The 57,671-nt window shown below is 47.8% G+C and carries 54 protein-coding genes (2 of these 54 running past the window's edge); 30 read left to right on the plus strand and 24 right to left on the minus strand.

The annotated features are described in order from the left end of the window. The 19 genes from ilvI to lpxC all read left to right on the plus strand — a co-directional run. Positions 1 to 378, plus strand: partial view of an acetolactate synthase 3 large subunit gene (gene ilvI / locus AC2A06_RS02350; protein WP_484379235.1) — the final stretch only. 1,341 nt of this gene lie to the left of the window's left edge; the window shows 378 of its 1,719 coding nt (coding positions 1,342-1,719); its start codon lies beyond the left edge, outside the window; it ends in the stop codon at positions 376 to 378. Beyond that, the gene (gene ilvN, locus AC2A06_RS02355) at positions 378 to 872 is read left to right on the plus strand and encodes an acetolactate synthase small subunit (protein WP_023492111.1); all 495 of its coding nucleotides are present in this window, start codon (positions 378 to 380) and stop codon (positions 870 to 872) included. The genes ilvI and ilvN overlap by 1 nt, the downstream gene beginning before the upstream one ends. 391 nt (positions 873 to 1,263) lie before the next feature. Next, positions 1,264 to 2,268, plus strand: coding sequence for a catabolite repressor/activator (gene cra, locus AC2A06_RS02360; protein ID WP_484379236.1), 1,005 nt, complete (start codon positions 1,264 to 1,266; stop codon positions 2,266 to 2,268). A gap of 618 nt (positions 2,269 to 2,886) precedes the next feature. Then, entirely contained in the window at positions 2,887 to 3,345 is a 459-nt protein-coding gene (mraZ, locus tag AC2A06_RS02365) for a division/cell wall cluster transcriptional repressor MraZ (RefSeq protein WP_116726857.1), read from the plus strand. A 2-nt stretch (positions 3,346 to 3,347) separates the two neighbouring features. Beyond that, positions 3,348 to 4,289 carry a 16S rRNA (cytosine(1402)-N(4))-methyltransferase RsmH gene (gene rsmH / locus AC2A06_RS02370; protein WP_484379237.1) on the plus strand — a complete coding sequence of 314 codons (942 nt, stop codon included), beginning with the start codon at positions 3,348 to 3,350 and terminating at the stop codon, positions 4,287 to 4,289. Further along, entirely contained in the window at positions 4,286 to 4,606 is a 321-nt protein-coding gene (ftsL, locus tag AC2A06_RS02375) for a cell division protein FtsL (protein ID WP_023488953.1), read from the plus strand. The genes rsmH and ftsL overlap by 4 nt, the downstream gene beginning before the upstream one ends. A gap of 33 nt (positions 4,607 to 4,639) precedes the next feature. After that, positions 4,640 to 6,406 (plus strand): peptidoglycan glycosyltransferase FtsI, encoded by a 1,767-nt coding sequence (locus tag AC2A06_RS02380; RefSeq protein ID WP_484379238.1) that lies wholly within the window; start codon positions 4,640 to 4,642, stop codon positions 6,404 to 6,406. Then, the gene (murE, locus tag AC2A06_RS02385; RefSeq protein ID WP_023488951.1) at positions 6,393 to 7,880 is read left to right on the plus strand and encodes a UDP-N-acetylmuramoyl-L-alanyl-D-glutamate--2,6-diaminopimelate ligase; all 1,488 of its coding nucleotides are present in this window, start codon (positions 6,393 to 6,395) and stop codon (positions 7,878 to 7,880) included. Before AC2A06_RS02380 ends, murE begins: the two co-directional genes overlap by 14 nt. Next, complete coding sequence (murF, locus tag AC2A06_RS02390; RefSeq protein ID WP_484379239.1) at positions 7,877 to 9,238, plus strand: UDP-N-acetylmuramoyl-tripeptide--D-alanyl-D-alanine ligase; 1,362 nt, start codon at positions 7,877 to 7,879, stop codon at positions 9,236 to 9,238. Before murE ends, murF begins: the two co-directional genes overlap by 4 nt. Then, positions 9,232 to 10,314, plus strand: coding sequence for a phospho-N-acetylmuramoyl-pentapeptide-transferase (mraY, locus tag AC2A06_RS02395; RefSeq protein WP_473196023.1), 1,083 nt, complete (start codon positions 9,232 to 9,234; stop codon positions 10,312 to 10,314). The genes murF and mraY overlap by 7 nt, the downstream gene beginning before the upstream one ends. Before the next feature lie 2 nt (positions 10,315 to 10,316). Then, positions 10,317 to 11,636 carry a UDP-N-acetylmuramoyl-L-alanine--D-glutamate ligase gene (gene murD, locus AC2A06_RS02400; RefSeq protein WP_484379240.1) on the plus strand — a complete coding sequence of 440 codons (1,320 nt, stop codon included), beginning with the start codon at positions 10,317 to 10,319 and terminating at the stop codon, positions 11,634 to 11,636. 2 nt (positions 11,637 to 11,638) lie between these two features. Next, a complete protein-coding gene (gene ftsW, locus AC2A06_RS02405; protein WP_152554889.1) occupies positions 11,639 to 12,835 on the plus strand; it encodes a cell division protein FtsW in 1,197 nt (398 codons plus the stop codon). Between the two features lie 3 nt (positions 12,836 to 12,838). After that, on the plus strand, positions 12,839 to 13,906 hold the full coding sequence (murG, locus tag AC2A06_RS02410) for an undecaprenyldiphospho-muramoylpentapeptide beta-N-acetylglucosaminyltransferase (RefSeq protein WP_484379241.1): 1,068 nt from the start codon (positions 12,839 to 12,841) through the stop codon (positions 13,904 to 13,906). A gap of 150 nt (positions 13,907 to 14,056) precedes the next feature. Beyond that, positions 14,057 to 15,532 carry a UDP-N-acetylmuramate--L-alanine ligase gene (gene murC, locus AC2A06_RS02415; RefSeq protein ID WP_023488945.1) on the plus strand — a complete coding sequence of 492 codons (1,476 nt, stop codon included), beginning with the start codon at positions 14,057 to 14,059 and terminating at the stop codon, positions 15,530 to 15,532. Then, positions 15,525 to 16,445 (plus strand): D-alanine--D-alanine ligase, encoded by a 921-nt coding sequence (locus tag AC2A06_RS02420; RefSeq protein WP_023488944.1) that lies wholly within the window; start codon positions 15,525 to 15,527, stop codon positions 16,443 to 16,445. Before murC ends, AC2A06_RS02420 begins: the two co-directional genes overlap by 8 nt. A 1-nt stretch (position 16,446) precedes the next feature. Then, positions 16,447 to 17,262 (plus strand): cell division protein FtsQ, encoded by an 816-nt coding sequence (gene ftsQ, locus AC2A06_RS02425; protein ID WP_484379242.1) that lies wholly within the window; start codon positions 16,447 to 16,449, stop codon positions 17,260 to 17,262. 33 nt (positions 17,263 to 17,295) lie between these two features. Next, entirely contained in the window at positions 17,296 to 18,552 is a 1,257-nt protein-coding gene (gene ftsA / locus AC2A06_RS02430; RefSeq protein ID WP_116726845.1) for a cell division protein FtsA, read from the plus strand. A gap of 71 nt (positions 18,553 to 18,623) precedes the next feature. Then, positions 18,624 to 19,778, plus strand: a complete 1,155-nt coding sequence (ftsZ, locus tag AC2A06_RS02435; protein WP_023492281.1) for a cell division protein FtsZ — start codon at positions 18,624 to 18,626, stop codon at positions 19,776 to 19,778. Positions 19,779 to 19,880: 102 nt separating this feature from the next. Then, positions 19,881 to 20,798, plus strand: a complete 918-nt coding sequence (gene lpxC, locus AC2A06_RS02440; protein WP_023492282.1) for a UDP-3-O-acyl-N-acetylglucosamine deacetylase — start codon at positions 19,881 to 19,883, stop codon at positions 20,796 to 20,798. Positions 20,799 to 20,811: 13 nt separating this feature from the next. Here the strand turns inward: lpxC and AC2A06_RS02445 are convergent, their stop codons facing one another. After that, positions 20,812 to 21,336 carry a DUF721 domain-containing protein gene (locus AC2A06_RS02445; protein WP_023492284.1) on the minus strand — a complete coding sequence of 175 codons (525 nt, stop codon included), beginning with the start codon at positions 21,334 to 21,336 and terminating at the stop codon, positions 20,812 to 20,814. Between the two features lie 26 nt (positions 21,337 to 21,362). On the opposite strand from AC2A06_RS02445, the gene secM reads away from it, so the two are divergent. The 3 genes from secM to mutT all read left to right on the plus strand — a co-directional run bounded on the left by secM (position 21,363) and on the right by mutT (position 25,222). Further along, positions 21,363 to 21,896: a secA translation cis-regulator SecM gene (gene secM / locus AC2A06_RS02450; RefSeq protein WP_023492285.1), complete on the plus strand. Its 534-nt coding sequence runs from the start codon at positions 21,363 to 21,365 to the stop codon at positions 21,894 to 21,896. A gap of 87 nt (positions 21,897 to 21,983) precedes the next feature. After that, on the plus strand, positions 21,984 to 24,692 hold the full coding sequence (secA, locus tag AC2A06_RS02455) for a preprotein translocase subunit SecA (protein ID WP_484379243.1): 2,709 nt from the start codon (positions 21,984 to 21,986) through the stop codon (positions 24,690 to 24,692). A 125-nt stretch (positions 24,693 to 24,817) separates the two neighbouring features. Then, a complete protein-coding gene (gene mutT, locus AC2A06_RS02460; RefSeq protein ID WP_023492287.1) occupies positions 24,818 to 25,222 on the plus strand; it encodes an 8-oxo-dGTP diphosphatase MutT in 405 nt (134 codons plus the stop codon). A 68-nt stretch (positions 25,223 to 25,290) separates the two neighbouring features. Here the strand turns inward: mutT and yacG are convergent, their stop codons facing one another. From yacG to coaE, 3 genes are read right to left on the minus strand one after another with little or no spacing between them, the layout of a single operon-like run. Next, positions 25,291 to 25,485, minus strand: coding sequence for a DNA gyrase inhibitor YacG (gene yacG / locus AC2A06_RS02465; protein ID WP_023492288.1), 195 nt, complete (start codon positions 25,483 to 25,485; stop codon positions 25,291 to 25,293). A 48-nt stretch (positions 25,486 to 25,533) separates the two neighbouring features. Beyond that, positions 25,534 to 26,286 carry a cell division protein ZapD gene (gene zapD, locus AC2A06_RS02470; protein WP_037383851.1) on the minus strand — a complete coding sequence of 251 codons (753 nt, stop codon included), beginning with the start codon at positions 26,284 to 26,286 and terminating at the stop codon, positions 25,534 to 25,536. A 5-nt stretch (positions 26,287 to 26,291) separates the two neighbouring features. Next, a complete protein-coding gene (gene coaE / locus AC2A06_RS02475) occupies positions 26,292 to 26,906 on the minus strand; it encodes a dephospho-CoA kinase (RefSeq protein ID WP_023492028.1) in 615 nt (204 codons plus the stop codon). Positions 26,907 to 27,367: 461 nt separating this feature from the next. On the opposite strand from coaE, the gene AC2A06_RS02480 reads away from it, so the two are divergent. After that, positions 27,368 to 28,411: a GMP reductase gene (locus tag AC2A06_RS02480; RefSeq protein ID WP_484379244.1), complete on the plus strand. Its 1,044-nt coding sequence runs from the start codon at positions 27,368 to 27,370 to the stop codon at positions 28,409 to 28,411. Between the two features lie 248 nt (positions 28,412 to 28,659). Here AC2A06_RS02480 and AC2A06_RS02485 read toward each other — a convergent pair whose 3' ends face one another. Together AC2A06_RS02485 and AC2A06_RS02490 are read right to left on the minus strand one after the other, a co-directional pair. Beyond that, complete coding sequence (locus AC2A06_RS02485) at positions 28,660 to 29,244, minus strand: helix-turn-helix transcriptional regulator (RefSeq protein WP_484379245.1); 585 nt, start codon at positions 29,242 to 29,244, stop codon at positions 28,660 to 28,662. 140 nt (positions 29,245 to 29,384) lie between these two features. Next, positions 29,385 to 29,783 (minus strand): winged helix-turn-helix domain-containing protein, encoded by a 399-nt coding sequence (locus AC2A06_RS02490; RefSeq protein ID WP_484379246.1) that lies wholly within the window; start codon positions 29,781 to 29,783, stop codon positions 29,385 to 29,387. 871 nt (positions 29,784 to 30,654) lie between these two features. On the opposite strand from AC2A06_RS02490, the gene AC2A06_RS02495 reads away from it, so the two are divergent. Further along, complete coding sequence (locus AC2A06_RS02495) at positions 30,655 to 31,074, plus strand: winged helix-turn-helix domain-containing protein (protein ID WP_484379247.1); 420 nt, start codon at positions 30,655 to 30,657, stop codon at positions 31,072 to 31,074. A 93-nt stretch (positions 31,075 to 31,167) separates the two neighbouring features. On the opposite strand, the gene AC2A06_RS02500 is transcribed toward AC2A06_RS02495, so the two are convergent. The 13 genes from AC2A06_RS02500 to nadC all read right to left on the minus strand — a co-directional run bounded on the left by AC2A06_RS02500 (position 31,168) and on the right by nadC (position 44,864). After that, positions 31,168 to 31,680: a hypothetical protein gene (locus AC2A06_RS02500; RefSeq protein WP_484379248.1), complete on the minus strand. Its 513-nt coding sequence runs from the start codon at positions 31,678 to 31,680 to the stop codon at positions 31,168 to 31,170. A 4-nt stretch (positions 31,681 to 31,684) separates the two neighbouring features. After that, positions 31,685 to 32,452: a winged helix-turn-helix domain-containing protein gene (locus AC2A06_RS02505; protein WP_484379249.1), complete on the minus strand. Its 768-nt coding sequence runs from the start codon at positions 32,450 to 32,452 to the stop codon at positions 31,685 to 31,687. A gap of 542 nt (positions 32,453 to 32,994) precedes the next feature. Beyond that, on the minus strand, positions 32,995 to 33,549 hold the full coding sequence (locus tag AC2A06_RS02510) for a fimbrial protein (RefSeq protein ID WP_473196014.1): 555 nt from the start codon (positions 33,547 to 33,549) through the stop codon (positions 32,995 to 32,997). Between the two features lie 139 nt (positions 33,550 to 33,688). Further along, positions 33,689 to 34,234 carry a fimbrial protein gene (locus tag AC2A06_RS02515; protein WP_484379250.1) on the minus strand — a complete coding sequence of 182 codons (546 nt, stop codon included), beginning with the start codon at positions 34,232 to 34,234 and terminating at the stop codon, positions 33,689 to 33,691. Between the two features lie 12 nt (positions 34,235 to 34,246). Then, positions 34,247 to 34,750, minus strand: a complete 504-nt coding sequence (locus tag AC2A06_RS02520) for a fimbrial protein (protein ID WP_473196012.1) — start codon at positions 34,748 to 34,750, stop codon at positions 34,247 to 34,249. Between the two features lie 339 nt (positions 34,751 to 35,089). Then, on the minus strand, positions 35,090 to 35,821 hold the full coding sequence (locus tag AC2A06_RS02525; protein WP_473196011.1) for a fimbria/pilus periplasmic chaperone: 732 nt from the start codon (positions 35,819 to 35,821) through the stop codon (positions 35,090 to 35,092). Between the two features lie 86 nt (positions 35,822 to 35,907). Next, a complete protein-coding gene (locus AC2A06_RS02530) occupies positions 35,908 to 38,454 on the minus strand; it encodes a fimbria/pilus outer membrane usher protein (RefSeq protein WP_484379251.1) in 2,547 nt (848 codons plus the stop codon). A gap of 215 nt (positions 38,455 to 38,669) precedes the next feature. Then, complete coding sequence (locus AC2A06_RS02535) at positions 38,670 to 39,242, minus strand: fimbrial protein (RefSeq protein ID WP_051791247.1); 573 nt, start codon at positions 39,240 to 39,242, stop codon at positions 38,670 to 38,672. 159 nt (positions 39,243 to 39,401) lie between these two features. Further along, on the minus strand, positions 39,402 to 39,950 hold the full coding sequence (locus tag AC2A06_RS02540; RefSeq protein WP_023489854.1) for a fimbrial protein: 549 nt from the start codon (positions 39,948 to 39,950) through the stop codon (positions 39,402 to 39,404). Between the two features lie 599 nt (positions 39,951 to 40,549). Then, complete coding sequence (gene hofC, locus AC2A06_RS02545; RefSeq protein ID WP_473196009.1) at positions 40,550 to 41,749, minus strand: protein transport protein HofC; 1,200 nt, start codon at positions 41,747 to 41,749, stop codon at positions 40,550 to 40,552. Continuing rightward, a complete protein-coding gene (gene gspE, locus AC2A06_RS02550) occupies positions 41,746 to 43,182 on the minus strand; it encodes a type II secretion system protein GspE (protein WP_473196008.1) in 1,437 nt (478 codons plus the stop codon). The genes hofC and gspE overlap by 4 nt, the downstream gene beginning before the upstream one ends. A gap of 10 nt (positions 43,183 to 43,192) precedes the next feature. Then, positions 43,193 to 43,630, minus strand: coding sequence for a prepilin peptidase-dependent pilin (gene ppdD, locus AC2A06_RS02555; protein WP_473196007.1), 438 nt, complete (start codon positions 43,628 to 43,630; stop codon positions 43,193 to 43,195). A gap of 343 nt (positions 43,631 to 43,973) precedes the next feature. Continuing rightward, positions 43,974 to 44,864 (minus strand): carboxylating nicotinate-nucleotide diphosphorylase, encoded by an 891-nt coding sequence (nadC, locus tag AC2A06_RS02560; protein ID WP_484379252.1) that lies wholly within the window; start codon positions 44,862 to 44,864, stop codon positions 43,974 to 43,976. A gap of 433 nt (positions 44,865 to 45,297) precedes the next feature. Between nadC and AC2A06_RS02565 the strand changes: the two genes are divergently transcribed. The 3 genes from AC2A06_RS02565 to ampE all read left to right on the plus strand — a co-directional run bounded on the left by AC2A06_RS02565 (position 45,298) and on the right by ampE (position 47,415). After that, positions 45,298 to 45,900 (plus strand): hypothetical protein, encoded by a 603-nt coding sequence (locus AC2A06_RS02565; RefSeq protein WP_484379253.1) that lies wholly within the window; start codon positions 45,298 to 45,300, stop codon positions 45,898 to 45,900. Continuing rightward, the gene (locus tag AC2A06_RS02570; protein WP_484379254.1) at positions 45,900 to 46,277 is read left to right on the plus strand and encodes a type II toxin-antitoxin system YafO family toxin; all 378 of its coding nucleotides are present in this window, start codon (positions 45,900 to 45,902) and stop codon (positions 46,275 to 46,277) included. The genes AC2A06_RS02565 and AC2A06_RS02570 overlap by 1 nt, the downstream gene beginning before the upstream one ends. Before the next feature lie 283 nt (positions 46,278 to 46,560). Then, positions 46,561 to 47,415, plus strand: coding sequence for a beta-lactamase regulator AmpE (gene ampE, locus AC2A06_RS02575; protein WP_484379255.1), 855 nt, complete (start codon positions 46,561 to 46,563; stop codon positions 47,413 to 47,415). Positions 47,416 to 47,477: 62 nt separating this feature from the next. Here ampE and hemL read toward each other — a convergent pair whose 3' ends face one another. Next, a complete protein-coding gene (gene hemL / locus AC2A06_RS02580) occupies positions 47,478 to 48,767 on the minus strand; it encodes a glutamate-1-semialdehyde 2,1-aminomutase (RefSeq protein WP_484379256.1) in 1,290 nt (429 codons plus the stop codon). 432 nt (positions 48,768 to 49,199) lie between these two features. Between hemL and erpA the strand changes: the two genes are divergently transcribed. Beyond that, positions 49,200 to 49,544, plus strand: coding sequence for an iron-sulfur cluster insertion protein ErpA (gene erpA, locus AC2A06_RS02585; protein WP_023489847.1), 345 nt, complete (start codon positions 49,200 to 49,202; stop codon positions 49,542 to 49,544). Positions 49,545 to 49,735: 191 nt separating this feature from the next. On the opposite strand, the gene AC2A06_RS02590 is transcribed toward erpA, so the two are convergent. Genes AC2A06_RS02590 through mtnN form a run of 3 tightly spaced genes read right to left on the minus strand, consistent with a single transcriptional unit; the run spans position 49,736 to position 51,871 of the window. Then, a complete protein-coding gene (locus AC2A06_RS02590; RefSeq protein ID WP_023489846.1) occupies positions 49,736 to 50,362 on the minus strand; it encodes a TRIC cation channel family protein in 627 nt (208 codons plus the stop codon). Next, positions 50,362 to 51,168: a vitamin B12 ABC transporter substrate-binding protein BtuF gene (gene btuF / locus AC2A06_RS02595; RefSeq protein WP_037385950.1), complete on the minus strand. Its 807-nt coding sequence runs from the start codon at positions 51,166 to 51,168 to the stop codon at positions 50,362 to 50,364. Before btuF ends, AC2A06_RS02590 begins: the two co-directional genes overlap by 1 nt. A gap of 1 nt (position 51,169) precedes the next feature. After that, positions 51,170 to 51,871: a 5'-methylthioadenosine/S-adenosylhomocysteine nucleosidase gene (gene mtnN, locus AC2A06_RS02600; RefSeq protein WP_023489844.1), complete on the minus strand. Its 702-nt coding sequence runs from the start codon at positions 51,869 to 51,871 to the stop codon at positions 51,170 to 51,172. Between the two features lie 138 nt (positions 51,872 to 52,009). Between mtnN and dgt the strand changes: the two genes are divergently transcribed. Next, on the plus strand, positions 52,010 to 53,527 hold the full coding sequence (dgt, locus tag AC2A06_RS02605) for a dGTPase (RefSeq protein ID WP_484379257.1): 1,518 nt from the start codon (positions 52,010 to 52,012) through the stop codon (positions 53,525 to 53,527). A gap of 138 nt (positions 53,528 to 53,665) precedes the next feature. Further along, the gene (gene degP, locus AC2A06_RS02610; protein ID WP_473196003.1) at positions 53,666 to 55,123 is read left to right on the plus strand and encodes a serine endoprotease DegP; all 1,458 of its coding nucleotides are present in this window, start codon (positions 53,666 to 53,668) and stop codon (positions 55,121 to 55,123) included. Positions 55,124 to 55,178: 55 nt separating this feature from the next. Here degP and barA read toward each other — a convergent pair whose 3' ends face one another. Next, positions 55,179 to 57,671: the 3' portion of a two-component sensor histidine kinase BarA gene (gene barA, locus AC2A06_RS02615; protein WP_484379258.1), read on the minus strand. The gene runs 246 nt beyond the window's last position; only the last 2,493 of its 2,739 coding nucleotides appear in the window; its start codon lies beyond the right edge, outside the window; it ends in the stop codon at positions 55,179 to 55,181.

The raw sequence follows: 57,671 nt of genomic DNA on the forward strand, positions 1-57,671 counted from the left end.
GACGGCAGTATTCAGATGAACATTCAAGAGCTTTCCACCGCGTTGCAATACAATTTGCCGGTGGTGGTGGTTAACTTGAATAACCGTTATCTCGGTATGGTCAAGCAGTGGCAGGACATGATCTATTCTGGACGCCATTCACAATCTTACATGGATTCACTGCCTGATTTTGTCAAGCTGGCGGAGGCTTACGGTCATGTCGGTATTGCCATCCAAACGCCGGATGAACTGGAAAGCAAGTTGGCACAGGCATTAGCTGAGAAACAGCGTCTGGTGTTTGTCGATATCACCGTCGATGAAACGGAACATGTTTATCCAATGCAGATTCGCGGCGGAAGCATGGATGACATGTGGTTAAGCAAAACGGAGAGAACCTGATGAAGCGCCGTATCTTATCTGTATTACTGGAAAACGAATCTGGTGCCTTGTCCCGAGTGGTCGGGCTGTTCTCCCAACGTGGCTATAATATCGAAAGTTTGACGGTTGCACCTACCGATGATCCGACATTGTCACGTATGACGATCCAGACGGTTGGGGATGAAAAAGTCCTGGAACAGATCGAGAAGCAACTACACAAACTGGTGGATGTGCTGCGTGTTACTGAACTTCTTCCTGGGTCTCATGTTGAACGTGAAATCATGCTGGTGAAACTGCAAGCCAACGGTTATGGACGGGAAGAGGTTAAACGTAGCACTGATATCTTCCGTGGTCAGATCGTTGATGTGACTGCGGCGCTTTACACGGTACAACTGGCCGGTACGAGCGAAAAGCTGGATGCATTTCTCAACGCTGTGCGTGATGTAGCGGAAATTGTTGAAGTGGCGCGCTCGGGGATTGTTGGTGTCTCCCGTGGTGACAAGATAATGCGCTAACACGGCTCAACAAATCCCAGATTGATTCAAGTTGCAGTTAGGCTGAGTTACCTCGTTGGCCACCAGCGGTGCTCACGTGGCATTGTCGGCGCAGCCTAAGAGATTGTCGCTTTGAGTGAGACTGGGCAAATTCTATTTCAGGGGGTGGCTTGCCATCCCCTGTTTTTATTGGTTTTTTCCCTGTTTGTTGGTGCCTTGCTGCAAAAGCAGTTGCGAGCGGGAGTTTTCTGCTGTTAGATCGCAAAGTGTGGTTTGAATAACCACTGTAATTTAGGGGATTATTTATCCTGCCTGTTACAAATCACCGTTTGTAGATTGCAATCAGGAAGTCATAGGGAAAGACAATTCCACAATTTTCAGTTCTATTTGCAGCGCTATTAAAGGGGTTAACGTGAAACTGGATGAAATCGCGCGGCTCGCCGGTGTTTCGCGCACTACGGCCAGTTATGTCATCAATGGCAAGGCGAAGCAGTATCGCGTCAGCGATAAAACCGTCGAGAAAGTGATGGCTGTGGTCAGGGAGCATAATTATCACCCCAATGCGGTTGCGGCTGGGTTGCGCGCGGGTAGAACCCGTTCAATCGGTTTGGTGATACCCGACCTTGAAAATACCAGTTATACCCGTATTGCTAATTATCTCGAACGGCAGGCGCGTCAACGTGGTTATCAATTGTTGATCGCCTGTTCAGAAGATCAACCCGATAATGAGATGCGTTGTATTGAGCATCTGCTGCAACGTCAGGTGGATGCGGTTATCGTTTCTACGGCATTACCGCCGGAGCACCCTTTTTATCAACGCTGGGCTAATGATCCTTTTCCGATTATCGCGTTGGATCGCGCCTTGGACAGAGAACATTTTATCAGCGTGGTGGGGGCTGATCAGGAAGATGCTTTTGCCTTGGCGCAAGAGTTGCGTTCTTTCCCCGCTAAATCAGTGCTTTATCTTGGGGCGTTACCTGAGCTTTCGGTCAGTTTCCTGCGTGAGCAAGGTTTTCGCCAAGCTTGGCAGGATGATGAACGCCAGGTGGACTATCTCTATGCCAACAGTTATGAACGCGAAGCCTCTGGGGCACTGTTTGCAGAGTGGTTGAAAACGCATCCGATGCCACAGGCGTTGTTTACCACCTCGTTCTCTTTGTTGCAGGGGGTCATGGATGTGACCTTGAAACAGTACGGGCGCTTGCCGACAGAGTTGGCTATTGCCACCTTTGGCGATCATGAATTGCTGGATTTCTTGGAGTGCCCCGTGCTTGCTGTTGCTCAGCGGCATCGCGAGGTGGCTGAGCGGGTACTGGAACTGGTGTTGGCTAGTCTTGATGAGCCCCGTAAACCCAAGCCAGGTATGACGAGTATCCGTCGTAATTTGTTCCGGCGTGGTAGCCTGAGCCGTAAGTAAATCAATCGGAGTAGCATAGTTCCGTCGTCACCTAAGCAGAGGGAGGCGACTTGGCAGATTCTTGTAAGACAGCAGCGAGAATTTGCTCAGGAGTTGATAGGGCAAATGGGCTGATTTCCAAAAAATAAGTAAGATTATTTGCCCTTAATTGTAATTAATTGTTTTTCACTGGGATTTATCTCATTTAGCGGGTTGCAAGTTTATGCGGCTTCGCGACGAAGCAAGTTCCTAACAAATTGTTAAACCTGATGATTGTAACAAGTAGAACCGTGTAATTAACCAGGGGATAGATGACTGGAAGGGGAAAGATTGATCCTGTTAGGGTGAAAATGAGACCAGGATTACAGAAGAAGGTCATGAGTTATTTAATGACTAGGTTGTATTTTTTTTCGTCGTTTTTTTGCGATTTTAAAATTTCTCTATTTAATCATGGTGTTAATTTACGTACCTTCAACAAATAATGTTCCTTCCGTGAACCAGCCCCCAGAATGAAGATAGAAATATTGCCAAACCGCTACTGCTCTGGCTTGACAAGGTTTTCATACCCTCCGTAAACTCACTTATGTGGGAAATTGTGGTGTAAAGTGGTGAAAAGGGTCGTAGGGGGGTAGATCGGGTATGTTCCGTGGGGCAACGATGGTTAACCTCGACAGTAAAGGTCGGCTTGCCGTACCAACCCGTTATCGGGATTTACTGAATGAGGAGTCGCAAGGTCAAATGGTTTGCACCATCGACCTCCATCAGCCCTGTCTGCTGCTTTATCCACTATCCCAGTGGGAAATTATTGAGCAAAAATTGTCCCGTCTTTCGAGCATGAATCCCGCAGAGCGTCGCGTCCAGCGCTTACTGTTGGGGCATGCCAGTGAGTGTCAGATGGATAATGCCGGTCGGTTGTTGTTAGCCAGTACGCTGCGCCAACATGCCGGGCTCACCAAAGAAGTGATGCTGGTTGGGCAGTTCAACAAGTTTGAACTGTGGGATGAACAGACCTGGTATCAACAAGTCAAGGATGATATCGACGCTGAACAGTTCGCTCAGGAACCATTGTCTGAGCGGCTACAGGACTTGTCACTATAAGCATGTTAGCAAGTTATGAACATAGAACCGTACTGTTGGATGAGGCCGTGAATGGTCTCAACATTCGCAGTAACGGCATATACATCGACGGTACTTTTGGCCGCGGTGGTCATTCCCGTCTGATTCTGTCCCAATTGGGGCCGGAGGGGCAACTGTTGGCGATTGATCGCGATCCACAGGCGATTGCAGCGGCCCAACTTATTGAAGATAAACGTTTTACTATCATACATGGCCCGTTTTCCGATTTATTGAGTTATGTGCAAACACGGGATCTGGTGGGCAAAATTGATGGTGTGCTGCTCGACTTGGGGGTTTCTTCGCCACAATTAGATGATGCCGAGCGCGGGTTCTCCTTTATGCGTGATGGCCCGTTGGATATGCGCATGGACCCTTCCAGCGGTCAATCTGCTGCTGAGTGGTTAATGAGGGCCGAGGCTGATGATATCGCCTGGGTGTTGAAAACCTTTGGTGAAGAGCGTTTTGCCAAGCGTATTGCTCGCGCCATTGTGGAGAGAAATCGCCAAGAACCGATGACGCGTACCAAACAATTGGCCGATCTGATCGCTAATGCCAGCCCGATTCGTGAAAAGCATAAACACCCAGCCACACGTAGTTTCCAGGCCATCCGTATCTACATCAACAGTGAGTTGGAAGAGATTGAACGGGCGCTGAATGGGGCGCTGGCGGTGCTGGCACCACAAGGTCGTTTATCCGTCATCAGTTTTCATTCTTTGGAAGACCGCATCATCAAACGTTTTATGCGTCATCACAGTCGTGGTGCGCAAGTGCCAGCAGGTATCCCGCTGACTGAAGCGCAGTTACGTGAGATGGGCGGGCGCACGCTGAAAACGTTGGGCAAAATGATGCCCTCTGAAATGGAAGTGGCGGAAAACCCTCGAGCGCGTAGCTCGGTGCTGCGAGTTGCTGAGAGGTTGCCGGCGTGATTGGCAATGAGCGTCACAGCCTGGCAGGTGTAATTGGCGGTGATTTACTGCGTAATGCCAAGATCCCGCTGATTTTATTAGTTGCAGTAATGGTTTCAGCCATGTTTGTGGTCACTACCGCGCACCGTACCCGTTTACTGACAGCTGAGCGTGAACAACTGGTGCTGGAGAAAGATGCGCTGGATATTGAGTGGCGCAATCTGATTTTGGAAGAGAATGCACTGGGTGATCATAGTCGTGTTGAGCGGATCGCCACTGAAAAACTGCAGATGCAACATGTTGATCCATCGCAGGAAAATATCATTGTTAAACCGTGAATGGTTTGGCTGAATTGGAGTAAAAGGTAACGCATGAAAGCTGTAAGCCCCGGTAAATTGAAACGCCAGGAAGAGCAGGCCAGTTTTGTTAACTGGCGTTTTGCGTTGCTATGCAGTTGTATCTTGTTCGCGCTGGTGGGGTTGGTGTTGCGTATGACTTATTTGCAAGTGATCAACCCCGAACAACTGGTGAAACAAGGCGATATGCGTTCTCTGCGCGTGCAAGAGGTTCCAACAGCACGTGGTATGATCAGTGATCGCTCTGGTCGCCCACTGGCCGTTAGCGTACCGGTGAATGCTATCTGGGCCGACCCCAAAGAGCTTAACGAGCGTGGTGGTATCACGCTGGATTCGCGGTGGAAGGCGCTTTCCGATACGTTAAAAATCCCACTAGACCAACTCGCCAAACGGATTAATGCCAACCCTAATGGGCGCTTTGTCTATCTGGCGCGTCAGGTTGATCCGGCTATTGGTGACTATATTCACAAGTTGAAACTGCCTGGTATCTATCTGCGCCAAGAGTCACGCCGTTATTACCCGGCAGGACAAGTCACCGCACATATCATCGGCGTCACCAACATTGATGGTGCCGGCATAGAAGGGGTTGAGAAGAGCTTCGATCGCTGGCTGACCGGGCAACCTGGTGAACGTACTGTACGTAAAGACCGCTATGGGCGTGTTATTGAGGATATCGATTCTGTTGATAGCCAAGCAGCGCACAATTTGGCATTAAGCATTGATGAGCGTTTGCAGGCGCTGGTTTACCGTGAGCTGGATAATGCCGTCGCCTTCAACAAGGCAGAGTCAGGTACTGCGGTATTGGTGGATGTTAACACCGGTGAAGTACTGGCGATGGCCAATAGCCCTTCCTATAACCCGAACAATATGGCCGGTACGCCGAAAGATACCATGCGTAACCGTGCGATAACCGATATTTTTGAGCCTGGTTCTACCGTGAAACCGATGGTGGTAATGACGGCATTGCAGCATGGCGTAGTGAAAGAAAACAGCGTGCTCGATACCATTCCTTATCGCATCAGTGGCCATGAAATTAAAGATGTGGCCCGCTATTCGGAATTGACGTTGACCGGGATCTTACAGAAGTCGAGTAACGTTGGTGTTTCAAAACTGGCGTTAGCGATGCCCTCCTCAGCGTTAGTAGATACTTACTCACGTTTTGGTTTGGGAAAAGCGACCAACTTGGGGCTGGTCGGAGAAAGCAGTGGCTTATACCCAAAAAAACAACGGTGGTCTGACATAGAGAGGGCCACCTTCTCTTTCGGCTACGGGCTAATGGTAACACCGTTACAGTTAGCGCGAGTCTATGCCACGATCGGCAGCCTGGGCATTTATCGTCCACTGTCGATCACCAGAGTTGACCCTCCTGTTGCTGGTGAGCGAGTCTTTCCTGAGTCTACAGTGCGTTCCGTGGTGCACATGATGGAAAGTGTGGCGTTACCCGGTGGTGGTGGGACAAGGGCTGCCATCAAAGGCTATCGTATTGCCATCAAGACGGGTACCGCCAAGAAGGTTGGGCCGGATGGTAAATATGTGGACAGATATATCGCCTATACCGCCGGTGTGGCACCCGCAAGTCAACCTCGTTTTGCGCTGGTGGTGGTCATCAATGACCCGCAGGGTGGGAGTTATTATGGTGGTGCAATTTCTGCACCGGTGTTTGGAGCCATCATGGGGGGAGTGTTACGGATCATGAATATTCAGCCTGATGCTCTGCCTGCCGGTGATAAAAGCGAACTGGTTATTAACAATAAAAAAGAGGGTCCAGGTGGCAGAACGTAATTTGCGCGATTTGCTCGCGCCGTGGGTGCCAGAAGCACCGGCGTGCCAGCTTAAAGAGATGATACTCGACAGCCGTATAGCAGCTGCCGGGGATCTGTTTGTTGCTGTTGTCGGTCATCAAACGGATGGTCGCAGTTATATTCCGCAAGCTATCGCGCAAGGCGTTGCCGCCATTATTGCCGAGGCAGAAGGCCAGGCTGAAGATGGTACCCTTTGCCAAATCCATGGCGTACCGGTGATTTATCTGAGCCAACTCAACCAACGCCTGTCGGCGCTGGCTGGGCGTTTTTACCATCAACCCGCCGAGCGTCTGCGTTTAATTGGTGTGACTGGCACTAATGGCAAAACCACCACCACGCAATTGCTGGCCCAATGGAGTCAGTTGTTGGGTGAAACCGCTGCGGTTATGGGAACGGTGGGGAATGGTTTGTTGGGTCAGGTTTGCCCCACTGAAAATACCACCGGTTCAGCGGTTGATGTACAGCATGTACTGAGCGACCTGGTGGAACAAGGTGCCACCTTGGCGGCGATGGAGGTTTCTTCTCATGGTTTGGTGCAGCACCGTGTGGCTGCGCTGCCCTTTGCTGCTGCCGTATTTACTAATTTGAGCCGTGATCACCTGGATTATCATGGCGATATGGCCAGTTACGAAGCCGCTAAATGGTCACTGTTCGCAGAGCATCAAGTGGGGCAGATGATTATCAATGCTGATGATCCCGTGGGGCAACGCTGGCTGGAAAAACTGCCAAATGCAGTGGCTGTTACCATGGAAGATCAACTGCCATCAGGCAACGCTCGTCGTTGGCTGAAAACTACCCTGGTAAATTACCACGACAATGGTGCCACCCTCCATTTCAGCTCAAGTTGGGGTGATGGAAAGATAGAAAGCCGCCTGATGGGGGCATTCAATGTGAGCAACCTGATTCTGGCCTTGGCGACACTGCTGTCGCTGGACTATCCCCTTGATGAGTTGGTTAAGTCGGCCGATCAATTACAACCGGTTTGTGGTCGTATGGAAGTGTTTAATGCGCCAGGCAAAGGAACGGTAGTGGTGGATTATGCCCACACCCCTGATGCACTGGAAAAAGCCTTACAGGCTGCTCGCTTGCACTGCCAGGGGCAACTGTGGTGCGTGTTTGGTTGTGGGGGAGATCGCGACAAAGGTAAGCGCCCACTTATGGGAGCCATTGCTGAGCAGTTCGCTGATCGAGTGGTGGTGACCGATGATAACCCACGTACTGAAGAACCGCAGTCGATTATCAACGATATTCTGGCCGGATTGCTTGATGCTGGGCGTGTGCAGGTGATTCATGGCCGTGCAGAAGCGGTGACCAGTGCCATTATGCAAGCAAAACAACAAGATGTGGTATTGGTGGCAGGGAAAGGCCACGAGGATTACCAACTGGTGGGGAACCGTCGGCTGGATTACTCCGATCGTACCACGGTCGCACGCTTGCTGGGGTTACTGGTATGATCACGCTAACTCTTCAGACATTGGCGGCAGTATTGGATGCCGAGTTGATCGGTGACGATGGTCAAATTACTGAGGTGACAACCGATACTCGTCAGGTGACGCCTGGTTGCCTGTTTGTGGCATTAAAAGGGGAGCGTTTCGACGCTCATGACTTTGCCAACAATGCGGTAACCGCAGGGGCCGGGGCTCTGCTGGTGAGTAAGCGCTTATTGGTGGGGGTCCCGCAATTGGTGGTGAACGATACCCGTTTGGCGTTGGGGCAGTTGGCTGCCTGGGTGCGTCAGCAGGTGCCAGCCAAAGTGGTGGCACTGACCGGGTCATCGGGTAAGACTTCCGTGAAGGAAATGACGGCGGCCATTCTGCGTCAGTGCGGTGAGGTGCTGTATACCGCAGGTAACTTTAACAATGATATCGGTGTGCCGTTAACATTATTGCGTTTGCAGCCACAGCATGATTTTGCCGTGATCGAATTGGGTGCAAACCACATTGGTGAGATTGCTTATACCACTGCACTGACGCAACCGCAGAGTGCACTGGTCAATAATCTGTCAGCTGCACATCTTGAAGGTTTCGGTTCACTGGCTGGGGTGGCGCAAGCGAAAGGGGAGATCTTTTCAGGTTTGCCAACCGATGGTGTAGCGATCATCAATGCCGAGAATAACGACTGGCAACACTGGCAACATCAGTTGCAGGGGCAGACAGTGTGGCGTTTTTCCCCACAGGCAGCGGAGTCGGTGGATTTTTTTGCCAGCGATATTCAGGTGCAAGGCGGTGTGACCGATTTCACCTTACACAGTCCATTTGGTACAGCCGCTATTACGTTGCCATTACCGGGTCGCCATAATGTGGCCAATGCGTTGGCGGCAGCGGCCTTGGCGATGTCAGTGGGTGCCCCGTTGGCGGCGGTGAGCGCAGGGTTGAAACAGCTTCAGGCGGTGCCGGGGCGTTTATTCCCCGTGATGTTGGCGGAAGGCAAACTGCTGCTGGACGACAGCTATAACGCCAATGTCGGTTCCATGAAGGCGGCGGCACAGGTTTTGGCAGAGATGCCGGGTTATCGTGTGATGGTGGTGGGTGATATGGCTGAGCTGGGTACTGAAGCTGAAGCTTGCCACCGCCAGGTCGGTGAAGCTGTTAAGTTGGCGGGTATCGATAAAGTCATCAGTGTCGGCAAGTTGAGTAGCATACTGAGTTCTGCCGCAGGTAACGGTGAGCATTATCAGGATCAGAGTGCAGTGATCGCGCGAGTAGCGGAATTACTGTCAGCACATGCGGTAATTACCGTGTTAATCAAAGGTTCACGTAGTGCCGCAATGGAGCAGGTAGTACGCGCGTTACAGGAGAAAGCACCATGTTAGTTTGGTTGGCTGAGTACTTGGTCAAATATCACTCAGGTTTTAACGTCTTTTCTTATCTGACGTTCAGAGCCATTGTCAGCCTGTTGACTGCGCTGTTTATCTCTTTATGGATGGGGCCGCGGGTGATCAAACGGTTGCAGGAGCTCTCCTTTGGTCAGGTGGTGCGTAACGATGGGCCAGAGTCGCATTTTAGTAAACGCGGTACGCCGACGATGGGGGGGATCATGATCCTGACCTCGATCACTATTTCTGTGCTGATGTGGGCTTACCCCTCCAATCCTTACGTGTGGTGTGTTCTGTTTGTCTTGGTGGGTTACGGTATCGTTGGATTTATCGATGATTATCGCAAGGTGGTGCGCAAGGATACCAAAGGATTGATTGCCCGTTGGAAGTACTTCTGGCAATCGGTGATTGCACTGATTGTAGCGTTCACCATGTATGCCATTGGGAAAGACACGCCAGCCACTGAGCTGGTGGTGCCATTTTTTAAGGACATCGTGCCACAGCTTGGCTTGCTGTATGTGTTACTGGCGTATTTTGTGATTGTGGGCACCAGTAACGCAGTTAACCTCACCGATGGCCTCGATGGCTTGGCAATTATGCCAACCGTATTGGTTGCGGCTGGTTTTGCGTTGGTGGCCTGGGCTACCGGTAACATGAATTTTGCCAGCTATCTGCATATTCCTTATCTGCGTCATGCCGGTGAACTGGTTATCGTTTGTACCGCAATTGTTGGGGCTGGTTTAGGTTTCCTGTGGTTTAACACCTATCCGGCGCAAGTGTTTATGGGGGATGTGGGCTCATTAGCGCTGGGTGGGGCGCTGGGCACCATCGCTGTGCTGTTACGGCAAGAGTTTTTGCTGGTGATTATGGGGGGCGTGTTTGTAGTTGAAACATTGTCGGTGATCTTACAGGTGGGATCATTCAAGCTCCGTGGCCAACGTATTTTTCGTATGGCACCGATTCACCATCACTATGAATTGAAAGGCTGGCCAGAACCCCGCGTGATTGTACGTTTCTGGATTATTTCGCTGATGCTGGTGCTAATTGGCCTGGCGACGCTGAAGGTGCGCTGATTATGGTGGATTATCAGGGTAAAAAAGTCGTTATTATCGGGTTAGGCTTAACTGGCCTCTCCTGTGTTGATTTTTTTATGACTCGCGGCGTGATACCGCAGGTGATGGATACCCGTATTTCGCCACCCGGGGTGGATAAACTCCCGGCAAGCGTCGAGCGGCATCTTGGCTCTTTAAATCTGCAATGGCTACTGGCGGCGGATTTGATTGTCGCTAGCCCAGGTGTCGCATTGACAACACCCGCTTTGCAGGCTGCCGTTGATGCCGGGGTGGAAATTGTCGGTGATGTGGAGTTGTTTTGCCGTGAGGCCAAGGCACCGATCGTGGCGATCACCGGCTCCAATGGCAAAAGTACCGTGACGACCCTAGTGGGCGAAATGGCCCAGGCCGCGGGTTGGGTCGTGGGGGTCGGGGGTAACATCGGCTTGCCAGCCCTTAATTTGTTACGCCAGGATTGCCAACTTTATGTGTTGGAGCTGTCGAGCTTCCAACTGGAAACCACCAAGAGCTTACATGCTGCTGCAGCCACTATCCTCAACGTGACCGAAGACCATATGGATCGCTATCCACTTGGTTTGCAGCAGTATCATGATGCTAAATTGCGCGTCTATGAAAATGCTGCGGTTTGTGTCGTCAACGCGGATGATGTCTTGACTATGCCTGCTCAGGGGCCTGACCAACGCTGTGTCAGTTTCGGGGTTGATGTGGGTGATTATCATTTAAATCATTATCAGGGGGAAACCTGGCTGCGTGTTAATGGCGAGAAAGTTCTCAATACCCGTGAGATGAAACTGGCGGGGCGTCATAACTACACCAACGCGCTTGCTGCTCTGGCTTTGGCAGATGCCGTCAAGTTGCCACGAACCTCCAGTTTGAATGCGTTGACGACCTTTACTGGCCTGCAACACCGTTTCCAACTGGTGTGGGAGCATCATGGTGTTCGCTGGATTAATGATTCAAAAGCGACCAATGTGGGCAGCACCGAAGCGGCACTGAATGGCTTGCAGGTAGACGGCACGCTCCACCTGTTGCTGGGCGGGGATGGTAAGTCGGCGGATTTCTCGTCATTGGCGCGTTATCTGCAGGGTGACAATCTGCGGCTGTACTGTTTTGGGCGCGATGGCGCACAGCTGACAATGCTGCGGCCAGAAGTGGCGTTATTGACTGAAACCATGGAGCAGTCCATGCAGGTCATTGCCCGTCAGGTGAAACCTGGCGATATGGTGTTGTTATCACCGGCCTGTGCCAGCCTGGATCAGTTCCGTAATTTTGAAGTGCGTGGCAACGAGTTTGCTCGCCTGGCGCGGGAGCTTGGCGGATGAGGCTGCGTATACCGACGTTTGGCCTGACTAACAAACTGAAAGACTGGGTAATGGGCTCGCGTGAGCACGATTCAGCCAACATGGTGCTGTATGACCGTTCCCTGTTGTGGCTGACCTTGGGTCTGTCGGTTGTTGGTTTTGTGATGGTGACGTCGGCTTCGATGCCTATTGGCCAGCGTTTGGCTGATGATCCTTTTTTGTTTGCCAAGCGTGATGCGCTCTATCTTGGTTTGGCCATTGCATTATCCATCGTGACGCTACGTATTCCCATGGAAGTGTGGCAGCGTTACAGCAACGTTATGCTGCTGGTTTCAATGGTGATGTTGGTCATTGTGTTGGTGGTGGGCAGTTCAGTCAATGGCGCATCGCGTTGGATTTCACTCGGTCCATTGCGCATTCAACCGGCGGAATTATCCAAATTGTCGCTGTTTTGTTACCTATCAAGTTATCTGGTGCGCAAAGTTGAAGAAGTGCGTACTAACTTCTGGGGTTTCTGTAAGCCGATGAGTGTGATGGTGGTTCTGGCGGTATTGCTATTGGCACAGCCGGATCTGGGTACGGTAGTGGTGCTGTTTATCACCACGCTGGCGATGCTGTTTTTGGCTGGTGCTAAAATGTGGCAGTTCCTGGCGATCATCGGTTCCGGCGTGTTTGCTGTAGGGTTGCTGATCATTGCTGAACCTTACCGTATGCGTCGCGTGACCTCATTCTGGAATCCATGGGCTGACCCGTTTGGCAGTGGTTACCAGTTAACTCAATCATTGATGGCATTTGGCCGCGGTGAGCTTTGGGGGCAAGGTCTGGGGAACTCGGTGCAGAAACTGGAATATCTGCCAGAAGCCCATACCGACTTTATCTTCTCTATTTTAGGTGAGGAACTAGGCTATATCGGTGTGGTTCTTGTCCTGTTAATGGTATTCTTCGTCGCCTTTCGTGCCATGTCGATTGGCCGTAGAGCATTGCAGATTGACCAGCGGTTCTCTGGCTTTCTGGCATGTGCTATCGGGGTTTGGTTCAGTTTCCAAGTACTGGTTAACGTTGGGGCAGCGGCGGGCATGTTACCCACCAAAGGGTTGACGTTACCACTTATCAGTTATGGTGGCTCAAGCCTGTTGATTATGTCGACGGCACTGGTGCTGTTGTTACGCATTGATTATGAAACACGTCTGACTAAAGCTCAGGCGTTTGTGAAGAGGTAGCGGATGAGTGGCAAAGCTAAGCGTTTAATGGTGATGGCAGGTGGTACCGGGGGGCATGTCTTCCCTGGGCTGGCAGTTGCACATCATCTGATGGCGCAGGGCTGGCAGGTCCGTTGGTTGGGTACCGCAGACCGAATGGAAGCGGATCTGGTGCCTAAGCATGGGATCGAAATTGATTTTATCCGTATCTCTGGCTTGCGCGGTAAAGGGCTGAAGGCGCAATTAATGGCGCCAATACGCATTTGGCGTGCGGTAGGTGAGGCCAAGGCGATTATGTGCAGCTATCAACCGGATGTGGTGCTGGGAATGGGGGGATACGTTTCCGGCCCTGGTGGCCTGGCGGCTTGGTTGTGTGGTATCCCGGTGGTGTTGCATGAGCAAAATGGTATCGCTGGCCTGACCAACCGCTGGCTGGCAAAGATAGCCAAGAAAGTGTTACAGGCATTTCCCGGTGCGTTTCCCGATGCGGAAGTGGTTGGTAACCCGGTGCGGACTGATGTTTTGGCGTTGCCTCTTCCTGAAGAGCGTTTGAGTGGGCGGGATGGGCCGACGCGAGTGCTAGTCATTGGCGGCAGCCAAGGGGCTCGGGTATTGAACCAGACCGTTCCTGAAGTCGCGGCACTGTTGGGTGATAGAATAACGCTCTGGCACCAGGTCGGTAAGGGGGCTTTACCAATGGTATTAGAGGATTACCAACGGGTAGGGCAAACCGGGCATAAAGTGACCGAGTTTATCGATGATATGGCTGCTGCTTATGCCTGGGCCGACGTCGTGTTATGTCGTTCTGGCGCATTGACGGTAAGTGAAGTGGCCGCGGCTGGTTTACCCGCCATTTTTGTGCCATTCCAACATAAAGACCGCCAGCAATACTGGAATGCTCGCCCGCTGGAGCAGGCGGGTGCGGCGAAGATTATTGAACAGCCGCAGTTTACTGCCGATGTGGTGGCTGAACTGCTGGCAAGTTGGGACCGCCCAAGGTTATTGGCAATGGCGGAAAAGGCCCGTGCGGTTGCCATCCCGGATGCTACCGAGCGTGTGGCGGCTGAAATTACCCGTTTGGCAGGGGCTTAATAAGTTATTCAAAATGTATGGCATATTTTACTGGGCTAGTTGAGAAGTAGGTTAGACCCGGGTTTAGGCAAGGTGCAGTTAGAACATCTGTAGCTTGAATAACAATGAGTATCAATAGAGTTCGCAGATAGAACCCGAATAGAGAGAGTGATGAATACACAACAGTTGGCGAAACTACGTACTTTCGTGCCTGAGATGCGACGCGTTCGGCACATTCACTTTGTTGGCATTGGTGGTGCTGGCATGGGGGGGATCGCCGAAGTGTTGGCTAATGAAGGTTACCAGATTAGTGGTTCCGACTTGGCACCTAATCCGGTAACTCAACAATTGAGTGAACTTGGGGCGACCATTTATTTCCATCACCGGCCAGAAAATGTGTTGGATGCCAGTGTGGTTGTGGTTTCCACCGCTATTCCCGCTGATAACCCGGAAATTGTCGCCGCCCGTGAGGCGCGTATTCCGGTGATCCAGCGTGCTGAAATGCTGGCGGAGTTGATGCGTTATCGTCATGGTATTGCCATTGCCGGTACCCACGGAAAAACGACCACCACGGCGATGGTGAGCAGTATTTATGCGGAAGCTGGTCTTGACCCGACTTTTGTCAACGGTGGGTTGGTGAAGTCAGCAGGTACCCATGCACGTTTGGGATCCAGCCGTTATTTGATAGCGGAAGCCGATGAGAGCGATGCGTCATTCTTGCATCTGCAACCGATGGTGGCGATTGTCACCAATATCGAAGCTGACCATATGGATACTTACCAGGGCAATTTCGAGAATCTGAAACAGACATTTATTAACTTCCTGCATAATTTGCCGTTCTATGGCCGTGCAGTGATGTGTATTGATGACCCGGTAGTGCGTGAGTTACTGCCTCGGGTAGGGCGTCATATCACCACTTATGGTTTTAGCGAAGATGCTGATGTGCGGGTAGATAACTACCGTCAGGTTGGGCCGCAGGGCTATTTTACGCTGATTCGCCAGGATAAACCGCTAATGACGGTGACCCTGAATGCCCCTGGCCGCCATAATGCGCTGAATGCCGCCGCCGCCGTGGCCGTGGCTACAGAGGAAGGCATTAGTGATGACGCCATACTGCGTGCGTTGGCGGGTTTTCAGGGAACAGGGCGCCGCTTTGATTTCTTGGGGGAATTCCCACTGGCAGCGGTCAATAAGTCGTCAGGCAGCGCGATGCTGGTGGATGATTACGGACACCACCCGACAGAAGTGGATGCCACTATCAAGGCTGCCCGTGCCGGTTGGCCAAGTAAGCGTTTGGTGATGGTGTTCCAACCGCATCGTTATACGCGTACTCGTGATCTGTATGATGATTTTGCCAATGTGTTGTCACAAGTTGATGTTTTGCTGATGCTGGATGTTTACCCTGCGGGTGAAGCGGCGATCCCTGGTGCTGATAGCCGCAGTTTGTGCCGTACTATTCGCAATCGCGGCAAACTCGATCCGATCCTGGTGTCTGATGTGGACACTCTACCGGCGACGTTGGCACAATTGTTACAAGATGATGACCTAGTGTTGGTGCAAGGAGCCGGTAATGTCGGTAAAATTGCGCGCAAATTGGCCGAGCTGAAGCTGGTACCACAGAATAAAGAGGAGGAACATCATGACTGATAAAGTTGCTGTACTGTTGGGTGGTACCTCCGCAGAGCGTGAAGTTTCACTGCAATCAGGCGCTGCCGTGCTGGCAGGGTTGAAAGAAGCTGGGGTTGACGCTTATGCCGTGGACCCCCGTGATTTCCCCGTTACTCAACTGAAAGCAGAGGGTTTCACCAAGGTATTTATTGCCCTACATGGTCGTGGTGGTGAAGATGGCACGCTGCAGGGGGTGCTGGAGTTTCTACAACTGCCTTATACCGGTAGTGGTGTCATGGCTTCGGCACTGACCATGGATAAATGGCGCACTAAAATGGTGTGGCAATCCATGGGGTTGCCAGTGGCACCTTATGTGGTATTGAATCGTCAGCAATACCAGGGCGCAGAACGGCAGAGTTTGTTGGCCGCCATTGAATTACTCGGCTTACCCTTGATCGTCAAGCCAAGCCGTGAAGGTTCCAGCGTGGGGATGAGCAAAGTCTCTGAACCCAACGCGCTTGACAGTGCATTGGAAGCGGCTTTTGTCCATGATGATGATATTCTGGTGGAGAAGTGGCTGAGTGGCCCGGAATATACTGTTGCGATCCTGGGTGACCAGGTATTGCCTTCTATCCGCATCCAACCTGCAGGCATATTTTACGATTATCAGGCGAAATACATAGCTGATGATACGCAATATTTTTGCCCAAGTGGTCTGAATGCGCAGCAGGAAGCCGATTTGGCACAGTTGGCATTACGCGCTTATCGTGGGTTGGGTTGTCGCGGCTGGGGCCGTGTTGACGTTATGCAGGATAGCGATGGCAGCTTCTACCTGTTGGAGGTGAATACCTCCCCGGGCATGACCAGCCACAGTCTGGTGCCAATGGCAGCTCGTCAGTCTGGCTTAACATTCTCGCAACTGGTTGCGGGGATTTTGGCGTTGGCAGACTAAAATGTCGCAGGCAGCGCTGAATGTGCGTGGTCGTGAAGCAGACAATGGCCCGCGCCGCAGCAATGGAACCCAGTTGGCAGGAATCATTTTCCTGCTGATGGTACTGGGAACCATTTTAGGTAGTGGCTGGATAGTGCTTGGCTGGATGAAAGATGCCAGCCGTCTGCCGCTCTCTAAGTTGGTGGTGACAGGGGAACGGCATTACACCACTAACGATGATATTCGTCAGGCGATCTTGGCGTTGGGTGAACCAGGAACGTTTATGACACAGGACGTGAATGTCATTCAGCAACAGATTGAGCGGATACCCTGGATTAAGCAGGCCAGTGTGCGTAAACAGTGGCCGGATGAGCTGAAAATCAATCTGGTGGAGTATGTCCCAGTTGCACATTGGAATGATTTACATATGGTCGATGCGGATGGCAAATCATTCAGCGTACCGTTAGAACGGTTAGGCAAGCAGAAATTACCGCTGCTCTATGGCCCGGAAGGCAGCGAACAAGATGTTCTCGAGGGGTATCGCGAAATGAACAGCGTGTTAGCGGCCAGTAAGTACCGGCTTAAAATGGTTGCGATGACAGCGCGCCATTCTTGGCAGTTGGCTTTAGAAAACGATGTTAGGCTCGAACTGGGGCGTGATGACCGTATCGGGCGTTTACAGCGGTTTATTGGGCTTTATCCGGTGTTATTGCAGCAGGCACAGGCAGAAAACCAACGTATCAGTTCTGTCGATCTACGTTATGACTCCGGTGCTTCGGTCGGTTGGGCACCGGCGTTTATCGAGCCGCAGGCAGCAAGTGATCTGCCAAAACAGTAATCAGCAACAGAATCAAGCACAGGCAAAACAACAATGATCAAGTCGACGGACAGAAAACTGGTAGTTGGACTGGAGATCGGTACGGCAAAGGTCTCCGCATTGGTAGGGGAAGTTCTGCCCGATGGCATGATCAATATTATTGGCGTAGGCAGTTGCCCCTCTCGTGGTATGGATAAAGGCGGGGTTAATGATCTTGAGTCAGTAGTCAAGTGTGTACAGCGGGCGATTGATCAAGCTGAACTGATGGCTGACTGCCAGATTTCTTCAGTCTATCTGGCGTTATCGGGTAAACATATCAGTTGTCAGAATGAGATTGGCATGGTGCCTATTTCTGAAGAAGAAGTGACGCAGGAAGATGTGGAAAATGTGGTGCATACGGCCAAGTCAGTCCGTGTGCGCGATGAGCATCGCATTCTGCACGTGATCCCGCAGGAATACGCCATTGATTATCAGGAAGGTATCAAGAATCCGGTCGGGTTATCCGGTGTGCGTATGCAGGCTAAAGTGCATTTGATCACTTGCCATAATGATATGGCGAAAAATATTGTCAAAGCGGTTGAACGTTGTGGTCTGAAAGTTGACCAACTTATTTTCGCCGGTCTGGCTGCCAGTTATGCCGTACTGACTGAAGATGAACGTGAACTCGGTGTCTGTGTGGTGGATATCGGCGGTGGTACAATGGACATGGCGGTTTATACTGGTGGCGCGTTGCGTCATACTAAAGTTATTCCTTACGCCGGGAATGTGGTTACCAGCGATATCGCTTATGCTTTTGGTACGCCGCCTGCAGACGCTGAAGCGATTAAAGTTCGGCATGGCTGTGCCCTTGGTTCTATTGTCAGCAAGGATGAAAGTGTAGAGGTACCCAGCGTTGGCGGGCGTCCTCCTCGTAGTCTACAAAGACAGACACTGGCGGAAGTGATTGAGCCTCGTTATACCGAGCTGTTAAATTTGGTTAACGATGAAATTTTGCAATTGCAGGAACAACTCAGGAGCCAAGGGGTGAAGCATCATCTGGCAGCAGGTATTGTGTTGACCGGTGGTGCCGCTCAGATAGATGGACTGGCAGCCTGTGCGCAACGGGTATTCCATACTCAGGTACGTATCGGCCAGCCTTTGAACATCACAGGGCTAACGGATTATGCGCAAGAGCCATACTATTCCACTGCGGTGGGGCTGTTGCATTATGGAAAAGAGTCTCACCTGAACGGTGAAGGCGAAGTAGAAAAACGCGCTTCAGTGGGCAATTGGTTTAAACGTATCAATAGCTGGCTGAGAAAAGAATTTTAATGTTTTAACAAAGAGATCATCTGGATGTCGTTTTATGATCTCGCAGCGACAGGCAAAAACGGAGAGAAATTATGTTTGAACCGATGGAACTAACCAATGACGCGGTGATTAAAGTCATCGGCGTCGGCGGTGGCGGTGGCAACGCCGTTGAACACATGGTGCGAGAGCGCATTGAAGGTGTGGAATTCTTCGCTGTTAATACAGACGCTCAGGCGCTACGTAAAACGGCGGTGGGTCAAACCATTCAGATTGGTAACGGTATTACCAAAGGTCTGGGGGCCGGTGCGAACCCGGAAGTCGGTCGCAATTCAGCAGAAGAAGATCGTGAAGCCTTGCGCGCAGCACTCGAAGGTGCAGACATGGTCTTCATTGCAGCCGGAATGGGCGGCGGTACCGGTACCGGTGCTGCGCCAGTGGTGGCTGAAGTAGCAAAAGATTTAGGGATTCTGACTGTGGCGGTAGTGACCAAGCCTTTCAATTTTGAAGGCAAGAAGCGCATGGCATTCGCGGAACAGGGTATTGCTGAACTGTCCAAGCATGTTGACTCGCTGATCACTATCCCGAATGACAAACTGCTCAAGGTGCTGGGTCGCGGTATCTCTCTGTTGGACGCGTTCGGTGCAGCTAATGACGTGCTGAAAGGTGCTGTACAGGGCATTGCTGAGTTGATTACTCGCCCAGGATTGATGAACGTTGACTTTGCCGACGTGCGTACTGTCATGTCTGAGATGGGTTATGCGATGATGGGTTCTGGCGTAGCCTCTGGTGAAGACCGTGCTGAAGAAGCAGCAGAAATGGCCATTTCCAGCCCACTGCTGGAAGATATCGACCTGTCTGGTGCGCGTGGCGTGTTGGTCAACATTACTGCTGGCTTCGATCTGCGTTTGGATGAGTTCGAGACAGTAGGTAACACCATTCGTGCTTTTGCATCCGACAACGCGACTGTGGTGATTGGTACGTCGCTGGATCCTGAAATGAACGACGAATTGCGTGTAACGGTGGTGGCGACAGGTATCGGGATGGATAAGCGTCCTGAAATCACGTTGGTGACTAATAAGCAGGCCAGCCAGACTGTAATGGATCATCGTTACCAGCAGCATGGTATGTCACCCTTGCAGCAGGAAGTAAAACCTGCCGCTAAAGTGGTGAATGATCAGACCGCGCAGCCAAGCAAAGAGCCTGACTATCTCGATATTCCAGCTTTCCTGCGTAAGCAGGCAGACTGAATATAACCGATAATTTGGCATCTCCGCTCTTTGTGCTAGACTGTCCTACCAGTTTTTACTATGTTAGGGCTGGCAGGATTGATAATATTGCGAGATAACACGATGATCAAACAGAGGACATTAAAACGTATTGTCCAAGCGACAGGGGTCGGTTTACATACCGGCAAGAAAGTTACGCTGACAATGCGTCCCGCACCGGCGAATACCGGGGTCATCTATCGTCGCACTGACCTGAATCCACCGGTTGATTTTCCGGCTGATGCAAAATCCGTGCGTGATACCATGCTCTGTACTTGCCTGGTTAACGAGTATGACGTACGTATTTCTACTGTTGAGCACCTTAATGCCGCATTGGCAGGCTTGGGTATTGATAACATCATCATTGAAGTTGATGCTGCTGAAATCCCAATCATGGATGGTAGCGCCAGCCCGTTTGTTTTCTTACTGATGGATGCCGGTATTGAAGAGCTGAGTTCAGCAAAGAAATTTCTGCGTCTGAAAGAGACAGTGCGTGTTGAAGATGGTGACAAGTGGGCGGAGTTATCCCCTTACAACGGGTTCCGTCTCGATTTTACTATTGACTTCAACCATCCAGCTATTGATGCCAGTACGCAGCGTTATCGCCTTGATTTTTCTGCCGATTCGTTCGTGCGTCAAATCAGCCGAGCGCGTACTTTTGGTTTTATGCGTGATATTGAATACTTGCAATCCCGTGGCTTGGCCTTAGGGGGCAGTTTCGATTGCGCTATTGTCGTGGACGACTATCGAGTCTTGAACGAAGACGGCCTGCGCTTCGAAGATGAATTCGTTCGCCACAAAATGCTGGATGCCATTGGTGATCTGTTTATGTGTGGCCACAATATTATAGGCGCTTTTACCGCCTATAAATCAGGGCACGCACTGAACAACAAGTTGTTGCAAGCCGTTCTGGCAAAACAGGAAGCTTGGGAATTTGTGACATTCCAGGATGAGGCCGAAATGCCATTGGCATTCAAGGCACCATCAACCGTATTGGCATAAGCCAGTACGACGATTATTTATTACGACTGGTGGCGTTGGCTCTCTCTCCTGCCAACGATGCCAGTCGTTCTAATTTCTTCTTCAATTTCTCAGGGCTTCGTGCCGCCACCCCCAGCAGATGTTCAGCACTCTCTTGGCTCAAGTAACGTAATGGTGCCATTGATGGTGCATTTTCACTCGTTTTTGCCACATTTTGGATCTGATGATGGCCTTTTGCCATTAACGTTGGATTAATCCTGATGTCGATCGACGACAATGATGGTAGAATTTGCGCTCGTAGTGCGGAGAGCAGGCTGGGTTGTTCATAGCGTAAGCGCATGAGCCAACTGGCATTGGCAGTTTCCAGCACTAAAATACCTTGTCTGAAGTTGGCGACGCGGCACCAAGGGTGCAGTTGGCTAGGTAACAAGCCTTTCACTGCCCGGTTGAGTTTTAACAGTGCAATGGCGCGTTGCTGGATGTTATGCAGCGGCCCTTTTTCAGCAGCAGCGTCGTCATCAAACAGGGCATCTAATAATTGTGGACGGCTATCGCGCATAATGGGCTCCGGCGGATAATAAACTCGTGATCGGTATCTTAAATCGTTGGCGACAATTTGGCAGACGTTATTTCTGGCCTCATCTCCTGTTGGGGATGGTAGCGGCCACACTTGGCGTACCGCAAAATCTGCTCGGCAATAACGATCAAACCGTATTACCCAGTACCTCGTCTAGCCTTAACCGTCAAAATTCGGCCAACAATGCGTTTAATAATCTGGCATTGTTGCAAGAAGTACATCGCCGCCCAACATTCAACGTTGATTACTGGCACCAGCATGCACTGCGGACGGTCATTCGTCACCTCTCTTTTGCACTGGTACCACAGGTGGTTTATGCCCGGGTGCAAGAAGCCGAGGTCAATGCCGTTGAACCCCCTTTACAGGTGGCTCAACTGGCGCTGCTCTCGACGCTTAATGCGTTATTGACGCATGAACCCAGACCACCGGCGATTATTCGTGAGACACACCCCACCACCTTTGCTGATTTGGAACAATACCAGATTGGGCTTTGGCTTGCTCAGGTACGGGGTATTCGTGCCGGGCCAAGCATACTCTGCTGACTTTTTGCCATTCTGGCAATAAAAACCAATAAATAACAGTTTGTTAGTGGCAGATAACGTGCCGCCATGTAAGAGATATTAAAAATTATGTTAACCAAATTATTGACCAAAGTTTTTGGCAGCAGTAACGATCGTACCCTACGCCGTATGCGCAAAGCGGTTGAAATGATCAACCGTCTCGAACCAGACATGGAAAAGTTGTCTGATAGCGAATTACAGGCTAAAACCGATGAGTTTCGTGAACGCCTGAAAAAGGGCGAAGTGCTGGAAAGCCTGATTCCGGAAGCCTTCGCCGTGGTGCGCGAAGCCAGTAAACGTGTATTTGGTATGCGCCATTTTGATGTGCAATTAATGGGCGGGATGGTGCTGAATGAGCGTTGCATCGCCGAGATGCGTACTGGTGAAGGTAAAACATTGACGGCAACACTGCCTGCCTATCTGAATGCCTTGAGTGGCCGTGGCGTGCATGTGGTCACGGTCAACGACTATTTGGCCCAGCGTGATGCCGAGAATAACCGTCCACTGTTCGAATTTTTGGGTTTATCGGTGGGTATCAACCTGCCAGGAATGCCAGCTCCCGCCAAGCGTGCGGCTTATGCTGCAGATATTACTTATGGTACCAATAACGAATATGGTTTTGACTACCTGCGTGACAACATGGCGTTCAGCCCGGAAGAGCGCGTACAGCGTAAACTGCATTACGCATTGGTGGATGAAGTTGACTCGATTCTGATCGATGAAGCGCGTACACCGTTGATCATCTCTGGCCCGGCAGAAGATAGCTCAGAGATGTATATCCGGGTTAACAAGCTGATCCCGAAATTGATCCGTCAGGAAAAAGAAGACTCGGATACTTTTCATGGGGAAGGGCACTTTTCGGTTGATGAAAAAGCGCGTCAGGTTCACCTGACCGAACGCGGCCTGATCATGATTGAAGAGATGTTGGTGGAAGCAGGCATTATGGCTGAAGGTGAGTCACTGTATTCACCAACCAATATCATGCTGATGCACCATGTTACCGCAGCATTACGGGCTCATGTGCTATTTACGCGCGATGTTGACTACATCGTCAAGGATGGCGAAGTCATCATTGTTGATGAGCACACTGGGCGTACCATGCAGGGCCGCCGCTGGTCTGATGGTTTACACCAGGCGGTAGAAGCCAAAGAAGGGGTGGAAATTCAGAATGAAAACCAGACCTTGGCGTCTATCACTTTCCAGAATTATTTCCGTTTGTACGAAAAACTGGCTGGTATGACCGGTACCGCAGATACTGAAGCGTTTGAGTTCAGGTCTATTTACAAGCTGGATACCATCGTTGTGCCCACCAACCGGCCAATGATCCGTAAAGATATGCCGGATCTGGTCTATATGACAGAACGAGAGAAAATCGCTGCAATCATTGATGATATCCGTGAACGTACCAGCAATGGACAACCGGTGTTAGTAGGGACGATTTCCATTGAAAAATCGGAAGTGGTTTCCCGCGAACTGACCAAAGCAGGCATCGAACATCAGGTTCTGAACGCTAAATTCCACGCCATGGAGGCGGATATTGTGGCTCAGGCAGGTCAAACTAGCGCAGTAACTATTGCGACTAACATGGCTGGTCGTGGTACCGATATTGTCTTGGGGGGAAGTTGGCAGGCTGAATTGGCCGCGTTGACAGACCCAACGGAAGAACAGATCGCCGCCATCAAAGATGCCTGGCAGATCCGTCACGATGCTGTTTTGGCAGCCGGTGGTTTGCATATTATCGGTACAGAACGCCATGAATCGCGCCGTATCGACAACCAGTTACGTGGTCGTTCTGGTCGTCAAGGTGATGCCGGTTCTTCCCGTTTCTACCTATCCATGGAAGATGCACTGATGCGTATTTTTGCATCAGACCGTGTCTCAGGCATGATGCGTAAACTGGGTATGAAAGAAGGGGAAGCGATAGAACACCCGTGGGTGACCAAAGCGATTGCCAATGCGCAACGTAAGGTTGAAAGTCGCAACTTTGATATTCGTAAACAGTTGCTGGAATATGATGATGTCGCCAATGACCAGCGCCGTGCGATCTACAGTCAGCGTAATGAATTGCTGGATGTGGTTGATATTAGCGAAACGATTATCAGCATTCGTGAAGATGTGTTTAAAACCACCATCGATAACTACATTCCACCACAATCACTGGAAGAAATGTGGGATGTACCGGGCTTGGAAGAGCGTCTGAAAAATGACTTCGATCTGGATATGCCCATTGCCGAGTGGTTGGACAAAGAACCGCAACTGCATGAAGAAACGCTGCGTGAACGTATTCTGGAGAATGCAAAAGAGACCTATTTGCGCAAAGAAGAGGTTGTCGGTACCGATATGATGCGCAACTTCGAGAAAGGCGTCATGCTGCAGACTTTGGATTCCTTGTGGAAAGAGCACCTGGCGGCAATGGACTACTTGCGTCAAGGTATTCACTTGCGTGGTTATGCGCAAAAAGATCCGAAGCAGGAGTACAAGCGTGAGTCTTTCAACATGTTTGGCAATATGCTTGAGTCACTAAAATATGAAGTGATTAGTGTGCTGAGCAAGGTCCAGGTAAGGATGCCGGAAGAGGTTGAGGCATTAGATCAGCAACGCCGTGAGGAAGCTGAACGTCTGGCACGTCAGCAACAACTGAGCCACCAGGAGGAGAACGCGTTGGATGTTCGGGATCCCAATGCACCGGTAGTGGCTGAGCGAAAAATCGGGCGCAATGATTCTTGCCCATGTGGTTCTGGCAAGAAGTACAAACAATGCCACGGGCGTATACAGTAATAAGCTAGACCTGAAGGGTTCAGCTTGTGCGGAACCCTTCAGGTTATCGCTAACATTCATCTGAGGTTCAGCCTAGGCTGAACTTTTTTGTATATCATGCCTGGAAATAAAGTCAGGAGGGGATGATGAAGCATCTGAATATTGCCGTAGGAATTATCCGTAATCCGCATCAGGAAATTTTTATTACTCGCCGTGCTGCTGATTCACATATGGCTGGTTTTTGGGAGTTTCCAGGCGGTAAGGTCGAGGCAGGTGAAACTGTTGAGCAGGCGTTATATCGAGAATTACTCGAAGAAACGGGGATTTATGTTCATCAGATACAATTTGTCGATGTGCTGGAACATCGTTTTAGCGATCGTATTGTCACACTGAATTTCTATCTGGTGGAAGAGTGGAGAGGCGAGCCTTCTGGTCGTGAGGGTCAGTTAGGGCGGTGGGTAAAACAGAGTGAATTGTGTGAGAATGAGTTCCCAGAAGCCAACGCCAGTATTATCAAGTTACTGCTGGCACAGGCCAGCAGGGCACTATGATTTACCAGGTTTGATTTGCCGGGCCTGATTTTCCGACCCGCTTATCACCTGATGACATGGTTAGCAGGTCAATGATCTCCTGCTTCTTCACTCCAGTCTTCTGACTCCGAGAGTTCATTACTGCTTGGAATGCGTTTTTCTTCATCAGCCCATTCACCAAGGTCGATCAACTGACAGCGTTTGCTGCAAAACGGACGATATGGGCTGATCTCTCCCCAAACGATGGCTTTACCACAAGTTGGGCATTTAACTATGGTTGTCATAACGCTTATTTCTCCCCTTTATATCCGTAAGGGCTTAATTTTAATGTGTTAACAGCAAGCAAGTTCAAAGTTCAACCGTTCTGGCACGAGACCATTTTCATTGTCCAGTGGTAGAAAACGGATAGCATAACGTGTTTTATGACCAGAGATTTGCGGGTAAAGTTGATGATCCAGGTTGATCCGTAAACGTAGCAGATCAGCACCTTCGGCATTGTCTTGAAAGAACCCATTCAGGCTGGTTTGGTTGCGAAATGATCCGGTTTGGCGTACTAAACCCAAGATGATGGTAAGCGCTTGGTTTAGTGGTTCTAGGGTATCTAGCCAAGCTTTAACGTCGGCATTACGTTCATGCTGTGGAATATGCATCCAGATATGTAATGTGGGTAAGTCGAAACTGCAGCAACCCCCAGGAATACTCAAGCGTTGACGTACCAGGCTAATCAAGCGATCTTCACGTAAGGCCTGCCCCATACGAGGTGCTGTCATTAGTGAAGTTGCACGGGATTTCAATTGGTCGCGCAACTCATCGATTACTGATATATCAACACCGGGCATTTCTGCCCACTGCTGTAATTTCTGCTGTTGGCGCTCTAACTCCTTCAACAACTCGGTGCGAACTTCGCCACGGTCTAACACGTCTAGCAAGTCTGCGGTGGTGCGAAAAAAGGCCAGCGCAATCGATGTGTCACTCAGGGTTCTATGTGCCCCGAGTTGTTGCAGTAAAAACTCGATTCGCAGCCAAGTTCTCATTTTTTCATTCAACGGGTGTTCAAAAAGAACGGTTGGAGAAACGTCGCTCATTCAATTTAATCCTGTCGGGGAGCTGAGGTTGCCAGCTCAAGATAGCGGCGATGCAGGGAGGCAACAGAAGGCTCTATCCCTAGCGTACTGCCACTATTGTCAATGACGTCATCCGCAATGGCCAGACGCTGTTCACGTGTGGCTTGTGCAGACAAAATGTTCATTGCCTGTTGGCGGCTAATACCGTCACGGGCCATAGTGCGTGCTAATTGTGTTTCGTGGTCCACATCGACAACTAAAACACGGTTAGCATATTTTTGGAGCCTATTTTCTGCCAACAACGGTACGACCCACAGCACATAGGGGCTGTCAGCTTGCGCTAATTGGCGCTGTGTTTCCTGTTGGATCAATGGGTGCAGCAACTGTTCCAGCCAGGCTTTCTCATCTGGATGGCTGAAGATCCATTGACGCAGGGCTGAACGGTTAAGTGAACCATCTGCTTGCATTATTTCATGGCCAAAATGTGTCTCAATGGCTATTAATGCAGGGCTCCCCGGTTCGACAACCTTACGGGCAATCACATCTGCATCAACAATGGTTACACCTAAATGTGCAAAAGCAGCTGTAACGGTTGACTTGCCACTGCCAATGCCACCGGTCAACGCAACAACGTAAGCCATAAAAAGGAAGGCTCCTAATTAATAATAAACGAATCATAAATCGATCGTAAACAAGTGCCAGTAGGGAAGAATAACTTAACCGACTCATTTTACGCTGGTCAGTTCATCAAAGCGCATACTCTTGCCTACTGGCTAAGTACAGCACGGAGGTGGCACCACGATCCATTGAGGAACTAGGTCTACATTATCGCAGGTAAATTTGTGGGATTGTAGCGTAAATAAACAAGAAATCGCAGTCTTGCCGAACGATTATTAGTGCGTATGATAACGTCACTGGAACTGGCATTAATCTGCCCAGCGTTTTCAGACCGTTGTGTGGTGTGTTACTGGGGGCGTTTGTGTTAGGCCCCGTTAGTCACCACAGGCTCTTTACTGGGGCCGAGGTTTGAAATCTATAGGGTAGAGGCTCGAATACTCTCTCTGCTCCGCGATCTGTCGCCAAAAACCAGGAATTATTTGTCATGCGTATTGAAGAAGATTTGAAGTTGGGTTTTAAAGATGTATTGATCCGCCCGAAACGCTCTACATTGAAAAGTCGCTCAGAGGTTGAATTGGCTCGCCAATTTACCTTCAAACATTCAGGTTGGAGTTGGTCCGGAGTGCCGATTATTGCGGCCAACATGGATACCGTGGGTACTTTCCGTATGGCTGAGGCTTTGGCTTCTTTTAATGTGCTGACTGCCATTCATAAACACTACAGCGTTGAACAGTGGGCTGAGTTTGTGGCGCGAGTGCCTGAGTCCACGTTACATCATGTGATGGTTTCCACCGGGACTTCCGAGGCGGATTTCATCAAAATGAAACAAATACTGGCACTTTCACCTGCATTGAAATTTATCTGTATTGATGTTGCCAATGGATACTCCGAACACTTTGTTGCCTTCTTGCAAAAAGCGCGTGAAGCTTGCCCGAGCCATGTGATTTGCGCGGGTAATGTAGTGACCGGTGAAATGGTAGAAGAGTTGGTACTGTCTGGTGCTGATATTGTTAAAGTAGGTATTGGCCCTGGCTCGGTCTGTACAACACGTGTGAAAACCGGTGTTGGCTACCCGCAGCTTTCTGCGGTTATCGAGTGTGCTGATGCTGCACACGGGCTGGGCGGGCAGATTGTGAGTGATGGTGGTTGTTCAGCACCGGGCGATGTGGCTAAAGCTTTCGGCGGTGGTGCAGATTTTGTGATGCTCGGCGGTATGTTGGCGGGGCATGATGAATGTGAAGGCAGTGTCGTTGAAGAAAATGGCGAAAAATTCATGCTGTTTTATGGTATGAGTTCAGAGTCTGCAATGAAGCGCCACGTCGGTGGTGTTGCTGGATATCGTGCAGCGGAAGGTAAAACGGTTAAATTACCACTGCGTGGTGAAGTTGAATTTACTGTACGCGATATTCTTGGCGGTTTACGCTCTGCTTGCACTTATGTTGGGGCAGAACGCTTGAAAGAATTAACTAAGCGTACAACGTTTATCCGGGTTGCAGAGCAGGAAAACCGCGTTTTCACTAGTAAGTGATCGTATAGCATCATATTTATACCCAAAATAATTCGAGTTGCATGTAGGTGGCAGCGATAGAAAATAAGTCAGAAATTGATTTTAACGCTGTTTGCAGCGACCCCGATAGGGGCGAGCCTCATGGACGAGGCGAGTAACCGCAGCTAACACCGAAGCGGCTTGAAGTATGAGGAGTATACTTAAAATACTTCAAGTTGCAGCTAACCCGCTGCAATTTGAAGTATTAAATATAAATATCCCTGCCAAAATTAATGGACATCGGCGATAGTGGAATCGTCTAATATAAGCTTAATACATCCCTTCTCAATGGGCCATATGTCGAAAAAGGTCCTTCCCCCTAGTTTTCTTATGACACTATTCTTATGAGCATAAGTGGTTTTTGGTGAAATATTTAATCGTAGACTGATGAATGAAATACTCTTGCCATCAATGATATAGGAAAACACTGATTTCTCGCGCTCAGACAAAATATTCTTTTTAAACAATTTTTTACTTGCAGTTGCTTTTTTTATGGCAGAGTCTATCTCTTCAATTGTGGCTTTTCTATCCAATATAGTGTGTTGCATAAAGGCATGATTGAAATTATTTTTATCTTTTGTTGGGATGATGATTATCTGCCCTGGAAATTCCCCTACCGATATTAGATATGAGATTTTCATACAGAAGTTTGACATGTTTAAAATAAAAATATCACTACTTTTATATTTGTTTTTTTTGATTTTATCAACAAGATTTCTTGAAGTCTCCCTTTTTATAGAATGGCCGATAGCCATCATGGCACTCGATAATCCCATGAAAAAATAATTATTTTGTGTTGTTACATATATTGGCATAATGTTTTTCTGCTAAATTATTTTATTCCAATATACAATATGTATATTGATTGATTTTAAAGCGGGTTATAAATGGTGCGTGGAATAAGTTTTTACACAAGGTATAATATCTTTGATACTGCAGTATGTTCAGTGGGTAGTTAGCTATCTGCCACAATGGTTTCACTATAAAGTTGAGTGATACTTTCTTCTTTCAATCGATATCCTCTACTACGTATAGTCAGTATAAAATCTTCTGCTAAACCAATTTGGATTAGTTTATCTCTTAACTCCTTCGTCACCTGGTTTAGTCGTTTGTAAGATGAAACAAGCCCTCTCTTATCCCAGACTTCACTTAAAATATTTTCATAGGGAATAACCGTTTGTTTAGCGTTCTCGAGTAGGTAAATAAACAACGCCATCGAGGTTTCACTTAAAAATACAGCTTCTGACATATAATAGTTCTGCTTTTGAAGTGCATATATGCGTGAAACGGTTCTTTGTTCAATGTCGACACGAATTTCACTCCCAATAAGGTAACCATAAATATTTTTATGCATAGCGACGCTCCAGTAATTCCTCATGGATTAGATGATTATTGAATCGAATTTATTGAATAATCAAATAGATGATGGTGGTAATAAAGGTAAGATTAATCTTAATTCGGGGCTATTATCGCAACATGAAGCGGGTAAAAAAACCCACAAAGACAATTGACCCCTGTGATTCTTTATCTGGTAAAGGTGATGTAAATTCTCTTATGTAAAATAATTACCTTTTTTTTACAAAAAAAATGGAGTTTATCTCTGCCTTTTGAGTGATTGGGAGGTGGGTTATATTCACCAATTTAATTAAATTTTAAGGTTATCGTCCTGTTAATTTTTGGTATCAAAAATGTTTACACCAAAAAGGAGCTATTGAACAGGAAATACACCTCGTCAGTATGGAATGAGTGAGATAAGAGTCATTAGGGTTAAACAGATGAAAATTGTAAAGGCCATTAAATACCCAGGAGAAGGGGAATCTCAAGGAGTAAAAATCTCTCAATAAAGGGGAGTGCAAATTTTTAAATCAACTTAAGAGTCTTTTAAGATCATCTCTATCACATAACCAATTGATTTCATGTTATTTTTTTATTTCTCATTGAGCGGGTGTTTTGTGCTTAATTAATGAACTAAATATATATTATATAAAATACCTTGTGTGATAATAATCACATCAATAGGTTAGCCATATAGACTAATAAAATATTGATATGCCATCCACAGTAATATCTAACTAGGTTATTAATTATCGGGGGGGCGGGGTTTTTATAGCGTAAATAGTGGTTTTATAGCGCAAATAGTATTGATGTTCTGTTGTTGTAAATACAACAGATATAGGTATTAGTCTTTGAGGGATCACGAGTAAAATTTGTGGTTAGGTTTGATTATGAGTATTTATATTCACAGTTATATTATTGACAATGAAGTTAGAGTTGATGTTGAACAAATGGTGGTGGCGCGTATATTTTCATCACGCAAAGCCAATTATTATTCTGCCGAGGCGGTCTTTCTCGGGGAAACAGCAATGAAGCTGTTTGCATTTCTACTTGAACGCTCCAAGCAGAGTATTGTGTTATATGATGATATTTTAGATGAGGTCTGGGATAAGCGCGGGCTTATTTCTTCTTACAAACGTTTGAGCCAGGTAATGATGGGGTTAAAGGCAAAGCTGCAGGATCTCGGCTTGGCGGATGACTTTATCCGCACTGTTCGTGGCAAAGGGTATCGCGTGAAGGATATGGATATTCTGCCTCTATATAGTATGCCGATGATCAATGAAAATGATATCGTTGGCAATGACTGTTAGCCGTAGTTGAATTTTAATTCGGCAGTGAGCAGCTTTACACTATCTAAAAAATCATTGAAATTGGCTGCAATAGATAAACTAACGAGTTTAACCTTACTTGTTAAGTATGGCTTCGCTATTATTGCAATAGCCAAAGGGAATGACATTACTGGAAATAAGATGGTTTCCATCATGTTCTGGGGTGATTCTAAAAGTTAAAATGTCGGGGTTTATAAAATGGGTATATATCATACTTCGCATAAATGGAGATAGATTTTTGGGAAGCACATCTTCGACATTTTTATTCATTGTGTCTGTGATCTTTAAAACATACTCGTTATTCTTTGGTGATGAGTAGGAGAAGGCTAGGCGTTGAGATATGGGGAATTTTGTATCATCTGTTGTATTTACAATCGCATTTATATTCATATTTCCTTTTGGCTTGATAAAAGAGATGCTAACGACAGCATTAATTTTTTCCTCTCCAAGGTCACTTTCATAGCTAGCATTTAATATAATGTGGCACTTCATGCTTTCGATTTTGCTTTGAGTGTGAAAATCATATAAAAATCCCAACCCTACACCGGAGCCTAGTAGAAGTAAAATAATTAACGGCATCAATTTCATTGGATTACCTCAAGTCAGCCATAAAGTAAGAAATACACGCATCACTTTCTTTATGATTTTTCTCACATGCAATAAGTGATGTGCGATTTAAGAATGGAAGTGTAGAGTAATATATCTTCTGTGGCTGGCTACAGTTTACATTGTTTTTTATAATGTCTTTTTTCACATCATTCAGCGTTGTGCGTGATGTGAAAGTAAATATTTCACACTTGTCGATATCTCCAATACCGTGATATTGCGATAAACTGGTATTTTTAGTCGAGTTAGAGTTAAGTAACCAGATGGTGATAAAAAATGTCACCAAGAAGGTCAATAGAGATAGGAAAGTAATAATCGCTAGTCGATATCTGCTATTTCCCCTGACAATATTTACTATTTTTGCCCATGCAGGCTTGCTTGCCGATGGATCTGATAGTGTAACTTCTTTTTCAGGGTAGTCATTAAAGGTTAAACTAATTTCATTTGATATACTGACCCCACGCCTTGGAATGGTGATGATAACTTCACGATCAAAACCAACTTCCTCGAAGGCTCGGCGCAGCATAGCGATGTGCTGGTAGAAGGTATTGGCCGTAATTTCAAGGCCATCATTTTCCCATACATTTTCAAAGAAATCATTTTGTGGTATTAAGTCGGGATGGCGTTCTATTAATAAAGCTAAACATTTATTGGTGCGAGAATAGAGTGTGACTTTTTTCTCTGGTTGACTAATGTTATACAGCAACGCGAGTTGACTGTTGTAAGCGATAACATTATCGAAAAAAACCAACATTACGATCCTCCTTTTTACTGAACAAACCAAACTGTGCTGTAAAAATAGGCAGATAAATTGTTTGGCTACATGTGTCTCAAAACTACGAAGTCCAAGATTGTTAGCACACATTTCGCAGGGCAGAAAATGTACAATAGTCTAAGAACTCGCTAAAAACCTCCCTAATACAGCTAAAAAATCTGTAGTCTAAGACCGAGAGAGTATATACCTGATTCGACTGCTGTACTAGCCAAGTAAATAAACCATGTTAATAACTGTATGTTATATAACTGTTTTTATAAAAAACATCTGAGAGGAGGGGCATAAATCAACCCTAGTAACTGCGCGATTATTTGATACATCGATATCCTGGCCTTTTACAGAGGGCAGCAAACGATGTTCGGAAAATGAGTGTTTTACTGTGTGGTTTTAGAGGGGGGTTTTTATCATCATATTGACTAAAATAAATTAATCATGATTGTCAAAACACCAGAGCCGTTAACGTCATTACTCTAATATTGCCTTGATTCCGGTCTGGCATAGTTTCGTTTCGTAGAATTGAGTTATTGATAGGTTATCGCCATAGTGGCGGTTGCGTTAAAATTTCCTGTAGCTAAAGCGGTTGTCCCATTTTTATAAGGCACACTGGTAAAGGTAAAGTTGCTGTTGGCATTATTAATGTTGGTCATCCCTTGGTTAATAGGAAAGCCATTGCCCGCTCCATTTAATGGTAATGGAAAGCTACTATTTACCGAGGCTCCCATATATAAGGCGATACCAAAGTTCTGGTTGCTACCCGCACTGGCTTGTAAAACGTTACTGGGGGCGCCAGTCAGTTGAGTCGCTATAACTTGAACATAGGGGGTACCCCGGTAGTAGCTACAACTGATTGGTACGGTGGTCGATTTTGCACCGTTAACCCCATTGACATTCGCGACAGCAATATCGCCAAAATTAACAGAAATCGCGTTACCTCCATTAATATTACAAGGAGGGATGTAGACAGTACCAGAGATATTAATCATGGCATCTACAGCGTAGCCAGGCACTGAAGTTAGCAGTGATGCCCCCATCACAAACAAACTGACAGGGAATTTAAACCAGAATTTTTTTTCCATGATATATCAATATCCAGCCAGGTTAGTTTTTAAGGAATTTAAATGGTTATACTTATTAGACAATAAGTTGCACATGTTCATTAGAGGATTCCCCCTAGTTGTCCACATGCAACTTCAATAAGTATACTGATGCATCCATTTACTGGTAAATAATCGCAATGGATGCCGACGCAGTAAAAGTCCCTGCTGCCAGTCTCGTATAATCAGACGTTACTGGTGCTGCAGTCAGGGTAAATGTACGGTTACTGCCAGTCCCTGTCATACCATTGGTCGCTGCATAGCCAACACCACTACCTGCTCCCAATAGCAATCTCTTATTTGCATCAATCCCAGTACCTTGATAAAGCGCAATACCCAATGCAGTCTGGTTGGTGGCTAAAATATTACTTGGTGCAGCTTGCCCGGTCATTACTGTACCGCCAATCAGCACGTAAGGTGTACCAACGCTATAGGGGCAATTAAGTGTAATGGCTTGGGTCACTGCATTGATACCTGGGCTGGCAATAGTGCTGACCCTTTGAATCTCCATCGATGGAAAAACAATAGAAATATCAGTATTGTTATTGACTACGCAATTAGGGATAATCAGAGTTCCGCTAAATTTCAGGTCCACTGCACTTGCCTGAAATGATATGCAGAATGCACTGGCATAAATCATTTTTTTCAAAATATTTTTCTGTTTCATGATGATATCAACTCATTGGTAAGATAGTTCAAATTGTACTGTTGCCATATAAACACCCGGGGCAACACTCCTGTTTTGTACAGCCTCAGATGTGGCCTGAACAAAAGCTTTAAAAGGTAATCTGACCTGATCACTGTTTACTAAGAGACCCTGGCCGGTGACCGTACCTATTGGTAGTAATGTTTGCCCATCGGTATCAATAATCCCGATAGCCAGTTTTCCCGCATTATTGCCTTGCACCGCGACATAACCAGGTAATGCTGATTCAGTTGTTCCGCGAAATGTGACTTTAACCAGTTTACCCAACGTACTGGCATAGCAATGAACCAGGTTAATGGCGAACGCTACACTAGGTGTCTTGGCAGGTAATACCCAAAAATCACGATATGGTCGTGTAGGAAATATTACTTCTTGCTGCAGGCTGTCGTTATCAATGGTACAAGGGCGATCAAATAATTCACCGCTGAATTGCATTTGACTATTGCTTTCGGCGTGGGCAGGTGAGAGGCTCAACATCAATATAGCCAATCCAGCCATGATAAATTTTATTACCCTTGCACTATATTGCATAAATACCTCGCGCACTTATTTTATTCAGATTTCAGAGCAGCCCTTGGTGGTCTACCTCCTGACTGATTTTTATTTTGGTTGCTAACCAATAGCAACTTGAGCAAACAGTAGTAGCTGTTTTTATGTTGTAATAACGTAAATCCCCCTCTACCTTTGATGGTTATCTACTTTGCTTTTATTACAACTATTTCAATGCTTTTAATATCAGCTGATATAATATGAAAACTTCTTTTTTTGTATCAATCCGCTAATATCCATTAGTTAACAACCTGTTAAAGGATAACATTACCCTTTAAGCACGGTACAACGTGCAGCACTACAGCTGAATTTTAAAACTGGGCGGCCACCGTAGTCATCAATATAAGTTAGATGCGGGTTGGAGTAACTGCCTGATTTTACATTCATATTAGACTTTGGGGCTAACATGACTGACTGAAACTCACCCTCGTCAGCCTCTTTTTTACTGTTACCCATGCCAATGACTGTAATGTAGTAAGGTGTTGGGTTTTCAATACGGTATCCATCAGCCACTTTATTTAATACTAACTGATCCTGCCAGACAGTATTTGGTGCAGTCATAATGGACTTTGGCCGATAGAATAATTTTATCTTGGTCTGTAGTGCTATTTGTAGCACGTTCGCCTTTTCACTTTTTGGTGGAATTTCACGCAGGTTAAAATAAAACAGTGACTCCCTGTCTTGAGGTAATTGACTGATCTCTGGTGTCGAGATAACCCTGATTGCTGCTTTTTCTTGCGGTTCAAGGCGTTGTACCGGCGGTGTTACCAGCAATGGACCAGTTGTTATTTTAACTTGTTTTTCATCTTCCAACCATGTTTGAGCCAGATAGGGTAACTGGCTATTATCATTAGATATGTTGACTGAAACGGATTTTTCTCCACCATCAAAAACGACCCGTGTACGATCCAATGAAATTGCCGCATTGGCTGCAGGCCCTAGCGCGATCCCCCCAGCTATGATTAATAGAATGCTAGTGATACTTGATACTTTTGACATAAAAACTCCACATAAAGATTCAGTCTTGCAAAATAGAGATTAATTTTGATGCAAACAGGGACTAGTGATAAAGTCTCCTCTTTCCATTACTCTGCTGGCATAGTGATAATATCCCGGCAGGGTAGTAACAGTTGTTTTCCTTCAACGACGTCGTTAGGAATAGTTATCTGACATTTCTGTTTATTATCCCAAGATACGTTCAGTGTTTCGCCAGCGGCGATGCCACTCAACCAAGCTAGGCCATCTTCGCTGACAATGCCTAGTTCGCTGCCTGCACTATTGTTGACACTGGCACCAAATGGCGGATAACTATTATCTGAAAGCCGCAATACAGCAAACAGGCGTATCCCCTTTAACACCTCAAATTTCCTGTAGCCCACCGCACCTTCAGTTAGTACTGATTCTACTGTCGTTCGTTTGGCTTCCATATTATCGGGTAGCTTGTCCAAATCTACTGAGGTCAGGTTACGTTGGTAACTACTGATGTTGCTGACTACGCCGATTCCCCAACGGTTAGTTTTAACTCGGCTTCCATCAATGGGTACACCCGCGATACCATCAGTATCGACCAAGAGCCGGGTTCCACCATTGATACCACCACTGTGCAGTGCGGCACCTTTAGTGGTGACTGTTGCCCCACCGGTGAGATTAATACCGGCCGCGACATAGTTGTCTTCGACATAGGTCATATTACCTGCGACGCTGACTAACGGACTGCTATGAGTGTAATAGCCACTAAACTGTGACTGAGTATTTTGTTCACCACCGGAATTAACCCCGGCATTAACATTATAGCTATCCAGCCCCCCATTAACGGTTGAGCTATATCCTACCGTTTGTGTATAGCGGTCATTGTTTTTGCTGCCATTATAGCTAATATACCCACTACCAAGTGGCATTGATAATCGAAAGAATAGGGCGTTATTATTGGCAGTCTGATATTTGGTACGTGATGCAGACATCCCCAATGAAACGTTCTTAAAGCCAAAGATATCAAAATAGCGGTTAACATTTAATGCATAATAGTTAGAAATCCCTTGATCCCAAAAGGTTTGATAGCTGTATTGCAGGTTGACCGAAGTCTGCAAGGATTCAAAATTTTTATTTAACGTGATCGTATACTGTTCTTTCTCTTGCCCGAAACTGTTATCACGGTAACGATTATCCAGATACTGTTGCATCGTCAGATAACCTTTTTCAGAAAAACGATAGCCAGCAAAGGTGATATCGGTATTCGCCTGATCAAAGAATTTGGAGTAACTAAACCGCCATGATTTCCCTTGTTTATTACCATGCTCAGGTAAGTTAGCCAGAGATTGTGTGACATCTGCAGATAATGTGCCCAATAGGTTCATGTCACGCCCAAGCCCGAGCGCGATAGCATGATATTCCCCTGCTTCTATCCCTCCCCCGTACAGGGACCAACTGTTGCTTATCCCCCAGGAAGCTTCACCACTGAGAAATGCCGGTCCCTCAAGTTCGTGATTATTCACGCGGGAGCGCCCACCAAAGAGTTTATAGCGCACCTGGCCTGGACGTGTGAGGTAAGGAACATAGGCAGTATCAACAGTAAAGGTTTTCTTCTGTCCCGTTTGTTCTAGTATCTCAACATCCAGCCGACCCCGCACAGAACTGTCCAGATCTTGAATGGTAAATGGCCCCGCAGGTACGGTACTGTCATAAAGCACTCTTCCCTGTTGTGAAATAATCACACGGGCATTGGTGTCCGCAATTCCTGATACTTGTGGAGCATAGCCACGTAGTTTAGGGGGGAGCATCCGGTCATCGCTGGTCAGGCTTGCTCCGGTATACAACCAGCTACTGAAAATATCTGAGCTAAGATAGTTTTCTCCCAGCATTAACATGGCGCGTAATTGCGGCAATGAGCGATAGGCATAATAACGACTCCAATCAAAGGTGTTTTGGTTACCCACACCTTGATTACCTCGGTAATTACTACTGTAATTACCTTGGTAATCAGCTCGTAAACGCCATGGTCCAATATTTGCGCCAGTTGTACCGTTATAGCTTACATTTTCTCTGTTTGCTTCGGATTTATTTTTAGTGCTATCGGCATTGATATTATAATCAAACAGTAAGGCTGGGATACCCTCTTCCCAACGAGAAGGAGGTAACCAAGACTGGTCAGAATATTCCAACCATATTTGTGGCATATTCACCAATAATAGACTATCTGCCATATTGGTACTTAACTCAAAGCCTTTTAGCGCACTAAAATCGGCACATTGCCCTTGATGCCAGTAGGTCACCTTTTTTAATGCCACCTCTGTTAATCCCATTTTTTCTACAATTTCAGCAGAAAGACAGGGCTGAGGTAACACAGTCGTGGGTTCTTTTTCAGAATTCTCACTTTCTTCACCATTTTTATCTCTCTCAATAAACTCTATCGAGACGCTACCGGGGGTTATTGCTTGTTTGTTTAGTTGTATCTGCAGCGGATAGGTTCCCGGAAGAACATAGCCCTTTTGAGAAAACCTCGAAAAATCAATGTTTTCCCTATCGCTCGTATCCAGTACATCGGTATTAAACTCAATGGCATAGGCGCTATCCTGAGATGATAAAAAAAACATAAAAACCGTAATGTTTCTGATGAAAGAATTTATTTTTATCATTTTAACTAACCAATAACCGACGGGTGTTGATTGTAAAGTGAGCTATAGGAGTCTTGATCTTTGATGCGGTTTTTTATGATTTCTTAAAAGTCATGGCTTTAAATGACTATATTCATATCATTGCTTATGGCGACTCCATCGCCCACGGTATTTCTTGGCAATTCTTGCCCTTGGCTGAATGCAACTTGGAATATAAAGCAAGCGAATATAAATATTTATTGATAATTTACTTTGAATTTCAATGCAAAATTATAATGTCCGCTATGTACAATATTTTCACTGTTAGTTAAGTACACTTTATAATCCAACTCCTTTTCATTTTTACCTAATACTTGAGGCGGTAATGGGATACCAGAAGAAGCCCAACTTCCTCTACTATCCTGTATCTTGAGGTCAATGCCAGTGGCGGCATCGCTACTGTTAGTAATATCTACTCTTTCCCATTCAAAGAGAATTTCGATTAAGTGGCCTGTATAGTCATCTTTCCCTAACTCACAACCGGTCATTCTCAGCTTTAGTACTTTCTCTGGTAGTGAAGGTATACTTTGCAATTCACTTATAGGGGTGACCCCCATATCAATGGTCTGATAATTATCATCCATCGCCAGATTACAGGCAGATGCAATAACAACTCCTGAAAAAGTAGCCCGACCAATGGCAAATTTATTTTTGCTTGTTACATCAATAAACGGACTCGCTGTATTGGTGAGCGGGATATCCGTCGCTGCGATGTTTGAACCGCCATACAAGCAAAAACTGATTAATACTAATGTTGTTTTTAAATGCATGGATTAGCCAATAGTTATATAAGTAGGCCTATATCTATCCCTTTCAAGTTGAAGAAAGTATTATTCGCTCCCTCCATGGAGCGCGTAACTCGTTACACCTTGAGATAGCTAGCTATATTACCCGCTTTATTATATAAATTTCATAATAATTTTGAGGGGTTATTGATACGCCAAGCTGAAGTTAGCCGTTGCATTGAACTCACCAGCGGTTACAGTTGCAACATCAGCCGCTTTGGCCACTGCGCCAAAAGTGAATTGGTTTGAGTTATCCTGCAGAACCATCGGTGCACTGGCGGAACCATCAAAGGAGATCTCGGCACCGGATTGTTGAGAGGTCAACACAATACCCACACCCGTACCGCCAGTTGTACCCAACATAGCTGGTTTACCCTGTACTGTTCCACCGGTAAAACTGACTGTTACTGTGCCATTTTTTCCACCCTGAACGAAGCTGGTGATATCGCAGTTAATCAATTCTATCTTGAAGTTTTTGGTGGGAGAAACACCACCCGCTTTCAGGTTTGCCAAGTTCAGTTGACCAAAATCAACGACTTGATCGGCAGAATCAGAGGTAATACCGCAAGGCGCATCGATAACGGTACCTTTAAACTGTACGGTTCCTGAACCCTGATCGGCTGCTTGAGCGGTCAGTGCAGTTAATGAGAGGGTCAAGATGCCAGTAGCTAATGCAATTTTAGACAGTTTCATTTACAACATTTCCTTATACTATAGAGGATATTTTATTCCTGAAGTTAGTATGGTTTCCCATACTAAACATCTCCACGCCAAGTGAGCTAAAACACATCTTTTATTAACCAAAAGCCAAGCTAATAACGTGTTTTCCAATGGGGATTCCATAGAGGTATCCCCATTGGAAAATGTGCATTTAAAAATAATCAGTTTAAAAAAAGTGTTGAGATATCTTTCGGTAACAGTGACCTGATTTCTGCGCTTATCCTAGTGTTTCTTTTTATTGAAAGTAACCCACGCATCATGGGGTGTTTTTTATTCACTTTCATCTATCTTTATCTTAAATCTTCACTTTCATGGTTTAATGTTCTGAATTTATTATTTCAATCAGACTTAAATCTGCATGATTGGTTTTTTCATGGGGAGTGAATTATTGTGAAGAAAGACGGTTTTTGGAACAAATCACCTAAGCGGGTGGGTATATTTATCTTGGCGATTGGAATCAAGAATTCTTGTTTTATTAAGGTGGTAAAGAGCTGGCTGTAGCATGTTTATTAATCGTTTGCGGAGCTATCATCTCATCATAAATTTATTGCCTGGCGTGGGGGGACTGGTTATTACCCTAAAACATTTCCTAGCTGGAAGATCGGTAAATACATGGCGATAACCAGGGTCCCGACAATCCCGCCGACTATCATCAGCAGCATGGGTTCCAGTGTTTGAGCTAGTGTATCGGCGAGTTCATGGGTTTGCTGTTCATGCCAAAGCGCCAGTTTGCCTAGCAGGGTATCTAACGTACCGGATTCTTCACCTACACGAACTAACTGCTGGCATAAAGAAGGGAATAACGGTTGTTGCGCGAGTGCTCGATGAAAAGGCGTCCCCTGACTGAGTTGTTGTTCAATAGATTCCAGTGCTTGGCGGTAGAATATATTGTTTACTGACAACATAGCAGCATTCAGACCAGCAATCAGGGTTAGCCCTGCTTGTTGTGTCATTGCCAGAATATGAAATATCTGGCTCAGGTAGTTCCCCTTGATCAAGGATGAAATCAATGGAACACGTAATAAAAGCGCTTGTTCCCGCCGCTGCCACTGTGTCAATGGATGTAGTCGGCGCAGATAAAACCCGATGATCCCCACCAGCATACTGAGTAGATAAGGCCCGACATCAACCAATAAATCAGAGAGTGACAGTAACCCTTGAGTAAACCAGGGAAGGGGAGCATCAAAGGATTGGTACACTTTAGCGAATTCTGGTAGCACCATAACCAGCATCAGGATGCTGACCAGCAGGGCAATCAAGCAGATAAACAGTGGATAACGCAGCGCTTTCAGGACTTTTTTGTGCAATTTTTGCTGAATTTCCTGCTGTTTTGCCAGTTGCAGGCAACAATGATCCAGGTTTCCGGTCATTTCACCGATAGCGATAAGTTGGTGATAGATTAAGGGGAAAATATTGTGCTGCTCTGCGAGGACGGTAGATAAAGGTTGTCCGGCCGCCACTTTATCGCTTATTTCTGTTAGCAGACAGCGCCAGGCTGCAGATTGATGCTCCACAGCTAACAAGCGCAGACTATTAACCAACGGCAACCCTGCTTGTAACAAGGTTGCCAATTGGCGGGTAAACTGGATCATCGGTTCGCCATGCCATTGTTTGGCAGGAACTCGCTGGCCCGCACTGACTTGGTATGGCTGCAGATTTTGTGCCAGCAGTTGCTGATACACTTGGTGCTTTCCGGTAGCCATAAATTCGCCGTGTTGTATTACTCCATGGCTGTCAATCGCTTGCCAACGATAGAGACGTCGCCCAGTCATGCTGCGCTCTCTGGGGAGGTGAGTACGCCAACTACGCGATATATTTCTTCCAGTGAGGTGATGCCCTGCTCAACCAGTGCCAGGCCAGCTTGCAGTAGTGTGATTTGCCCTTGTTGCTGGGCGATCTCCGCTAGTTGTATTACCGAGGCATTGTGCATCAGGGCATTTTGCACTTCTGGCGTGATATTGAGTAACTCATAGATACCAATACGGCCGTAATATCCGCCAAAACAGTGTTCGCAACCGGTAGCACACCAAGGAATAAGAGGAGCGGATCTGATCGTTGCCGGGAAATGGATACTATCGGTTTGCGGATGGCGACAATGTGAGCATAAGCGGCGCACCAAGCGTTGGGCAATCACCAGCTTCAAGCTGGCAGCCAGTAGATAACCCGGTATCCCCATTTGGGTCAGGCGCGTCAAGGTTTCACAAGTAGAATTAGTATGGAGGGTTGAGAGAACTAAATGCCCTGTTTGTGCGGCTTTTACGGCGATTTCGGCGGTTTCTTGGTCACGGATTTCGCCGATCATGATGACATCAGGGTCCTGCCGTAACAACGCTCGCAATACACGCGCGAAATCGAGATCGGTTTTGCTGTTGACTTGTGTCTGGTTGATGCCAAATACCGGGATTTCAATGGGGTCCTCCACACTGCACAAATTACTCTGCGTGTCATTTAATTGGCGTAGGGCGCTATAGAGTGTCACGGTTTTACCGCTGCCAGTGGGGCCAGTTACCAGGATCATCCCTTGCGGATGGGACAGGGCATGGGCAAAAAAGCCAAGGGCTTCCTGACTCATACCGAGCTGTTCGAGAGGTAATTCCTGGCGGTCTGTTTGCAAGATCCTCAACACCACTTTTTCGCCATGTAGTGTTGGCAAGGTGGAGATACGCATTGAAAAGCTACTGTTGTCCAGTTGTACATTAAGTTGGCCATCTTGTGGCAGACGGCGTTCTGCTATATCCAGTTGCCCCATCACCTTCAATCTGGCGATAACCTGTGCTGCCAATAGGATGGGCGCTGAAGCAATAACCTGTAAAACACCATCGATTCTCAACCTGACGCGAAATGCTTGCGGGTAGGGTTCAAAATGCACATCAGAGGCACGTCGCTGTATTGCACTACGTAGAGTTTGATTAATAAATTGTATGGCTGGTGTCTCACTGGTGTCATTAAGTGAGGCGGCTGGTTCCCCACTGTGTTCCGGCAGTGGTAGCGGGGAATTGGCGGGCCATGCGTGTTGTGTCTGCTCCAGTCGGGCGAGGGGCCATTGTTCAATTTCAATGTTTTTACCGGTAGCGAAGCGTAGAGCCTGCACCAGCGCGGAGGGGATCTCACCATGCAGGGCGACAGTCAGTTTCTGTTCATCTTCACTGAGTGCCAAGGCCTGATAATGCTGGCATAACGCGTGGATTTCGCTATTGATTTCCATAACTCAGCCCTCATTCACGGGTATTATCAAAGCGCAGAACTTCCTGACACGCCTCCAGCAAATTGCTGTTTTCACTGTTGCATTGGCGTGTCCATTGTAGTGAGCCGGTTGAAGTGACAGTTGGGGTCAGTGTGGCCGTCAGCCCTTGCAAACTCTGAGAGCCAACGAGATTAATTACCCCCTGTTGCACCTGAATACGGCTGATATAACGTGATGCAGTTCCGGTAGGGATCCCCTTCTTGCCTTCATCGCACCCGGTCAGGCCGCCACCTTCAAGAGCGCATAATTCGACGGCCATTTTATAGGGCGCCATAGTCTGCAGCATGTCTGTCATGGCCGCTTTCTGGATATAACGCTGATAGGCTGGAATGCCAATTGCACTGAGTATGGCGATAATGGCGATCACCACCATAAGTTCGATGAGTGTAAAACCCTGTTGTTTTTCCATCAGTTGTGTCCTCCGTAGTTATTGGAGGACAACGTTAAAACGGTAATTGATAGGTAGCGAGAGGGGAATGGTTATTATGCGCAGCCTATCCAGCACAATAAGGTGGTATTACCGATTGTTGAAAAAGAATGCGCGGTGTTTCACAACCCAGAAACCAGCCCAGGCGCTCTTTAGGTTATCGCTGAGCCAGTTAAGTCTGAGCTATGCCAGTTGCCGGGGGCTAGATTACGAGGCCCATTTCTGGACCTCACCTAAAGAGGCACCTTTGCTGTACAACGAGATGTCAATATTATCCGAACTTTCAATGAACTAGAGTCATGATGAGCGTTGAAGAAGCCGGAAATTATTTAAATCTCATCGAGAGATCAAGTGCGGTAACATGTTTGGTTAATGCGCCCACGGATATGTAATCCACACCGGTTTCGGCGAACAGGTGCAATGTTTTTTCTGTGACGTTGCCAGAAATTTCCAGTTGTATACGCCCTTGTGCTAGCGCGACTGCTTCACGCATCATTTCAATGCTGAAATTGTCCAGCATAACGATATCAGCCCCGGCATCCAGCGCCTGTTGAAGTTCGTCCAACGATTCCACTTCTACTTCCACCGGAACATCTGCGTGCAGCGAGAAGGCTTGTTCTATTGCATTCTTAATTGAGCCACAGGCGATAATGTGGTTTTCCTTGATCAGAAAAGCATCCGAGAGACCCAACCGATGATTGTTGCCCCCACCACATAACACCGCATATTTCAGTGCGCTGCGCAGGCCCGGTAATGTTTTCCGCGTATCCAACAGGCGGGTTTGTGTACCTTGCAACAGTTTTACATAATGGTGCGTGGTAGTTGCGACACCAGAAAGTGTTTGTACAAAGTTCAAGGCGGTACGTTCGCCGGTCAGCAATATTCGTGCTGGACCAGTCAATTGGCATAAAGGTTGGTTGGCGATCAGTAGATCGCCATCTTCTACCAGCCAGATGATATTGACCTGCCCACCTAATTGGAAAAACACCTCTTCCAGCCAGCGACGACCACAAAAGATGCCCGCTTCACGGGTGATAACGGTGGCTTCGGCCTGTTTATCGGCAGGTAACAGTTGTGCGGTGATATCGCGCTCGGCATCGATAACTCCACCCAAATCTTCACGCAATGCCTGGGCGACGGTAGCGGGAATATCGCTGTTAATACGTTGAAATAGCAGGGAACGACGGCTGTCGGCACTGTAGCGGCGTGTCGGCATAGAAAACTCCGAAATCGGCAGAAGGATAGCAAATGCTCATGCTACTCTGTTTTTTGGCCCTGCGCCAGCGGGGCGTTATCATTAATATCAATAGGTTAGAAAGGAAAGGTGACACTAAAAAGTGCTAACTATTGCCAGGGTGTGGATAATACGTGGGTCTTCTATGGCCTAATGGTCTTGATATTGGTTACGGACGATTGATGTAACAGCTAGGGGGGCGTGGGTTTCCGGCTGATAGGTAACAAGCGGCGAGTTTGCAATTTATTGTGTAAAGGATCTAACTTGGGTCTAAAGAGTGATTCGCCAAATGCTTTACTTGAAAGAGTGACGGAAAATAAGCGGGAAGGATTGCGTGCGTTATTCATTGAGTAGAGCTTTGCAGGATGATGCTTTTATGAGCTATGATGGCGCCATATTTTACGGAGTCCATACTATGCGCAAGCTCAAAAAAAATAAGGTCGCTTACATGGCTGCCGCGATGGCGCTAGCAATGGCCCCTGTGCCTGCCAGTGCGCTGGGGTATAACGATATTGCTCTACACCCGTTTGACACAAGTACGACATTACAGGCGTTGCCCGGTTCGGTTGCGTACTTGCCTATAAGTGATGCAATCATCTATCTTCGAGCTATGACGGAACGCCTTCATTTCCATCTGACAAATATTCGCTCTGAATGGGAAGAAAAACAGATCCCGATCGCTATAGAGAATCAAAGCCCATTTGTGCAGAAACATTTGGTACGTGAATTAGGCAAGCGCATTGTTATAGCTAAGAAATTTGTCGATGCGGTAAAACAGGCCTTGGATGAAATTGAAGGTGATGACGATTTACGTCAAGAGATCATTACTTTTGGACGTGCCGCTGCAAGCCTTCGTTATACCGCCGAAGACTTTTTATCATTTATTGAACAAACTCATCCGCCAAAGAACGCAGGTTCTGAACTGATTAACGCCAGTGATGGTGAGGTGAAAGCCATGATCCGTGCAGAGCATGTATCTTTAGGGCTGGATACCCCTTCATTTGATCGGGCGGTGTAATGGCTACCGTTTCAATTCACCCTAGCGTTGAGCACCCAGCAGTAGCTACCCAGTACGCTCAGGCTTTACAGAATTGGAAGAATAGTAATGTATTACAGCCATTTTTGGGGAGCGAGGGACAATGGGAGCAGAACCGGAAGCTATGCGCCTCATTTGTTTACAAAATTCATATTCGTCTACCGAGTGATCCACCGTGGCTTTCGGGAACACCAATGGCGGCAAGGAAGTCTGATAACTACCTGGTATACACTCGGCATTGGTGCCGTGAGGATGAATACCAAGTTATCAGTATTATGAGTCCTGAAGCCCACGAAATGGCAAAAACGTCATTTCTGGTTGAGTTAGAGCGGAGAGCCGAACAATTCCAGAATACTTAAACCAGTTTTGAGGCTGGTTTTTTATCCCCAAAGAAAAGCCCCGACATTGAACTGACCCCATAAATTTGGATGCTTTTGAATTAAATCCCTTTAATATCAATTTATTAATTTCACTTTTCGGAATCATGCTACTCTGTTGTTAGAGTAAGTACCACAGCAAGCATTATACTCAAGTTCACTTGAGTGGCAGGTTGGCGTTAAGTGAAGAGGGTAATATAGGTATCCTCTGCTCGAAACTTGCAGAGTAATGAGAATTTAACCGAGAGAAGGTGAGGATGAGCTGATGACGCTGTTTACGCTATTACTGGTTTTGGCGTGGGAACGTCTATTTAAACAGGGTGAGCACTGGCAATTGGATCACTATCTTGACGTAGTGTTTCAGCGTCAGCATCGTTTCTCCTTGTTGCGGACGCTGGTGATGGCCTTGGCCTGGATGGCTTTAGTATGGGCTATCTTATGGCTGTTACGGGGCCTGCTGTTTGGCGTCGTTTCATTACTGTTGTGGATAGCGATTGGCCTGTTGTGCGTGGGGGCCGGGGCGATACGTCAACATTATCGAGCCTATCTGCAGGCTGCGCAGCAAGGAGATAGCCATGCCAGTGATCAGATGGCGGAAGAGTTGTCACTGATTCATGGTTTGCCGGTGAATGGGAGCGTAGAAGAGCGCCTGCGTGAACTACAGAATGCCTTGCTATGGATTAACTACCGTTATTATCTGGCACCGCTGTTCTGGTTTGTGGTGTGCGGGCCTTATGGGCCAATCGCCTTGGCGGGATATGCATTTCTGCGGGCTTATCAAACCTGGTTGGCCCGCCATCATTCGCCACTGGAGCGTTCTCAGGCGGGGATAGAATCCTTACTACATTGCCTGGATTGGATCCCGGTACGTCTGGCGGGGGTGGTTTATGCCTTGTTGGGGCACGGTGAAAAGGCATTGCCTGCGTGGTTTGCTTCGTTGTGGGACCGTCACACTTCACAGTATCAAGTATTGACACGTTTGGCGCAGTTTTCGCTGGCGCGCGAACCTCATACCGATCCCGTACAGACACCGCGTGCAGCCGTGTTGTTAGCGCGCAAGGTCACACTGTTTGTGGTGGTTGTGGTGGCGTTGCTGACAATTTACGGCGCATTGCTGTGAGGATTGGCAGCAAGATCTTGTCAGCATGCAGAAATGACGGGCGCTAGGCGCCCGTAAGAGGATTACAGTTTGGCGAAACAACGGCGCGCAGCATCGATGGTGCGCTGGATGTCTTCATCACTATGGGCAATAGACATAAACCCGGCCTCAAAGGCTGAGGGGGCCAGATAAACCCCTTCATCCAGCATCAGGTGGAAAAAGTGTTTAAAGCGCTCGACATCGCACTTCATCACATCCTGATAGCAGGTGACGCTTGGCGCATCGGTAAAGAACAGACCAAACATGCCCCCCACGTGATTGACAACTAATGGGATATTCTGATCTTTTGCCGCGTGCAACAGGCCGTTTGCCAACTTGGTGGTTAATTCGGTCAGTGTCTGGTGAACACCTACTTGTGCCACCTCGTTCAGACAGGCGAAGCCCGCGGCCATAGCAATCGGGTTACCCGACAATGTACCGGCCTGATACACCGGGCCTGTAGGGGCTAACGCCTCCATCACCTCACGGCGGCCACCAAAAGCACCTACTGGCATTCCCCCACCAATAATCTTGCCCAGGCAGGTCAGGTCCGGTTCCACCTCATAGTAAGCTTGAGCCCCGGCGAGTGCGACACGGAAACCGGTCATCACCTCATCAATAATCAATAGTGCACCATATTGGTCACATAACGCGCGCAAACCGGGTAGAAACTCAGGCAACGGCGGAATACAGTTCATATTGCCAGCGACCGGTTCAACGATGATACAGGCAATCTCGGCCGGATATTGTTCAAATGCGCGACGTACAGAATCGAGGTCGTTATAGGTGCAGGTCAAGGTGTGCTTGGCAAAGTCTGCAGGTACACCTGGTGAATTGGGTTGACCCAAGGTTAACGCGCCGGATCCCGCTTTTACCAGCAGGCAGTCGGCGTGCCCATGGTAACAGCCTTCAAACTTGATGATTTTGTCACGGTGGGTATAGCCACGAGCCAGTCGGATGGCGCTCATGGTCGCTTCAGTGCCAGAGTTCACCATACGAACCATATCCATCGTTGGTACCAGATTGGTGACCAATTCCGCCATTTTGACTTCCATTTCCGTGGGGGCACCGAAGCTCAAGCCACGTTGTGCTGCTTCGATGACGGCGTTACGGATTGCGGGATGGTTGTGGCCTAATACCATTGGCCCCCAGGAACCGACATAATCGATATAAGCTTTACCGTCGACATCAAACAGATAAGCGCCATCAGCATGTGCGATAAACAGCGGGGTACCACCTACACCGGTGAATGCACGCACTGGGGAGTTAACTCCACCTGGGATTAACTGTTGCGCCTGGGCGTACAGACTTTCGGACTTACTGTGTAGGCTCATAAACAACTTGCTCCTGAGTTTATATTTGGATGATTTGACCCGGTTATTGTATAGAATAGTTGGCTTAGGTATGGGTACTATTTTTCACTTCGATAATGAATAACTCATTATGTCTGAATTTCCGCTGCAATCTCCAGTAACAACGAAACCACGTTTGAGACGTTGTGACAAAGTTCGCCTGTTTATGCGTCAGGATAAAACCCCTGTTCTTATCATGGCGGCAAGGGTGGGGAACGCTAGCTGGGGGAAACAGCGAGATAGAATGCGACAAATTAGTGAATACTTGAATGCAACACTCAGGTATTATACTCAGGTTTATCGAGTTGTAGCCGACAACCTTGACGCTTGAATGGCGACAGGTAGCGATAATTGAAGATATTGATCAGGTATCCTTGGCATCCCTGATGCAGAACATGGTTGGGAGTAAAGAGTATGAGCGATGAAGCAGCACTGCCCCTGAAATTTACTGAGGCAGCAGCAAATAAGGTAAAAGACCTGATTGCTGATGAAGAGAATCCAAACCTTAAGTTGCGGGTTTACATTACCGGTGGTGGTTGCAGTGGATTCCAGTATGGTTTCACCTTTGACGATAAGGTCAATGAAGGGGATGCCACGATTGAAATGCAAGGGGTTGAGTTGGTGGTTGACCCGATGAGTCTGCAATATCTGGTGGGTGGGGCAGTGGATTATACCGAGGGGCTGGAAGGTTCCCGCTTTGTCGTGGTTAATCCCAATGCTAAAACCACTTGTGGTTGTGGCTCCTCATTCAGTATTTAATGTTATGTTTGCTCAACACCACAACCCGAATGATGGAGTTACGGTGGCGCCTCAGGGGTTTGCCCCCAGGTTCATTCAAGTTGCAGGCAACGATTTCGCAGCTTGAATGAACACCGGTAGGCCATCTATGGGGGCGTTCGCAGACCAAGAGGTAACTGCCAGACTATTGTTCGATAACTATTGTTCGATAACTACTGTTCGAGAACAAATGCCGGTAATTTCAAATGCCAACGAATTGCTGCCAGGCGGATCCCCAGAGTAATCACCATACCTAGCATCATCGCCTGTTGCAGCGAGATACCAAGGATATAGAACGTGGCGGCGTGCACTGTTCCGCCAATAATGCAGGCGGTGGCATAGACTTCTGTACGTAGGATCATTGGAATTTCACGTGCTAGCACATCGCGGATGATACCGCCACCAACGCCAGTGATAACGCCCATGCAGACAGCCACTAATGGCCCACTACCTGCATCGAAGGCTTTATTGACGCCAATGCCGACAAACACGGCCAGGCCGATGGCGTCCAGTACTGGCAGGATCCACTTAGGTAATCGGCGTGGCTGACGTACCAGTAGTAGCGTCAACACACAGGTGAGCATGGCCACTATCAGATCGGTAGGATCTTTTACCCAGAACACCGGGCCATTAGCTAATGCCATATCACGGATTGTTCCGCCGCCGATGGCCGTTACCACCCCCAGCACCAACACGCCAAAAGGATCCATCCGCAGCTTACCGGCCAGTAATACTCCCGAGATAGCGAACACCGCAGTGCCAAGAATATCTAACCATAACATCAGGTTATACCCTATCATCAGTGAATCTCCGCCAATTGACTACATAACGATTGCGCCGCCAATACGATGCGTGGTCCGGCGCGGCTAAACCAATCTTCATCTAACGCGATAACCGGCACGGCCAATTGTGGGGCCCAAAAAGCTTTCACATTGGCGATTTGCTGTGGGCTACCGCTAATGACGATGGCTTGTGGTTTTCTCACCAGTACCTGCTCACGGCTGATTTGTGGCCAAGGGACTCGGCTATCTGCAAAGATATTCTCTGCACCACACAAAGAGAGCACCTGACTTTGCAGTGTAGCCGCAGAACTGGTGAACAATGGCTGGGTACCGAATTGCAACAAGACCCGAGGGGAAGGATTATTGGCATAGCGGGCTTTCAGTTCTGCGACTTGCTGGCGGATCGCTTGTGCTGCTTGATGGGCCAGCTGTGGATGAGGGCTGTACTGGGCCAGGGCATCCAGCGAGTGAGCGATGTCATCAATATTTTTTGCATCTGCATAGAAAATAGGGATGCCGAAAGCGGCGAATTGATCCAGTACCCGCTGGGGAGTACTGCCACGCCATGCCAAGATCAAGTCCGGCTTTAACGCCAACACCCGTTCCACATTGACCCCTTGCCAAGAAGCTACCTGTTCCAGTTTTTGGGCTTCTGGGGGGTAATCGGAATAGGCACTGACAGCCAGCAAGGTATCACCCATGCCCGCCGCATAAGCGAGTTCAGTGGTGCTGGGTGCCAGGCTGATAACACGCTGAGCAGCATGAATGGGTAACACTGCCCAGCAAACCAGCCAGCATAACAGGATGGAGAAACGCGCTTTCACATCAATCACGTTTGCCCAGCGTTTGCAGCATGGCATTGACGATCAGCGAAGACTGTTTGGCTGCTACCAGCAGGAATTCGTCGAAGCTGATATGTGACTGCTGGTCAGCAACATCAGAAATAGCACGAACTACGACAAACGGTGTTGAGAACAAGTGGCAGACATGGGCGATAGCCGCTGCCTCCATCTCAACAGCGGCAACAGTTGGGAAATGGGCACGGATCCGCGCCAAGGGTTCGGCTCCGTTAATGAAAGCATCACCACTGCAAATCAAACCCCGCACGGCATGCAGATCGAGTTGTTCGATGCAGCTTTCAGCCAGGGCGATCAACGCCTCGTTGGCAATAAACGCCGCAGGGCAACAGGCCATTTGACCGGGTTGATAACCAAAGGCAGTCACATCGACATCGTGATAGCGTACCTCTTCAGAGACTACGATATCGCCCACGTTCAGTGTGGGGGCCAGGCCACCGGCGGAACCGGTATTGATGACGACGTCAGGTTTGCAGTGTTCCAGCAGTAAGGTGGTCCCCAATGCCGCAGCGACTTTACCAATGCCGGACTTGAGCAATGCCACGTCAACACCATTGATTTGACCGGTATAGATTTCACAACCTGCACGTTGAATCGTCTGGCGGTTAACAATCTGCTCGCGCAGTAATGCCACTTCTTGCTCCATTGCACCGATAATGCCTACTTTCATCACTCACTCTCACTGATAGGGTATGGAAATTGTGCCATAGTTTATCATGGCTCGCAGCGAGAGATAATCGGCAATAACGTTGCATCTGCAGCGGGGAATTGTTATCACAGTAGGAATGTGCAACGGTAGGGGAAACAGATGTCGGTGATCGATTTTAAACAGAAGATCAGCTTTCAACGGCCATTCAGCAAACGAATTGAAGCCGAAGAGGAGTATGATATTGTCCGACAGTTTGAGAGCGATCGCGGGCGTATTGTTAACTCGGCAGCGATCCGTCGCTTGCAGCAGAAAACCCAAGTATTTCCATTGGAGCGTAATGCAGCAGTGCGCAGTCGTCTCACGCACTCAATGGAGGTTCAACAGGTCGGGCGGCATATTGCCAAAGAGATCCTGAACCGCTTCAAGCAGGATCAGCGTATTGATACGTTGGGCCTGAGTAAGTTACTTGATCCTTTTGAAAGTATTGTCGAGATGGCGTGTCTGATGCATGACATCGGCAACCCTCCCTTTGGTCATTTCGGTGAATCGGCGATTAAAGACTGGTTCCACCAGCGTCTCGATCCGGCTAATTGTGGTAGTGAGCCAAGTAGCCATGACCGCTGTCAGGTTGACATTTTGCGTCTGCGTGCCGGGGAGAGCGACCTGAACCGCTTGCGTAGCCGTATTCGTCAAGACCTCAGCCATTTTGAAGGGAATGCGCAGGCAATTCGCTTGGTGCATACACTGCTGAAACTGAATTTGACCTATGCCCAAGTGGGCTGCATTTTAAAATATACTCGCCCCGCCTATTGGTCAGATGAAATTCCGGCCAGTCACCATTATCTGATGAAAAAACCGGGTTTTTATCTGGCGGAAGAGAGCTTTGTCGAACGCTTACGGCGTGAATTGAATATGGGCGAATTTGATCGTTTCCCACTGACCTATATTATGGAGGCCGCTGATGATATTTCTTATTGTGTGGCCGACTTGGAAGATGCTGTTGAGAAAAAAATATTTACTGTTGAGCAGCTTTATCAACATTTAGTGAAAGAGTGGGGCGATATTACGCCTGGGGATCTGTTTGATAAAACCGTTGCTAGCGCGTTTGGAAAAATTGAATCTAGTGGCGCACGTCGCAGTTCGGAAGAACAGTTTTTCATGTACCTACGGGTATTTACCGTGGCCAGGTTAGTTCCCCATGCGGCACAGCGTTTTATTGATAATCTGGATGCGGTATATCATGGCCGCTTTAACGGTGCGCTGTTAGAGGATGACAGTCCAGCCTGTAAATTGCTTCAGGTTTTTAAAAACGTCGCATTCAAGAAGGTGTTCAATCACCCAGAGGTGGAGCAGCTCGAGTTACAGGGGTATCGGGTAATCAATGGATTACTGGATATTTACAGTCCATTGTTGGCGATGTCCCAAGCGGATTTTAGTCAGTTGGTACGCGAAGATAGCCATCGCGCATTCCCTATTGAAACGCGGTTATATCATAAGCTCTCTACTAAACATCGATTAGCTTACGTGGAGGCAGTTAGCGGTTTACAGCATCTTTCCGCCGAGCAATTGACAGTGAGAGAATATTATTATCGAGCACGTTTATTACAGGATTATATTAGTGGTATGACTGATCTGTATGCTTATGATGAATATCGTCGTTTAATGGCTGCTGAGTAATATTTCGAGTTTTGTAAAGACGGAGAATATTTGTTTACTATTGGCTGATGACGGTATTGGAACTTCGGCTTATTTACAGGCTCTTACTAAGCATCCAGACCACCGTATTTAATTAAACGACTTTTAAGAGATATACAGATGAAAAAGACAGCATTGGTTTTAAGCGCCTTGGCTTTCAGTGTGGGTATGGCTTTAGGGCCAGTGGTGACCAGCGCGACTGCAGCAGAAAGTGCAGCTGCATCTACTGCTACTGCCCAGCAATTACCCAGTTTAGCCCCCATGTTGGAAAAAGTGATGCCTTCTGTGGTGAGCATCAATGTTGAAGGCAGCACCACGGTGAATAGACAGAGAATGCCTCAACAGTTCCAGCAATTCTTTGGTGATAATTCGCCATTCTGCCAAGAGGGCTCACCTTTCCAAGCATCACCCATGTGCCAAGGGGCGGGTGGTCAAGGGGGGCAGGGCGGAGCTGATGATCAAGGTATCAAAGAACCCTTCAAGTCTCTCGGTTCTGGCGTCATTATTGATGCCGCTAAAGGTTATGTGGTGACCAACAACCATGTGGTAGACAATGCCACTAAAATTCAGGTGCAGTTGAGTGATGGCCGTCGCTTCGAAGCTAAAGTGATTGGTAAGGATCCTCGTTCAGATATCGCGCTGATCCAATTGAAAGAGGCCAAAAATCTGACCGCCATCAAGATGGCAGATTCTGAGCAATTGCGTGTGGGTGACTATACCGTCGCGATTGGTAATCCTTATGGCTTGGGGGAAACCGCAACCTCAGGGATAGTGTCAGCTCTGGGGCGTAGTGGTTTGAATATCGAAAATTACGAGAACTTTATCCAGACCGATGCGGCAATCAACCGGGGTAACTCCGGTGGGGCACTGGTGAATCTGAATGGCGAACTGATCGGGATCAATACCGCGATCCTGGCACCGGATGGCGGTAATATCGGTATCGGTTTTGCTATTCCCAGCAATATGGTGAAAAACCTGACGGCGCAAATGGTGGAATACGGCCAGGTGAAACGCGGTGAGCTAGGTATTATGGGCACTGAACTGAACTCCGATCTGGCTCAGGCGATGAAAGTGGATGCTCAGCGCGGTGCATTTATCAGCCAGGTAGTGCCAAAGTCTTCTGCTGATAAAGCGGGTGTTAAAGCCGGTGACGTCATTGTCAGCATGAATGGTAAAGCCATTTCCAGCTTTGCTTCGTTCCGAGCTGAGATCGGTAGTCTGCCGATTGGCACCAAGATGTCCTTAGGCCTTATCCGTGACGGTAAACTACTGAATATCGAGTTGACGCTGGAGCAGGGGAGTCATTCACAAGTTGATTCTAGTAATATTTATACCGGTATCGAAGGCGCGGAATTAAGTAACAATTCTGGCAAAGAAAAAGGGGTGAAAGTAGACAATGTAAAAGCTGGCAGTGCTGCAGCACGCATTGGCCTGAAAAAAGGTGACCTGATCCTCGGGGTAAACCAACAAGCCGTTGAAAACCTGGGTGAGCTGCGCAAAATTATCGATAGCAAACCTTCGGTATTGGCGCTGAACATCCAACGTGGTGACACGAAGCTGTATTTGTTGATGCAGTAAGATTTTCTGTTCTATACCCCAGCCACTGGTTTTCCCCAGTGGCTGGTTTTTTGCATCATGACCCCAATTGGAAACTCGCCTCAGTTTTCACCAGTTCGATCTCATCCAGCAGTTCTAACCATTCCGGCTCAAGATCGTGGCTGTCAACCCCTTGGCGTAGCTGTTGTTCAAGATAGAAACAGAGCTGTTTCAGACGTGGGACACCGCTATAACTGCAACTACCGTGCAACTTGTGGATCAGATCGAGAATGCCTTCGTCTGATTGTCCATCCAATAGGCCTTTCACCCGTTCACTGACCTGTGGTAGAAACTCAATCAACATTTGCAGCAAGTCACGAGCGAGATCGTCTTTATTGGCGGCCTGGCGCAATGCTAATGACCAATCCAAGGCCAGAGCAGCGTCAGATGGGCTACGGGATTTTAACGGTTCGGGTTCGACTTTGGCGTTGAGATAACGTGAAAGCACTCGTGTCAGCATGGCTTCATCAATGGGTTTTGCCAGATAGTCATCCATTCCGGCTTGTAACAGGTGTTGGCGTTCACCACTGACTGCGTGGGCCGTTACCGCCACGATGGGGGTCGAGTTGTGATGCGGCATTTTGTGGATCAGCTCGCTGGCTTGGATACCATCAATGTTAGGCATCTGAATATCCATCAGGATCATATCCAGAACATTCTCACGTGCTAATGCGATAGCTTCCTCCCCGCTTTCGCACAGGAACGTTTTTTCCACTTGCTCTTGCAACAGGGTGCCAATCAGTTTCAGGTTGGCCGGGTTATCATCCACCGCCATGACGGTCAGTGGTAGGCGCTTACGTTCTGTCGTCAGTGTACTTGAGCGCTGAGGGGGCTCCAGACGTAGTAATGGGTACAAACGGCTGCTACTGATGGGTTTGGTTAGGCAGCCAATCGCCCCCAGTTTTTTCATCTCCTCGGCGTCGATTTGCGATTGGCTCGGTAAAGCCAGGATCACGCGGTCGGCAATCGTCAACGCCTCTTCTAACTTTTCACGATGATGGGTGATATTTTCTCGGTAAGGAATGGGGACACCTACCAGCATGAAATCATAGGAATCTCTTGGTAACTGGCTGAGTGTAGGAGAATGCGTCACCAGCAAATGGGTGGCGCTTAACATATTCAGCGTCGCCTGTGCTGCAACAGGGTTAGCTTCGATGTAGGCCAGTGTTTTACCCCGCAGATCGGGTAGGCTTGGCGGCAATGACAACATGCCTTCATTGAGATCCAGCGTAATATGGAACCAGAAGGTGGATCCACGGTTTAACTGGCTGTGAAAACAGATGTCTCCTCCCATCTCTTTCACCAGTTTCTGGGTGATCACCAGACCTAACCCAGTCCCCCCATGGCGGCGAGAAATACTGGCATCCGCTTGGCGGAAGGCTTGGAACAGTTGCGACTGCTGGCGTTCGGAAATCCCGATGCCAGTATCGTGGATCTGTATTTCCAATTCTACCTGTCGTTCCAACTGGTTACGTTGTTCCACACGGATATCGATATTGCCGGTTTCAGTAAACTTCACTGCGTTACCCAACAAATTGGTGACGATCTGCTGTAGGCGCAATGCATCACCAATCACTTGCTCAGGAACATCATTTTGTACATCCAGCGTCAGTTCCAGCCCTTTTTCATGGGCACTTGGGGCGAGCAAAACGACCACTTCGTCTAGGGTTTCGCGCAGCGAGAATGGAATATGTTCCAGTACCAGCTTACCGGCCTCCAGTTTGGAGAAGTCCAACACATCATTAATGATAGACAACAGGTTATTGGCCGAACGCTCAATGGTTTGTAAATAATCTGTCTGGGTGGTGTTGAGTTCGGTTTTTAGCATCTGGCGAGTAAAACCGATAACACCATTGAGTGGGGTTCTCAGTTCATGGGACATATTTGCCAGGAACTCAGATTTGATACGTGCTGCTTCTTGGGCGCGCTTTTTCGCCAAATCCAGTTCAACGTTCTGGATCTCCATCTGCTCAAGGGTTTCACGCAGATCGGATGTCGCCTGATCAATATTTTGCTGCATCTCTTCATGGTAAGCGGTCAGCGACATCGCCATGGAGTTGATACCGTTTTTCAGCATCTGCAGCTCACCGAGCATAGAGCCTTCCACTCGGCTATCCAATTGCCCGCGACGGATGCGGTCAACGGTGTTAACCATATTGCGGATAGGCGCTGTCACGCCTTGTACTAAACGGTAAGCAAACAAAATGGCGATGCACATGCACGACAAGAGTAATAATGTTGCAACGAAAATCTCTTTGTACTGTTGCAAGCGTACCGATTGTAAATCGATCTCGATGGCCACATAGCCGAGATTGTTATCATGAGGCGTTTCGTTGTTGGTACTTTCATCTGAGTATTGATTTTCAGACAAGATAGGGGTGCGCAAAATCAACGAGTCCCCTCTTCGCGTCAGCATCAATTCAGAAGGCATGGCGACTTCTTTCGGTAACTGCAATTGCGTGTAATTAGAGTGGGAATTAGAGGTGGCAAACAGATTGTTATGGGCATCAAAGACGGCAATTGAACGTAC

The organism is Serratia sp. HNCC26DJ244, from assembly GCF_057180565.1.

What these genes read in the sequence shown, in the direction of transcription:
- AC2A06_RS02520 (WP_473196012.1), bottom strand. Translation starts at nt 34,750, where the DNA reads ATGTTGAGCCTCTCACCTGCCCACGCCGAAAGCAATAGTCAAATGCAA.
- yacG (WP_023492288.1), bottom strand. Translation starts at nt 25,485, where the DNA reads ATGACAACCATAGTTAAATGCCCAACTTGTGGTAAAGCCATCGTTTGG.
- AC2A06_RS02540 (WP_023489854.1), bottom strand. Translation starts at nt 39,950, where the DNA reads ATGAAACTGTCTAAAATTGCATTAGCTACTGGCATCTTGACCCTCTCA.
- AC2A06_RS02590 (WP_023489846.1), bottom strand. Translation starts at nt 50,362, where the DNA reads ATGATAGGGTATAACCTGATGTTATGGTTAGATATTCTTGGCACTGCG.
- AC2A06_RS02525 (WP_473196011.1), bottom strand. Translation starts at nt 35,821, where the DNA reads ATGTCAAAAGTATCAAGTATCACTAGCATTCTATTAATCATAGCTGGG.
- mraZ (WP_116726857.1), top strand. Translation starts at nt 2,887, where the DNA reads ATGTTCCGTGGGGCAACGATGGTTAACCTCGACAGTAAAGGTCGGCTT.
- mutT (WP_023492287.1), top strand. Translation starts at nt 24,818, where the DNA reads ATGAAGCATCTGAATATTGCCGTAGGAATTATCCGTAATCCGCATCAG.
- AC2A06_RS02420 (WP_023488944.1), top strand. Translation starts at nt 15,525, where the DNA reads ATGACTGATAAAGTTGCTGTACTGTTGGGTGGTACCTCCGCAGAGCGT.
- AC2A06_RS02570 (WP_484379254.1), top strand. Translation starts at nt 45,900, where the DNA reads ATGGCTACCGTTTCAATTCACCCTAGCGTTGAGCACCCAGCAGTAGCT.
- AC2A06_RS02480 (WP_484379244.1), top strand. Translation starts at nt 27,368, where the DNA reads ATGCGTATTGAAGAAGATTTGAAGTTGGGTTTTAAAGATGTATTGATC.
- ilvN (WP_023492111.1), top strand. Translation starts at nt 378, where the DNA reads ATGAAGCGCCGTATCTTATCTGTATTACTGGAAAACGAATCTGGTGCC.
- zapD (WP_037383851.1), bottom strand. Translation starts at nt 26,286, where the DNA reads ATGAGCGACGTTTCTCCAACCGTTCTTTTTGAACACCCGTTGAATGAA.
- ampE (WP_484379255.1), top strand. Translation starts at nt 46,561, where the DNA reads ATGACGCTGTTTACGCTATTACTGGTTTTGGCGTGGGAACGTCTATTT.
- murG (WP_484379241.1), top strand. Translation starts at nt 12,839, where the DNA reads ATGAGTGGCAAAGCTAAGCGTTTAATGGTGATGGCAGGTGGTACCGGG.
- AC2A06_RS02515 (WP_484379250.1), bottom strand. Translation starts at nt 34,234, where the DNA reads ATGAAACAGAAAAATATTTTGAAAAAAATGATTTATGCCAGTGCATTC.
- mraY (WP_473196023.1), top strand. Translation starts at nt 9,232, where the DNA reads ATGTTAGTTTGGTTGGCTGAGTACTTGGTCAAATATCACTCAGGTTTT.
- AC2A06_RS02565 (WP_484379253.1), top strand. Translation starts at nt 45,298, where the DNA reads ATGCGCAAGCTCAAAAAAAATAAGGTCGCTTACATGGCTGCCGCGATG.
- ftsA (WP_116726845.1), top strand. Translation starts at nt 17,296, where the DNA reads ATGATCAAGTCGACGGACAGAAAACTGGTAGTTGGACTGGAGATCGGT.
- AC2A06_RS02485 (WP_484379245.1), bottom strand. Translation starts at nt 29,244, where the DNA reads ATGCCAATATATGTAACAACACAAAATAATTATTTTTTCATGGGATTA.
- AC2A06_RS02445 (WP_023492284.1), bottom strand. Translation starts at nt 21,336, where the DNA reads ATGCGCGATAGCCGTCCACAATTATTAGATGCCCTGTTTGATGACGAC.
- secA (WP_484379243.1), top strand. Translation starts at nt 21,984, where the DNA reads ATGTTAACCAAATTATTGACCAAAGTTTTTGGCAGCAGTAACGATCGT.
- nadC (WP_484379252.1), bottom strand. Translation starts at nt 44,864, where the DNA reads ATGCCGACACGCCGCTACAGTGCCGACAGCCGTCGTTCCCTGCTATTT.
- murF (WP_484379239.1), top strand. Translation starts at nt 7,877, where the DNA reads ATGATCACGCTAACTCTTCAGACATTGGCGGCAGTATTGGATGCCGAG.
- mtnN (WP_023489844.1), bottom strand. Translation starts at nt 51,871, where the DNA reads ATGAAAGTAGGCATTATCGGTGCAATGGAGCAAGAAGTGGCATTACTG.
- degP (WP_473196003.1), top strand. Translation starts at nt 53,666, where the DNA reads ATGAAAAAGACAGCATTGGTTTTAAGCGCCTTGGCTTTCAGTGTGGGT.
- AC2A06_RS02535 (WP_051791247.1), bottom strand. Translation starts at nt 39,242, where the DNA reads ATGCATTTAAAAACAACATTAGTATTAATCAGTTTTTGCTTGTATGGC.
- murC (WP_023488945.1), top strand. Translation starts at nt 14,057, where the DNA reads ATGAATACACAACAGTTGGCGAAACTACGTACTTTCGTGCCTGAGATG.
- murD (WP_484379240.1), top strand. Translation starts at nt 10,317, where the DNA reads ATGGTGGATTATCAGGGTAAAAAAGTCGTTATTATCGGGTTAGGCTTA.
- AC2A06_RS02380 (WP_484379238.1), top strand. Translation starts at nt 4,640, where the DNA reads ATGAAAGCTGTAAGCCCCGGTAAATTGAAACGCCAGGAAGAGCAGGCC.
- ftsQ (WP_484379242.1), top strand. Translation starts at nt 16,447, where the DNA reads ATGTCGCAGGCAGCGCTGAATGTGCGTGGTCGTGAAGCAGACAATGGC.
- AC2A06_RS02495 (WP_484379247.1), top strand. Translation starts at nt 30,655, where the DNA reads ATGAGTATTTATATTCACAGTTATATTATTGACAATGAAGTTAGAGTT.
- AC2A06_RS02500 (WP_484379248.1), bottom strand. Translation starts at nt 31,680, where the DNA reads ATGAAATTGATGCCGTTAATTATTTTACTTCTACTAGGCTCCGGTGTA.
- AC2A06_RS02510 (WP_473196014.1), bottom strand. Translation starts at nt 33,549, where the DNA reads ATGGAAAAAAAATTCTGGTTTAAATTCCCTGTCAGTTTGTTTGTGATG.
- hofC (WP_473196009.1), bottom strand. Translation starts at nt 41,749, where the DNA reads ATGACTGGGCGACGTCTCTATCGTTGGCAAGCGATTGACAGCCATGGA.
- AC2A06_RS02505 (WP_484379249.1), bottom strand. Translation starts at nt 32,452, where the DNA reads ATGTTGGTTTTTTTCGATAATGTTATCGCTTACAACAGTCAACTCGCG.
- AC2A06_RS02490 (WP_484379246.1), bottom strand. Translation starts at nt 29,783, where the DNA reads ATGCATAAAAATATTTATGGTTACCTTATTGGGAGTGAAATTCGTGTC.
- coaE (WP_023492028.1), bottom strand. Translation starts at nt 26,906, where the DNA reads ATGGCTTACGTTGTTGCGTTGACCGGTGGCATTGGCAGTGGCAAGTCA.
- hemL (WP_484379256.1), bottom strand. Translation starts at nt 48,767, where the DNA reads ATGAGCCTACACAGTAAGTCCGAAAGTCTGTACGCCCAGGCGCAACAG.
- dgt (WP_484379257.1), top strand. Translation starts at nt 52,010, where the DNA reads ATGTCGGTGATCGATTTTAAACAGAAGATCAGCTTTCAACGGCCATTC.
- rsmH (WP_484379237.1), top strand. Translation starts at nt 3,348, where the DNA reads ATGTTAGCAAGTTATGAACATAGAACCGTACTGTTGGATGAGGCCGTG.
- ppdD (WP_473196007.1), bottom strand. Translation starts at nt 43,630, where the DNA reads ATGGAAAAACAACAGGGTTTTACACTCATCGAACTTATGGTGGTGATC.
- AC2A06_RS02530 (WP_484379251.1), bottom strand. Translation starts at nt 38,454, where the DNA reads ATGATAAAAATAAATTCTTTCATCAGAAACATTACGGTTTTTATGTTT.
- lpxC (WP_023492282.1), top strand. Translation starts at nt 19,881, where the DNA reads ATGATCAAACAGAGGACATTAAAACGTATTGTCCAAGCGACAGGGGTC.
- ftsZ (WP_023492281.1), top strand. Translation starts at nt 18,624, where the DNA reads ATGTTTGAACCGATGGAACTAACCAATGACGCGGTGATTAAAGTCATC.
- gspE (WP_473196008.1), bottom strand. Translation starts at nt 43,182, where the DNA reads ATGGAAATCAATAGCGAAATCCACGCGTTATGCCAGCATTATCAGGCC.
- erpA (WP_023489847.1), top strand. Translation starts at nt 49,200, where the DNA reads ATGAGCGATGAAGCAGCACTGCCCCTGAAATTTACTGAGGCAGCAGCA.